This window comes from Bacillus sp. UNC41MFS5, from assembly GCF_000686805.1.
On record NZ_KK366019.1, the window covers coordinates 57,672 to 115,342 of the forward strand.

The following is a 57,671-nucleotide window of genomic DNA, read 5'->3' on the forward strand; positions in this document are numbered from 1 at the left end:
CGAAATATATAAACGAGGAAGTCTCAATTTTACGCGAGGTACAAACAGAGTCCACGAATTATTATAAATTTAGTATCGATGACCGGATCGTAGGCTGGCTTGACCAAGGCTGTTTTGAACTGCTTCCAGATCGTGTCTTAGTACATACACCAGTGCAGAAATTAGCTATTATTTCTCATGGAAATGGACATGACATTTGGAGTATGCCGTATAATCTAGAAGGAACAGAGAAAGTAGCTTCTGGCAAGGATTATAAAGGTCGATTGGTTGATGTAGATGAGGAAGCAAGAACACACCAAGGGATTTATAGCCGGCTTTCTATCAAAGGAACAATGATTGGCTGGATTGATTCGTCTGCATTGACGATTGTTCGAGAATATGATGGAAGGAAACAACTTCATTCCAAGATCCATCCTTCGGTGTATAAAATGTTTCATTCGAAAAAATACAAAATAGTTGTTTCAAGTAAAATGGAAGAAAAACAGGAAACGATTGAAGAAACGGTGATCCCCCAGCCGGTTGCAGAAAATTATAATTTCATTACGATGGGACGATTGTCACCAGAAAAAGGTCAGGATAATTTAATTAAGGCATTTCGTCAATTTCAGCAGAACTTCTCAAATTCAAAGTTGTATATTCTGGGGGAGGGTCCGTTAAGGAAAGACTTGGAGAATTTGATTGCGGAATTGGAGCTATCAGATTCTGTGTACTTGATGGGCCAATTAGAGAATCCATTTATATTAATGAAGAAATGTGATTGTTTTGTTCTTTCCTCCCATTATGAGGGCCAGCCAATGGTGTTATTAGAGGCGATGACCCATGGGATGAAAATCATTGCGACTGATATTGTTGCGAATCGAAATGTATTGGAAAATGGACGGTATGGTTTATTAGTTGAAAATAGCATTGAAGGGCTTGAAAAAGGTCTCACTCAATTGGCGGGAAATGAGCTGGATATTAAACTTGATGAATTTATTCCAGAAGAATACAATAAAAAGGCAATGGCATCGTTTTATCAAGTATTAGAGTGATGCAGGAACGTTCTAAATCTAAATGATTAGTATGCTGCAAATGTAATTAGAATACGAAATAAGGAGACATAAAAATGAGTAAAGTCAAAAAGGCGATTATTCCAGCAGCGGGATTGGGCACAAGGTTTTTACCTGCTACGAAAGCAATGCCAAAGGAAATGCTGCCAATCGTTGATAAACCAACGATTCAATATATTGTCGAAGAAGCAATCGAATCAGGAATTGAAGATATTATCATCGTAACAGGTAAAGGGAAGAGAGCAATCGAAGATCACTTTGACAGCGCATTTGAACTGGAAGAAAATTTAGCTCGTAAAGAGAAGTTCGAGCTCCTCGAAGAAGTTCGTAAGCCTGGTAATGTTGATATTCATTACATAAGACAAAAAGAACCTAGAGGGTTAGGGCATGCGATTTGGTGTGCGAGAAAGTTCATTGGCAATGAGCCATTTGCTGTGTTATTAGGGGATGATATTGTCCAAGCAAAAGTGCCTTCTTTGAAGCAGTTAATGAACATGTATGATAAAGTAGGTTCTTCCGTTATTGGGGTGCAGCCAGTTCCAATGGAAGAAACAAACCGCTACGGGATTATTGATCCGAGTCGGCAAGATGGACGCATGTATGAGGTGAGAAACTTTGTTGAAAAGCCCCCTGTCGAGTTAGCACCATCGAATCTTGCCATTTTGGGAAGATATATTTTAACACCTGAGATTTTTGATCTCCTTGAAAATCAAGAAACGGGATCAGGCGGCGAAATCCAACTTACAGATGCGATTCAACGCTTGAATGGCTTTCAAGATGTATTTGCCTATGACTTTGAAGGAATCCGCTATGACGTGGGTGAGAAATTTGGTTTCATTAAGACAACCATCGAAATGGCTTTAAGTAGAGAGGAACTAAGGGAGCAATTGCTTGAGTACTTAGTAAAGCTGGTTAATCAAGAAGTGAAAATGAATAAATAGGTTTTTGAGTAAACACGAGGCTGCTTTGTATTGATGCAGCCCTTTCAGTGTTTCTTCTACAACGGTTAGGAGCGCGGTTTTATTGGTATCATCCGTAAAAAAGTTAGTAATAGCAGGATACAAATGGTTATTTCAGTTGGTTTCACTTTTCCCGCCTCAGAAAAAATTAATTATGTTTGAAAGCTTTCTTGGCAAGCAATACAGTTGTAATCCTCGGTCGATTTACGAATACCTTCATAAGTATCATCCTGAATATGAACTTATTTGGAGTGTCGATCCTCGGTTTGAAAAAGGCTTTATTGAAAAAGGAATTCCGTATGCCCGACGGTTTTCGGTAAAATGGCTGTTTTTGATGGCGAGGGCGAGGTTTTGGGTTACTAATAGCAGGATGCCCCTGTGGATCCCGAAGCCCAAGCGGACCATTTACTTGCAAACTTGGCATGGGACCCCCTTGAAAAAGCTGGCCCATGATATGAAAGAAGTGCTCATGGCTGGGACAACAACGGAGCAGTATAAGCAAGAATTTTATCTTGAATCACGGAACTGGGATTATTTAATTTCTCCTAATCGCTATTCAACAGAAATCTTTAAGCGTGCCTTTAAATTCGATAAAGAAATGATTGAATCAGGTTATCCGAGAAATGATATCTTTTATAAACAGGGTCATGAAGAAATCGCCAAGGTATTCAAAAAGAAACATCAACTGCCTGAAGATAAAAGAGTGATTCTTTATGCGCCAACGTGGCGCGACAATCAATTTCATCAAGAAGGTAAATATAAGCTTGATTTGCAGTTGGATTTGGAAAAACTTAAGCAAGAACTCGGGGATGATTATATTATCATTCTCCGTATGCACTATCTAGTCGCTGAGAACTTTGACTTGGAGTCCTATAAAGGTTTCGCTTGGGATTTTTCCAAGCATGAGGACATCCAAGAATTATACTTGATTAGTGATTTACTGATTACGGATTATTCGTCTGTATTTTTTGATTATGCGAATCTAAAACGGCCAATGATATTCTTTACCTACGATCTTGCAGAATATAAGGACGATATTAGGGGTTTTTACTTTAATTTTGAAGAAAAAGCCCCAGGACCGCTCGTCGAAACAACAGAAGAAGTGATAGCTGCTATTAAAGACCTAGTGAATACAACTGTTTCAAATGAACGGATGAATGATTTTTATCAACAGTTTTGTTACCTAGAAGATGGGAATGCGGCCGAAAGAGTGGTCAATGAAGTCATTTTAAAGAATTGAAAATAAACGAATCGAAAACACCCAAAGTTGGAATTTGGGTGTTTTTGTCATTTTACCTCATTTGGGTCAGCGATTGATGACAAATTCTCCGAAGAATCCCCCTAGTCTATCTAAGGAAATATACCTATTTTTTCGGATTGCAACAAGTATTTATTGGAATCTATTTAAAAACAAGAGGTTTTCAGCGATAATAGGAATTGATAACGTTATATTTTCCCAGTTTTAATGGAAAATGGAACATTCGTCAAAATTTGAGGTTTTTTTATATTTGTAGAAGAATGCATAAGTGCAGCATACGAAATCCGACAGGAAGGTGTGTCAATGAGAAATATCGGGAAAGTTCTTCTCTTATCTACTAGTTTATTAGTGGGAGAAGTTGTCACCCCAGTTATTCCATCAAAAGTGCAGCTGGCATATGCCGCCAGCACCATAAAATTGGCTAATATTAGCTACCAAACGACTAACAATGTTAATTTGCGAACGGGTCCTTCAACAAAATATAAAGCAATCTTTCTGGTCCCAAAATCAAAAACAATCACAGCCACGGAACAAAAAGGCACCTGGGTAAAGGTTTCCTACCGATACACCCTGAAAGGGAAAAGAGTCGTCAAAACAGGTTGGGTTAGTGCCACCTATATCAAGAAAATTTCTACAGCACCAAAAACGGTTATATTTGCAAAAACAACGTACCAAACCACCGATAATGTCAACATCCGCTCAGGATCCAGTACAAAATATAAATCATTACATACAATTCCAAAGGGCAAGACAATCATAAGCGCGGAGAAAGTAACGGATTGGTATAAGGTGACCTATACGTATTCTATCAAAGGGAAAAATGCAACAACCACGGGATGGGTGAAGGGTACCTTTTTAAAGGAATACTATAAATATAGTGCGGTTGCCGGAGGCTATTATTTTCCAAAAAAGACAGTAAAACTTTACTCTACTCCTGATACAAAGAAAAGTGCTGTTTACAGCCTCGCAAGCGGCAATGGACTTTATTCTGCCTATCAAGCAGTGAATAGCCTCGGGCAGGTCTGGTATAGGGTATCTTACAATGGAAAAACACTTTATGTTTATAGCGGAGATGTAAGCAAAGCTACGTTGACTTCCTTTGCGGCAGCGGACTATCAAGCCAAACTAGATACCTATTTGTACGCATCCTATGGAAAAGCCTATACAAAACTAGTAAAAATTCCAAAACAAACGATCATTTCTTCTAAGCAAAGAATCGGAGATTGGTATAAAGTCACCTATAACGGGAAATCCGTCTTTGTCTACAGCGGCGATTTTACGAAATATTCTAAGCCTGCCGAGACGCCCGGCACGGGAGGAACAGACAACGGTGAGATCAAAAATCCTCCAACCGATACGATTACCGAGCAAGCCGTAGCTAAGACGACCTATGCGGTTACGGATCAATTAAATTTAAGACAAGCTGCAGCGACAACAGGTGCTGTTTTAACCGTGATTCCTAGAGGGTCAATCATAATTCCAACCAGCAAAACGTCTAATGGCTGGTATAAAGTCAGCTATGCAGGGAAAAGCGGCTATTTATTTGGCACGTACTTGCAACAGGTAATAACCGGTGATCCAATGGGAAGCAGAGATACCTACCAGTTTATTGATTTAAGGACACCATCCCCAGTTAGTGCGGGTCAGATTAATAATTATATTGCTGGCTATGTTAAAAATACGGGGAAGTCGAGTATTTTGACGAATAAAGGACAGGTATTTATTGATGCTGGGGAAAAGTATGGGGTCAATCCACTTTACTTGGCGGCCCATGCCATTCATGAAAGTGCGTATGGGACCTCCACCATATCGGTTACCAAAAACAACTTATTTGGCTTTGGTGCCTATGATGCAGCGCCATTTGTAGCTGCCTATCGGTTTGCAAGTGTAGAGTTGTGTATTGACTTTATTGCTCGTGAAATGAAATCTACGTACTTAAATCCTGCCAATTGGAAGTTTCAAGGGGCATATCTGGGTTTCAGTACCAAATCATTAACGAATGCAAGAATTGATGCTAGTAGTGCGGGCATGAACTTCTTTTATGCTAGTGATCCGAATTGGGGAAAAGCAATTAGCCAGCATATGGAAAAGATCCTTTCCTATGATCAAGGCTATTATTCAAAGGCCGACGCCGATACCAATGTCCCAGCGAGGCCGTCAATTCCTGCTGGCGGAGATATGTTTCCGGCCGATATCGTGGCCATTGCCACCATCCCGGCAGATAAACAAATCGTTCTTAATAGTAAAAAGGGCGTACATGATGCAGTAAAAACGATGAAAAAAGGAACCTCCTTTACTGTCCTGGAAAAAACCAATGACTTTTGGCTGAGGGTGAAGGTGGACAATAAAGAATATTGGACCAATGATGTAGACTTTAGCAACTATAAAAACTACATATCTGTTCAAAATCTAGGGAGAGTGACAGTTTCAGAGTTAAATATCCGAACGGGTCCTTCAACATCCAATTCCTCGATAGGAAAGTTGCCGTTAAATGAGTATGTTTCCCTTGTCATGAAAGCAGATGGTACAGTAACGATGGATTCAACGAAATCATGGTATCAGGTGAAAACGGTTAATGGAAGCAAAGGCTGGGTTAGTGCGAATTACATTTATACGAAGGATTTAAAATAGAGATTTTGCTATTTTTATAAAAGAGAAGATTAATAGCAAAATGGAGAGAGAGAAGGTTTCTGGGCATTGAAGAACATGGGGAAAGTCATGGTGTTATCCACCGGTTTATTAATCGCTGGTTTAAGCAGCGGGGGGACCATCCCGCTCACACCCCTTAGTATGGAGCATGCGGATGCTGCCAGTCTTGTTCGAATTAGTAAAACATCGTTTCTAACAACAGCCAATCTAAGATTGCGTACAGGGGCCAGCACTAAATACAAATCCATTCTCACAATTCCTAAAGGAAAAGTTGTGTATGCCACCGAGAAAAATGGGAGTTATTACAAAGTTTCCTATACGTACAAATCTAATGGTAAAAATACTACTAAAGTTGGGTGGATTAGCGGCAGCTATGTAAAGAATACAATTTAAATACGAAAATAAGCGGGACCTATTATTTTACCAACAAAACAGCCAAGCTTTATACCAGTCCAAATACGAAGAAAAAAGCGACTGCCAGCCTTGCAAGTGCAAACCGATTGTACTCGACCCAAAAGGTAATCAACAGTATCGGTCAAACTTGGTACAGGGTAACCTATAAAGGAAAATCAGTGTACATATCTAGCGGGGATGTCAGTAAATCTTCACCCGTAACAAGTACTAAAAAACCTTCCGTAATAACAACGGCAGGAACCACCTATCTCATTACAGGGGATGTGAATTTTCGGCAGGCGGGTGAAGGCACAAAAGTTTTAGCTGTGATTCCAAAAGGAACTACTGTGGTCTCGAAGGGAAAACAAAATGATGACTGGTATCAAGTTACCTACCAAGGAAAAACTGGATATGTTATAGTGTTTGGGGCTGACTTGTTCATCAAGTCAGCTTTTTCAAAAGACGTTTGTCTTTTTGATGGTATTTTGTTGGAAATTATTCAGTTCTTATTTGAATTTTAAGTTTGATAGTCTTATAATGATTTGGTGAAGTCAACTACTTTGAAAATGAAAAATAATTTCTGATATTGAATAAATATTGCAGCATTTTCCGAATACTAATAGCAGGAGGAGTTACTCTTATGAAAAAGGTGTTAACATATGGAACATTTGATTTATTACATTTTGGACATATAAATTTACTTAGCCGTGCCAAAGACTTAGGAGATTATTTAGTTGTTGGTCTTTCCACAGATGAATTCAATAAAGGGAAAAACAAACAAGCCTACCACAGCTTTGAAAACAGAAAGTTAATTTTAGAATCCATTCGTTTTGTGGATGAAGTGATTCCAGAAAATACTTGGGACCAAAAAATTCAAGATGTGATCAAACATGATATTGATGTTTTTGTGATGGGTGATGATTGGAAAGGCAAATTTGACTTTCTAAAAGAATATTGCGAAGTGGTATACCTGCCAAGAACGATTGGGATCTCTACTTCACAAATAAAAGAAGATTTAAATGCTGTCACAAATGGTTAGGGAACTAGCCATTTGTTTTTATTTATTTGTCTTTAAATTCTTGTTTACTCTTTTTAATTTATTGCCACTTCGAAACAAAACCACTTTTGTTGTCAGTTTTGGCGATAATAGCCAGTATGTGTTTGAAGAACTTCGTCGGCAAAGTATTCAAACCGAAGTAATCTTTCTTTGTGAAAAAAAGGTGTTACATAAGTTTATAAATTATAATGAAGGAACTGCGTTGCCTTTTGTTGTAAGGAACTGGATAAGAGCGGTGTTCCACTTAGCCACATCCCGCCATATTTTCGTAGATAATTATTTCGGCTTTTTAGCTGCGGCAACATTTAAAGACAAGGTCCAATGCATTCAGTTATGGCACGCATCAGGAGCCATGAAAAAGTTTGGACTTGAAGATGAATCGATAAAAACTCGCACCGATGAAGCAAAACAGCGATTTCTACAGGTATACAGTAAATTTGATCAAGTTGTCGTCGGTTCGGATATCATGGCGGAAATTTTTATAAAATCCTTTCATCTTAAAAAGGAGAATATCTTACAGACCGGAATTCCAAGAACTGATTTTTATTTTAATCCTCATGCGAAACAAGAGGCAGTCAATTCGTTAATCTGTAAACATCCAGTATTAAAGAATAAAAAAATTATTTTATATGCTCCGACGTATCGTGACAATGAATTGGGTCATTTTGAACTAGTACTTGATGTTGGAAAAATGGCACAGGAACTTGGAATTGATTATATTTTAATGTTGCGATTACACCCTGCAATAAATCATAATGTTGATTATTCAACACAATTTCCTGATTTTGTTGTTGACCTCTCTTCAAATCAATATGAAATTAATGATTTGCTTGTTGCGGCTGATTATTTAATTACGGACTATTCTTCGATTCCATATGAGTTTTCTCTTTTACGAAAACCGATGATTTTTTTTACCTATGATTTAGAAAAATATAAACAGGACCGCGGAGTCATGGCAGGATTTGAAGAAAATCTGCCAGGCCCGATGGTCAAGGACACAGATTCGATTATTGAATTAATTAAAAGCAACCGCTTTGACCTTAGCCTTGTCGAACTTTATGCAGAAAAATGGAATCAATACTCTAAGGGTATTTCAAGTCAAAAACTTGTGCAAACCATTTTTACTGAGGAGAGGTTTAAAGCCAAGAGTAAAGGGTATTAATTAATAAAATATGACAAGCTTCGATATGCTTATGTCGAAGCTTTGTTTTTTATTATGTCCCTTTGGAGAAATTAATGTATAATGAACAAGGTTATTATTAGCGATAGGAAGGACAATTTTCATGAAATCGATGATTACTATTGTAAAGGAACAAATCAGTTCCTTTTACCTTATCCTGAGGTTATCTGCCTTTGAATTGAAAAGTGCAAATACGAATAATTATCTCGGCAGATTTTGGGAAATACTGAATCCAATGATTCAATTGACTATTTATTGGTTTGTTTTCGGTGCTGGAATTCGAAAAGGCAGAGAGGTTCCAATGGATAATGGCATACAGGTTCCATTTTTTATTTGGATGGTAACGGGCATGATTGTCTGGTTTTTTGTTAATCCAGCAATTTCTGCTTCTTCTAGGTCTATCTATTCCAGAATTCAATTGATCTCGAAAATGAATTTCCCAATGAGTGTCATTCCCTCATTTGTGATAATGGCGAATTTTTATACGCATTTAATGTTGGTAGCTGTTGTCACTATTTTTTTACAATTTACTGACTATAAATTAACTTTTTATTTTGTTCAATTACCATATTTTATGCTGGCGACCTTACTTTTTTTATTAGCGCTTGCACTCGTAACGTCTACTCTCTCAACAATTGTTAGGGATGTACAGCAGGTAGTTCAGTCAATATTAAAAATGTTGTTATACGTTACTCCTTTTTTATGGCATGTAGATCATTTAATGATAAAGGGAGTAGATTATGTCTTTTTATTAAAAATTAATCCGCTATACTATATTGTAGAGGGCTATAGGGCAGCTTTACTAGGCACAACATGGTATCCGCTTGAATACCCAGAGTATACTTTATATTTTTGGATAACCATCATCATATTGTTCATGATTGGATCTGCCCTGCATTTGAAATTTAGAAATCGCTTTGTGGATTACTTATAAATAGGTGGTGAATCCAAATGAATGAAACAGTAAATGTCAAAAATGTTTTTAAAAAGTATAAAATGCATAGATCACCAAAAGAAAAACTTCTCGATGTTATTTTACCGGGGGGGTATGGAGAAGATTTTTTTGCACTTCAGGATATCTCCTTTACCGCCAATCGTGGTGATGTAATTGGTCTTGTTGGGGTGAATGGTTCCGGGAAATCGACTTTGTCTAATATTATTGCAGGGGTGATTCCTCCCAGTTCCGGCGAGGTCATCACAAGGGGGACTACTTCAATAATTGCCATTTCATCGGGTCTTGATAATCAATTAACAGGCAGGGAAAATATAGAATTAAAGTGTTTAATGCTTGGTTTTAAAAAGAAAGAGATTATAGAGATGGAACAGGAAATCATTGATTTTGCCGATATCGGAAAATTTATTGACCAGCCAGTTAAGAAGTACTCAAGCGGGATGAAATCCCGGCTTGGGTTTGCCATCTCTGTTACTGTTAACCCTGATATTCTCATCGTTGATGAAGCTTTGTCAGTAGGAGATCAGGTTTTTGCAGAAAAATCCAAGAAAAAGATGTTTGAGTTTAAAGAAAAAGGAAAAACGATTTTCTTTGTTAGTCACTCCATGAGACAGATAAAGGAATTTTGTGAAAAGGCAGTTTGGCTTGAGTATGGAGAAATCAAAGAATTTGGTCCGGTTAAAGAGGTTATTCCAAAATACGAAACCTTCTTAAAGAAATATAAATCAATGACCGATGTGGAACAGAAAAAATTCCGTGAAGAAGTAATGCAAAAACAAAGAGGCTTAGCCACAATCTAAATAACTCGCCAGTGGGCGAGTTTTCTTTACATAAATAAATTAGAGGAATAATGTTAAGAGGATTCTAAATATGAAAACTAATTTGGTTAATATATTAGGGATTAACTTTTTAAATAAAAGATTTAATGAAGTAGTGGAAATACTCAAAAAATCGATTCGCGATCAAGGTAAGTCCTTCATCGTAACGGCAAATCCCGAAATTGTTATGTATGCAAAGGACCATCCAGACTATCAAACGATTGTTCGATCTGCTGATATGGTTGTTCCTGATGGTACTGGAATCATTATTGCCTCGAAAATATTGAATGAACCTATTTACGAGCGCGTTACGGGATATGACTTAACTATTCGACTTTTAGAGGAGGCGAATAAGAATAAATGGAGCATATACCTTTTAGGAGGTAAGGAAGAAACAAATCAAAAAGCTGCAGCTAATATCCAAAGGCAATTTAACCAGGTACAAATTGCAGGCAATCATCATGGGTTTTTTGATTGGCAGAAAAACACAATAACCTCTGAGATTATAGCCAAAGGTCCAGATATTATCTTTGTTGCCTTGGGTTTCCCAAAACAAGAAAAATGGATTGCAGAAAATCTTCCACATTTTTCAAAGGGGTTATTTATAGGGGTGGGGGGCAGCATCGACGTGCTCGCGGGCGAGGTTCAACGTGCCCCGCAAATCTGGCAAAAAATAAACCTCGAATGGTTTTATCGTTTGATTACTCAGCCTTCAAGGTGGAGAAGAATGCTTGCCATCCCTAAATTTTTATTCCAAATTTTCAAAGTAAAACTAACGAGGAATTGAACAGACGAGTATAAAAACATGTAACTTTTTGTAACAGCCATACGTCTTACGTTATATGAAAAGATATTGCCGTTAATTTAATTATAGTTTCAATTTTCCGATAATTATTAAACTTATACCAAAGTAAAATTTGGTGTGCTATAATATGTTCGTTGTAGTCTACTTAGAAATATGTGCCTGTTTCTAAAATTTATTAATGGGGCATTATACTAATAGGGAGGGTCTTCATGTTATATCTGACCTTAATATTATGTTTTTTATGCTCCATTTTAATTACTCCAATTGTCAAAAAATTGGCTTTTAAATTAGGAGCAACGGACAGTCCTAATCAGCGCAAAGTACATTCTAAGATTATGCCTCGTTTAGGCGGGTTAGCTATTTATATTAGTTTCCTTTTGGGTTTACTAATTCTGCAACCAAATAGTCCCTACCATGCAGCCATTATTGCTGGGGGAGTCATTATATTAGCTACTGGTATGTTAGATGATATCTATGAATTATCGGCCAAAGTAAAATTTGCATTACAAATCATTGCGGCTCTGATTGTTGTTATGTGGGGCGGCGTGGAAGTTGAATTTATTAACTTACCGTTTAACGGCTACTTAGAATTTGGGATCTTCAGTATCCCGATTACTGTCATTTGGATTGTTGGTGTTACGAATGCTATCAATTTGATTGATGGTTTGGATGGCTTAGCTGCTGGTGTTTCCTCAATCGCCTTCATCACTATTTCCGGAATGGCGATTGTGATGGGGAATGGATATGTAGTCGCGATGGGGACAATCCTTCTTGCTAGCACGTTAGGGTTTTTAATCTTTAATTTTCATCCAGCTAAAATTTTTATGGGTGATTCCGGTGCGCTTTTTCTTGGTTATATGATCTCGGTCCTATCCTTACTCGGTTTTAAAAATGTAACGTTAATCTCATTTGTTGTTCCGATTATTATTTTAGGTGTTCCCATTTCTGATACATTCTTTGCTATCATCCGCCGAATTTACAATAAGAAATCATTAGCAGCTCCAGACAAATCCCATTTACACCATTGCTTACTAGAACTAGGTTTTACACATCGCGAAACGGTTCTGTTAATATATGCAATGAGCGCCATGTTTGGCCTTGCAGCCTTTATTTTTACCATCACAACCGTTTGGGGTTCCATCTTAATCATGACCATTATTGTGCTAGCGATTGAACTATTTGTTGAAACGATTGGATTAATTAATAAAAATTATCGGCCGCTCCTCCGTATTATGGGGTTACTGAACAAAAACAGATAAATCTAATAGAATAGTTAAAGAGGGTAAATCTCAACTGTGGATTACCCTTTTATTGTTTTCTTTTACTCGAAATTTATGCAAAAAATAGAACCCGGATTCTTTAAAATCCGGGTTCTTTGGTTTATTCTGTTTCTGTCGAACTAGCTGTTGTTGTTCTGTTAAGATGCTCCTTCAGTTTTGACTTAGTTTCTTCTAAAGCAGCTTCGTCAAGTTGATAATAATAAATATTGTCTATATACGAGTCAGATCCTTTTAATGACATCGATTCAACATCGATTCCAGATCCAGCCTGGACATAGCTAATAAATGATTTCATTTGGTCAAACGTTAAGTCGGTTGACATGTTTTTCCCGACTGCTTCCATTACATCGGTGTAATTGGTAATGGACTTAACTGAAGAGCCTTTTGCGAGAATTGCCTTAAAGATTTGCTGCTGGCGCAGACCTCTTTGAATATCACTATCAATTTTTCTGGTCCGTGCAAATGCAAGAGCTTCTTCACCATCTAGTTGTTGTAAGCCTTTTTTCAAGGTAATGGCTTTAGCATGGTCCTCGGAGTCTTGTTCAGAAAAGGTGAACGGGACGTCTACTTGGACACCATCAAGGGCATCAATGACATCAATAAATGCGTTAAAGTTCATTTTTACATAATAATCGATAGGAACATCAAGTAATTCTTCTACAGTTTCAAGCGTAAGTTTCACACCGCCGTACGCGTGAGCGTGTGTAATTTTTGTATAAATATCCTTCTCTGGTATATGAACATAGGAATCACGTGGAATACTTAATAGTTTAATAGATTTTTCTTCTTTATTAAATGTAGCAAGCATTAGAGCATCGGAACGAGAACTGCCGCTAGCCTTCCGTTTAGTACTATCATCCACACCGATAAACAAGATGGATGTATTTTCAAGTTTTACATTTGCAGTCTTTGTATCGCGTTCAATCGGCTTGTAGGATTTATTCATGACAGATTCAGCTTTGTTATATAAAAATCCTCCGTACGCTGTTGCTCCAATAATCAATAATAGAATCGGCATGATGATCCATAGCAGAATTCGTTTTCGCTTTCTCTTACCTTTTTTCTTATTTTTATAAACCTGTCTATTGATAGACATAGATTGCCTCCTAGTATAAAGTAGAAAAATGTCAACTTTTGTTGAAAATCTACTCTATTTTATAATATTTATAGAGATTGGTAAAATGAAATTTTTTGTAAATTTAAATTTCCTGCATTTGGACAAAGTGAAAGCAGAGAAATGCCTAAATATCAGTTTCTAGATAGGTCATTTCTCCTTTTGTCATCTCGGCCTGTCCATTTGTCAATTCAATCATCCATTCTGTGAATGCCTGCTGCTGCTGTTCTTCCACAAATACTTCAAATTCGACATTTTCTTGGTACTGAATATTCTTAAGAATATAAATGGATGATCTTAATTCGTTTTCAATCTTTCCTAGCCAAGAATAATCAATTGTAATATGGAAGACCTGCATCAACTTTCTTTCGACGATTCCTACAGCATCTAGTCCTTCCGATGTAGATTTCCCATAAGCGCGGATTAGACCGCCGGCCCCTAATTTAATTCCTCCAAAATAACGGGTAACGACCACGGCGGTATCCTTTAGTTTTCTTTTTTTCAAAACCTCAAGGATCGGCACGCCAGCTGTACCACTTGGTTCTCCATCATCATTGGCTTTTTGAATTTGATCATTCTCGCCAATGAGATAGGCAGAACAATTATGGGTGGCATCCCAATATTTTTTTTTCAGGGCTTGGATAAATTCCTGTGCTTCCAATTCAGTTTCCGTTCTTTGGACATGGGCAATAAATCGTGATTTTTGAATAATAATTTCATGTTCACCAGCTTGTTTGACTGTATGATATCGAGGCAACATTCAGAGTGCTCCTTCCTAAATTTCATAATGGTGTAATATAACTTTAATATGGCAGTAAAATATCCATGTTATAATAAAACAGATAAAAGTAGTGGAAACCTATTTTATGGGCAGATAGTGGTACTTCTATTATACTACTATTTTGTATGTAAATAATGGTAACATCTATGTTCAGATTAGCAAATTGATTCAATCCAATGTAAAATATGTTACAAGACATGTAGGTAAAATCCAAAGATAATGAAATGATTTGTTTGAAATTAGAATATTGTTTAGCCATAGCGCTCAAACGCTTATTGCTTTTCTTATCGGAGGAATGTGTATGAAGATTAAGCAGATCAATGTGAAATCAATTGATGAAATTCGTGAAGAAATGATTGAAACTGTTACGTGCAGCAAAAGTGACATCTTCCAGATAGGTGAGCAATGCCGTCAAGATTATGAAAATATGATCAATGAATTAGAAAATATTAAACAAATGATGGTAAAACTCACAAATGAAGGCGAGGTACTTGAAAAACAAGTCCTTGAAGCGCGGAGCATGCTGTCAGAAGTCAGTATGAATTTTAAAAATTACTCTGAAGAAGAGGTCCGTGATGCCTATGAAAAAGCCCATCAACTTCAAATGGATTTATCCATTAATTGGCAATACAAAAAGCAGCTTTTGGATAAAAGAGCCGACCTTGAAAATCGCCTGGTAGGGTTAGATGAAACGATTGATCGTGCCGACCAGTTGATATCGCAAATTTCAGTTGTAATGAATTACTTAACCAGTGATCTAAAGCAGGTTGGCAAGGTACTTGAACATGCAAAAGCCAAACAAGATTTTGGATTAAAGATTATTGAAGCACAAGAAGAGGAACGCAAACGGCTTTCAAGGGATATTCACGATGGCCCCGCCCAAATGCTTGCCAATGTCATTATGCGTTCGGATTTAATCGAACGTGTCTATAGGGAAAAGGGCGCGGATGAGGCTTTTTCTGAGGTCAGCAGCTTTAAAAAAATGGTCCGTTCGGCACTTTATGAAGTCCGGCGGATTATCTATGACCTTCGTCCGATGGCATTAGATGATTTAGGTCTCGTCCCTACCCTCAGAAAATACTTGCGAACCATCGAAGAATATCATAACCAATCAAAGATTGATTTTGTGAATATCGGACTAGAACGCCGGCTTCCGACTAAGTATGAAGTCGCGCTCTTTCGGATGATACAGGAATCAGTGCAAAATGCATTAAAACATGCAAATGCCTGTGAAATCAAAGTACGGTTAGAAATAACCAATGCATCAGTTACCGTCTTAATTAAGGACAATGGTATCGGTTTTGATATCACACAAAAGAAACCTGAGTCATTTGGCATGATCGGAATGCGTGAGCGGGTTGAACTGCTTGAAGGTGAACTTACCTTTGATTCAAAAATAGGCAAGGGGACCGCTGTACTGATTCGAGTCCCACTAATTAACTAGATAAACTATGAACCTACCGTCAATGGAGAAAATTTCGAAATTAGAAGGCATAGGAGGCGTTAAAATTGACTACGAAAATTGTCATTATAGACGATCACCAACTATTTAGAGAAGGCGTTAAAAGAATACTAGAGTTTGAAAAATCGTTCCAAGTTGTTGCTGAAGGTAATGATGGATGCGAGGCATTAAGTTTAGTAGAAGAATTCCATCCTGATGTGGTGATTATGGATATCAATATGCCACAAGTAAATGGTGTCGAGGCTACGCGTGAATTGGTCGACAAATACCCTGATACGAAGATTATTATCTTATCCATTCACGATGACGAAAACTATGTGACCCATGCATTACAAACTGGTGCCATTGGTTACTTATTAAAAGAAATGGATGCAGATGCCTTAATAGAAGCGGTCAAAGTTGTCGCTGAAGGCGGATCGTATTTACATCCAAAGGTTACTCATAATTTAGTAAATGAGTACCGCAAGCTGGCAGCGGGCGTCGCTCGCAGTGGCGGGGCTTACCTGCAAACAATGGAAATTCGCCGTCCGTTGCATTTATTGACACGCCGCGAATGCGAAGTTCTTCAAATGCTTGCCGATGGAAAAAGCAACCGTGGTATTGGCGAAGCTTTATTCATCAGCGAAAAAACAGTTAAAAATCACGTCTCCAATATTTTACAAAAAATGAACGTTAATGACCGCACCCAAGCTGTTGTTGTCGCCATTAAAAATGGTTGGGTCGAGGTTAAGTAAGTAGAGTTAGTTTGGGGCATGCTGATGAGCATGTCCTTTTTTGTTTGAGGAATTAATGCAATTTCTCCACATTTCATATAAAATACCATATAGAGTTAAAAAGATAAGGATGGTATTTTTTTTATGAGGACAGCCGTCGTGACGGATAGTACTGCGTACATCCCAAAGGATCTGCGCGATAAATGTAATATACATATGATCCCGTTACATGTAATCTTTGGAAACGAGGTTTACCACGAAGAAGTGGATATTTCATGGAAGCAGTTTTACGAAGAGGTTAAGACGAAAGAGTTGCCAACCACTTCCCAGCCACCCATCGGCCAATTTATTGAGCTTTTTGAGAGTCTTGCGAAGGAATATGATGAAGTCATTAGCATCCATCTTTCCAGTGGAATCAGCGGTACCTTTCAAGGTGCGGTCGCGGCCAGTACGATGGTTGAAGGCATTAGGGTGCACCCCTTTGATTCCGAAATCAGTTGCATGGTGCAGGGGTTTTATGCAATTGAAGCAGCCAAGTTGGCATCTAAGGGCGAGGATTCTGAAACGATTGTGGCTCATTTAGAAGCATTAAAAATGACCGCCCGTGCCTATTTCATGGTGGACGATTTAGCTCACCTGCAAAGAGGGGGACGCCTCTCGAGTGCCCAAGCCTTTATCGGCAGTCTTCTTCAAGTGAAACCATTGCTTCATTTTGAAAACAAAGTCATTGTTCCATTTGAAAAAATTCGCACCCGTAAGAGAGCGATGAAACGAATCGTTGACCTTCTTGATGAGGATGCCTCTAGTGGCATCAGCTATCAAGCTGTTATAATCCACGCCAATCGTGAGGGAGAAGCCAGGGAGTGGCGCGACGAGCTGGCAGTCAAGTATCCTAACGTTGATTTTACAATCAGTTACTTCGGCGCCGTCATCGGTACCCATCTCGGCGAAGGAGCCATGGGTCTGGGCTGGATGAAAAAATTAGATAAGTAAGCAAGTTAGGAAGTTAGTTACCATTCCGTCCTTTGGGCCGGAATGGTTTTTAATTTTTGGGGGTGGTGGAAGAATTGGGGTTTGGCGAAATCATTTGAGGATTGGGCGAAATAATTTCGGAGGTCAGCGAAATCTATCCCCAGTTTGGCGAAATAACTCCAATAGTCGGCGAAATCCAGCTCTGAGTCGGCGAAATCCACCGGCACGAGAGCTAGTCTAAAAACGAGTCCAAGAATATGATTCGAAATCTCTAAAATGGGTAATTAAAAGGGGTTTGGCGAAATCATTTGGGAATTCGGCGAAATAATTTCGGAGGTCAGCGAAATCTATCCCCAGTTTAGCGAAATAACGCCAATAGACGGCGAAATCCAGGTCCGGGTCGGCGAAATCCGTCTAACCACAATATCAAAGACATCAAACTGACACATATCCATAATAAATCCTCAAATAAGCAGGAAATCATATAAACTTTGTAGAAATTTTTCAAAAAAGATAAAGGAGCTGACGATTAACTTGATCATGAAAGGCTTAACCCCACCCCAAAGACTATTTTTAACAGAAATCCTAAAATTACGTCTCATCATTGGCCATAGAAAATATCAAGAAATTGAAAAAGACCTAGCGAAACGGCGGGCTGGATACTGGGGAGAAATTGCCTTAGCAAACTACGTTAAAGAACTTCCACAGGATAAATACCTCATCTTCCATGACCTTCAACTCCAATACAATGGTATCCACTTCCAAATAGACACATTTCTACTCTCTCAAAACTACATCCTTATCATCGAAGCCAAAAACATTCTGGGTACGTTAACATTTGATAATAGCTTCAAGCAACTTATCCGAACACATGAAAATGGAACAGAAGAATCCTTTGAGGACCCGCGCGTCCAGTGTCAACGACTTCAATCCCTCTTTCGTAATTGGCTGATCAAAAACCATTGCAATATACTCCCTGTTGATACTCTAATTTTTTTCAAAAGTACAAGTACCATTTTGAAAACTAATTCCGGAGACAAAACGGATTTTTCCAAAATATGCAAAGGAAGAGACCTCTTTAATAAGATTGATGGCATGGAACAACGCTATAAGCATGAAAGAATCGAGATTGAGACCATGTCCCAAATCGGCAACCTACTCCTAAGCCAACACAGCCCAAAACCAATCGACATTCTAAAAGAATACAATCTAACAGAAAAAGATATACGCAGTGGTGTTTGCTGCCCGAATAAAAAATGCAATTATATTCCGATGAATTACAAAAGAGGGGTTTGGAGCTGCCCCACTTGTCATACTATCTCGAATGATGTCATTCTAAAAAACCTCAGTCACTATTTCTACCTCTACAAGCCAACGATCACCAACCAAGAGGCAAGAGTATTCCTGCATCTCCCAACCATTCATACCACACAAAAACAACTTCAAAAACTAGACCTGAAAACAACAGGAAAAACAAAAAATCGAATTTATTATCTCATTCCAGAGAAGGTGACCCAGTGCGCTTTATCATAAAAAATAACCTACTAATACCAACCAACACACAAGAAGGCTCACTCCCAATTTCGAAATTGCCCAGCATCCCTCAGCCGCCGCTCCATCCAGCATTCTCCAACAATCCTGACCTGCAGCAGCTTCTCACCGGCAAACAGCTCCTCCCTGAGGATATCCCATTTCCATTCGAAGAAATCCAGACCCATTACGAAAATGGCTATATCACCTACCGGAGAGGAATCTACTATGAAGGGAAAAAGCCAGTTTGTGCCCGTTGCGGCAACAAGGAGCCTCACTGGTTTGCTGCCTACCCATGCTCAAGATGTGGAGAAACCTGTCTCTATTGCCGCCATTGCATAATGATGGGAAGGATCAGTGCATGCACTGCGCTCATCGGCTGGAATGGCCCGGTGCCTGACACCCAAATTCCAGCAACCATCAAACACTGGCAGGGGACACTCTCTAAGGGGCAACAGGTTGCATCGGACCATGTAACCACCGCTATTCAGCACAATCAAGAACACTTAGTTTGGGCCGTATGTGGGGCAGGGAAAACCGAGGTCCTTTTCTCGGGAATTGAAGCGGCACTTGCTGCTAAAAAGAGAATCTGCATTGCAACGCCACGGACTGATGTCGTCTTAGAACTCACACCCAGACTGAAGTCCGCCTTTCCTGAAATAAAAATCGCTTCCCTTTACGGTGGAAGTAAGGACCGCCATGTCTATGCTCCCCTCACCATTGCAACCACACACCAGTTACTCCACTTTTACCATGCCTTTGATGCCATTATATTAGATGAGGTCGATGCTTTTCCGTATACAGTCGAGGAATCGCTTCAGTATGCCGCCATCCAGGCCCGAAAACCGTCCTCCGCCATGATTTACCTGACTGCCACTCCCAATCAAAAATGGCAAAGGGAATGCCGTACAGGAAAACGAGCATTTACTACGATTCCAGCACGTTTCCATCGCCATCCGCTCCCAGTTCCCGAGTTTGAATGGTGCGGTAATTGGCAAAAACAGCTGCAAAAAAATAAGCTCCCGCCCAACGTCCTCCGCTGGATTACCGAGCGGATTCATGCAAACAAGCAAGCCTTAGTGTTTTTTCCACATATCCCTTTAATGGAAAAAGCTCTCCTTATCTTACGCCAATTGGCTACATCCGTAGAAGCGGTCCATGCCGAAGACCCTGACCGCAAAGAAAAGGTGCTAAGAATGCGTTCCAAAGAAATCCCGTTGCTTTTGACGACGACGATTCTTGAACGGGGGGTAACCTTCCCAAACATTGATGTCGCCGTGGTAGGGGCTGAAGATGCTGTTTTTTCAGAAAGTGCCCTCGTCCAAATTGCTGGAAGAGCGGGGAGAAGCAAGGATTATCCAAAGGGGGTAGTGACCTATTTTCATTATGGAAAAACCGAAGAGATGGTTAGGGCAAGAAAGCAAATTGTCTCGATGAACCGGGAAGGGATCAAAAGGGAATTACTCGACAAGTAAAGGGAATTTTAATAATGAATTTATTCCAACAAAAACGCTGTCTAATCTGCCATGAAGTGATTGTGCCAAGCATCGGCTGGCAAGCTATTTTCTCCATTGAAAAGGAACATCTCATCTGCCCTGTCTGTGAAGGGAAATTAGAACAAATTCACGGCGACCAATGCCGAATATGCAGCCGGCCCTTTTCCCAAGTAAATGATCAATTTCGCAATGAGGATGTGTGCCATGATTGCTTTAGATGGGAGGAAGATCCGAAATGGCAAGGAAGCCTTGAGAATAACCATTCCTTTTTCCTCTATAATGATTTTTTAAAAGAAGTTATTGCAACATTTAAATTTCGCGGTGATTATGTATTAGCAAAGCTATTTTCGGAACTTTTCAAGGGGGAAATTGGCGAATTATCCCCAGACCTGCTGGTGCCAATCCCATTAAGTGACGAACGGCAATATGAGAGGGGATTTAATCAAGCAGAGGCACTTCTCATAGAAGCAGGCTTTTCGCCTGTACGTCTTCTCAGTCGTGTCCACTCTGAAAAGCAATCGAAAAAATCTCGGTCGGAGAGAATCCATCTTCCGCAAGTCTTTCAGGTGCATTCGGATGTCAGTGTAACAGGGAAAAAAGTGGTCCTAATCGATGATATTTACACAACTGGCTCCACACTAAGGCATGCTGCCAAACTATTGAAGGAGGCAGGTGCAGCCAGCATCCAATCGCTAACACTTGCTCGATAGTTAATCCGTCAAATCGGATGGATTGTTCATTTTACGCTGTTGTGAGCTTCTCACTGGATAGTTGTCCCAATAAAGTTTACAATAATATTGAATAACCATTCATTTTAGTAATAATAACCAGTGGGTGTCAAAGGATGTGCAGAACCTTGTCACTATATTCCCCTTGTTTTTGTCAATAAATCGACAAAATTTTTGTTCTGATTTAGCAGGATAATCATAGGGTAAAATAGAAATGTTATTACATAGCCTTAACTAAAGGAGGAATCCACAAATGAATTATAACGTTCGTGGTGAAAACATTGAGGTAACTCCAGCAATTAGAGAGTATGTAGAAAAGAAAATCGCAAAATTGGAACGCTATTTTACTGAAGCACCTGATGCAAAGGTAAACGTGAATCTAAGATTCAATCAAGATAAAACTTCTAAAGTAGAGGTAACGATCCCGCTGCCACACCTTGTTCTTCGTGCTGAAGAAACAAATCTTGATATGTATGCTGGGATTGACTTGATAACTGACAAATTAGAGCGTCAAATTCGCAAGCACAAAACAAAGGTTAACCGCAAATTCCGCGAAAAAGGCGATTTTCCAATTACATTTGCAACAACTGAAAACACAGAAGTACATGATTTAGATGAGGATGAATTAGAATTAGTTCGTACCAAGCGCTTCGACCTTAAGCCAATGGACAGTGAAGAAGCCATCCTGCAAATGAACATGCTGGGTCATAGCTTTTATGTGTTCACAAATGCAGACACACACCGTACAAACGTTGTTTATAAGCGCCGTGACGGCCGATATGGTTTAATCGAAGCACACTAAACATATATAAAGTAGAACGCTGCTCTTAAACGGAGCGGCGTTTTTTTGTTGTATAGGAAATTTGGTGCTAACTTGTTTTTTCTTTAAAAAGTCCCTTCTGAAAGTTATCCCCATGTGGATAACCGAGAATTATTGAAATTTACTCACAATTCCGTGAATGATATCCACAATTTTCAGAAGATATCTACAATTCCCCGCCACTTATCTACAAATCCACCAACTTGCCTACAATTCCTACAAACAAAAACAAAAAAGCCAGCGATACATGATCGCCGGCCTATCAAAACAAAATTTTATTTTCCTGCACCGCAGCAGTTCTTGTATTTCTTGCCGCTTCCACAAATACATGGATCATTACGGCCTACATCAATTTGCTTTACTTTTGGCTTTTTCTTAACGGCTTCACCGTCTTCTTTTGGATTCACTGCTTGACCTTTTGCTACTTCTTGGCGCTCAAGATTATTGCGGATTTCAGCCTTCATGATGTACATGGCCGCTTCGTCCTCAATCGATTGAACCATCGCTTCAAACATCGCAAATCCTTCATGCTGGTATTCTCGAAGCGGATCAATTTGACCATAGGCACGTAAATGAATCCCTTGGCGTAGCTGATCCATTGCATCAATATGATCAATCCACTTGGAATCAACCGCACGCAGCGTTACAACCTTTTCAAATTCGCGCATTTGCTCATCGAAGAGAATCTCTTCTTTTTCATCGTAACGTTCCTTCACTTTTGCAAAAATCGTATCGCGGATTTCGTCCGGTTCTTTTCCTTTCAAGTCATCTACTGTAATGTCCCCTTCATGGAGAAGAGAGGCATTCACAAAATCGATGATGGCTTCAAGATTCCATTCTTCTTCATCCTCATGACGTGATGCATGAGCATCAACATTTCGCTCGATGGAGTTTAAAATCATCTTTTGAACGATGTCACGGAGATTTTCAGACTCTAGTACTTCATCACGCTGGTTGTAGATAATTTCACGTTGCTGACGAAGAACATCATCATATTGCAAGAGTTGTTTACGAGCATCAAAGTTGTTGCCCTCCACACGTTTTTGCGCTGATTCAACTGCTCTAGATACCATCTTACTCTGAATTGGCTGTGTATCATCCATGCCAAGTCGTTCCATCATGGCTTTCATATTATCTGATCCAAAGCGGCGCATCAGTTCATCTTCCATGGATAAATAGAACTGAGTAATACCCGGGTCCCCTTGACGACCAGAACGTCCACGAAGCTGATTATCAATCCGTCGGCTTTCATGTCGCTCTGTTCCGATGACAGCAAGTCCGCCTAATTCTAATACCCCTTCACCGAGCTTAATGTCCGTACCACGGCCAGCCATGTTCGTTGCGATGGTGACGGCACCTTTGTGTCCAGCTTCGGCAATAATCTCCGCTTCACGTTCATGGTTTTTCGCGTTCAACACATTATGGCGAATCCCTTTTTTCACTAAATAATTGGAGATTAGCTCAGATGTTTCAATCGCAACCGTACCCACAAGTACAGGCTGTCCTTGCTGGTTGCGCTCCGCGATATCCTCGACAACGGCACGGAATTTACCGTTCATAGAAGAGTAAATTAAATCAGGACGGTCATCACGGGCAATAGGGCGGTTCGTAGGAATAACAATAACATTCATGTTATAAATGTTACGGAATTCTTCTTCTTCCGTTTTTGCGGTTCCAGTCATCCCTGCCAATTTTTCATACATCCGGAAGTAGTTTTGGAACGTAATCGTAGCCATGGTCATACTTTCGTTTTGAACTTCGAGTCCTTCTTTAGCCTCAATTGCCTGGTGCAAGCCTTCGCTGTATCGGCGGCCTTTCATTAAACGGCCGGTGAACTGATCAACGATAACAATTTCGCCGTCTTGGACCACATAGTCAACGTCAAGATGCATGCTGACATTTGCTTTTAAGGCCTGGTTAATATGATGGTTTAAGGTTACGTGGGACATGTCGAAAAGGTTATCAATGCCGAAAGCTTTTTCAGCTTTACTAATTCCTTCCTCTGTCAACATAACGCCCTTCGTTTTTTCATCGTACGTATAATCTGTTTCTTTTGAAAGCATCTTAACAAAGCCATTCGCCTGAATATAGAGGACAGCCGATTTTTGTGCCGACCCTGAGATAATTAACGGTGTACGCGCTTCATCAATTAAAATCGAGTCAACTTCGTCAATGACTCCGAAGAAAAGTGGTCGCTGTACTTTTTGTTCCTTATATAGGACCATGTTATCACGCAAGTAATCGAAGCCAAATTCGTTATTCGTACCATACGTAATATCAGCGGCATAGGATGCTTGTTTTTCTTCCTTATCCATACTATTTAAATTTAAGCCAACCGTTAAACCGAGGAATTGATATAATTCACCCATTTCGGTGGCGTCACGACTTGCTAAGTATTCATTGACCGTAACAACGTGAACACCTCGACCAGAAAGTGCGTTCAAATAAACTGGCATGGTCGCAGTTAACGTTTTACCTTCCCCTGTTTTCATCTCCGAAATGTTCCCTTCATGAAGAGAAATTCCCCCCATTAACTGAACATGGTACGGATATAAACCGAGCACACGCTTGGCACCTTCACGGACAACGGCAAACGCTTCAACCAGTAGATCATCTAATGATTCCCCGTTTTGATAGCGGGACTTGAACTCTTCCGTTTTCTCGCGCAGCTGGTCATCGGTCAACCTCTCTGTTTCCGCAGCCAGTGCGTCAATTTTCACCGCAAGCTTGTCTAACCGCTTCAGCTCACGCTTGTTCAAATCAAACACTTTATCTAAAATCCCCATATCTGATGAACGCTCCTTTTTATCGAGACTAATACACTATTTAAAAAAATCCATTCAAGAATATTCGCTATTTTCCTTTTTAATCTTACCATTTCCACAATACAGTGACAACAATGATAGAAGGAAGCAAGATTCGTACAATCATCTATTATATTTCCTTCCAAGTCAATCACTTCAGCTTGGACTTCTTCGATAAGTTCGATTTTTCGTCAAATATGACAGACTTATGACGTGATTTTGAGAATGTGTTTCAACTAGAAATTCAAATTCTAAAAAAACATGAAAATTGTATAAAAAGCCATAAAAAAGAATAAATATTCAAGCGTATGCAAAGTAAACAACATTACCGTAGTATTAAATATCATTGTGATAACAACATTTATGTATTGTTATTAGTAGAAAATACCCATATTGTTTGTTTGAAAAATTATTCACAAATTGTACATTGGAATATACTCTTACAATGTTAGATACTACCTTTAGAGAGGTTAATATGGAAAATAAAGAGAGAGAAAGAATCCAAAATGGGAAGGGTGGGTTAAGTGGCCATTTGGGGGAAAAAAACTAAAGAAATAGATCCCGAAAGTAGAGAAGATAGAAAAAAAGCTGGCCTGATTCGAGGATTATGGCAAAAGTTTCGAGGAATTGACTGGAAGAATCCGGTTAACATGTGGAAATTACTGTTTGTTTCACTTGTTGGCTGTATCGTTGTATTTGGTGGAGGGTATGGAGTTCTAACCATGACCAACTCACCGACATTCTGTGCAAGCTGTCATGAAATGGCACCTGAATATTCAACGTTTACTGCAAGTGCCCACAATCAGATTTCTTGTGTACAGTGTCATATTAAGCCAGGTTTCACCAACATGATTACCCACAAAATGAAATCAGTGAAAGAAGTTTACTACCATGTAACTGGTGTACCTGAGCAAATTGTTCAAACCGAGGAAGAAGCAGTTTCAAATGAAAACTGCTTGCAATGTCATTCAAAGAACCGACTCGTAACTGCATCTGGGGATTTAAAAGTAAACCATAAAGGACATATTGAACAAGATATTCCTTGTATTACCTGCCATGCAGGGGTCGTGCATGCGAAGATGGCATCTCGTGGAATCAACGTCGAAGAAGTTCGCGGCAAGTGGACTACTGAGAGTGCTGAGAAATTAATGGAAAAGAAATACCTCAGGCCAAACATGGGAACATGTATTGATTGTCACGATCAAGTTAACAACGGCGTCAAACCTTGGAAAGAAGCTTCTTACAGCGTTCCGCCAAATCCGGAAGAGCTTGAGAAGAAACAAGAAGAAAATAAAATAGCTGGCTCAACGGAAGCTACACAAGTGTCAGCTGAAGCAGCAACTGAGGGAACACAGGGCGAAACCACAGATGCTGAAGCACTAGCCGAACACGATCAAAAAACGCAAGATATCATTTTGCAAGCAATTGGAAAACAACAAAAAGACGTGAAGCTATCAATGGCCTGTGAAACTTGCCATAAGAAAGTAAAAGTTCCAAAGAGCCATAAGGTCGTAGGCTGGAACGGTAATCATGGCGGCACAGCTGTTCAAGAGTTAGATAAGTGCGTAAACTGCCACCAGGATTCGAAATGGTTCAGAGCAATACCGAAAGAAGATATTATTTCAATCCTTAAGATGAAAGAAACCAAAACAAAATATACACCTAACATTACAATCGTTAAAGATCAATCACGAATCAATAAATTCTGTAGCGCATGCCATAGTAACCGTCCAGCAGGACACGTAGACAGCGACCAATGGTTAACAGACCACGCGTCTAAAGCGAAAACCGCTGATCAAAAGTCTGAATGCTTCATTTGTCACGACCGTGAAAAGCCAAAACCAGGATCATCAGAAGTTAAAGCACCAACAGATGTTTATTGCCAATACTGTCACAGAACAGGCTTTAAATCAGATAAGAAAAAATAATCGATTTTTGTTCAGGAGGGTCGCTTTATGGAAGAAGAACAAGAAACGCGGTCGGCCCCTCCCCGTTTTCGCTTTAAAGGAAACGAATTTCGCTATAAGTTATTCAAATATCTAACTCTAACTGTGTTGTTCCTAGCTATCTTCTTCGGTCTAAGCTTTGTGGGGCTAGAAACAACATCCAGCTCAGAATTTTGCGCATCCTGTCATGAGATGAAACCTCAGTTCTATACATGGAAAGCTTCATCTCATAGTGAGGTAGACTGTGAAAGCTGTCATATTGGATCGGGAGCAGAGAATTACGTAAAAGCAAAAGGTAGCGGAATTAAGGAATTATATAAAACGCAAACTGATACCTATCTGGCACCAATTAAGATGCCGAATCTTATACCTGACCAAGCTTGCGAAACCTGTCACAACATGAAAAACCGAGAAGTCACTCCTTCTGGCGATATCATAATACCTCACAGCAAACATAAGACGGAAGGGATTAAATGCGTACAGTGTCATAGCGGTACTGCTCACGGGGAAATATCTGATCGAAAGGTAACTTATAAGAGTGATTATGGAAAATGGGATGAAAAACTAGGCACCGTGCTAATGAGTGATAAGAAGTTTACTAGTCCGCAAATGGACACATGTATGGAATGTCATGAAGCAAGGAAAGCAACATTGGAATGTAGTGCTTGTCATGAAACATCAATGGTTCCTAAAACTCATAAAACACAAACTTTTAAAACAGTCGGACATGGGAAAATACAACCATCTGAATTGAAAAAATGTGAGCAATGCCATTCCTATATGTCCAGTGAAAAGTACGACTTATTTAAGGAAGACCCAAGCTATACTAAATTTTTAAATAATGAAACTACAGCTGCTAATACTAATAAAGTTACAGTTTCACAATATGCAAAAACAAACACATTTTGTAAAGAATGCCACGGAAAAAGTCCAGAAAGCCATCAAATTGCTTCTTTTGAGACGAAACATGGCAGTATATCAAAGGATACACAAAAATGCTTTGTTTGCCACGCTAACCGGATTACAAGTGATTCACCGGTAACAACGGTTCAATGTGCTTCCTGTCATCCGAGTTCACACGGGGACAGATTTAAGGAGAAACACCCGTTCCACTTAGCAGTAAATCAAAAATACGAAAAATCATGTTTAAAATGTCACGTTGAAAAAACGTGTTCAAAATGCCATAAGTCAAATATAAACCATAAAGTAAACGAATAGATTCCGAGAGGGGATTTACCATGGAAGCAGAAAAAGTACCTCAGGAAGTAGAGGAAAGAGCAGCCAAGAAACAACCCAAGAAGTTTAGGAAGAAAACTGGGATCCTATTATTATTACTGACATTAATTATTACTGTTGGTACTGGATATGCTCTCGGTCACTTTTATTTTTGGAATAGCATTGATATGAAACGAGTAAATGAGCAGTTAGATTACTATAAACAAGAGGTAAAAAAAGATCCTGCTAATCTAGAAAACCGTATCGTACTTGGTTATACCTATTATTTAAAAGGTGAGCATGATGAAGCGATTAAACAGTTTGATTTTGTCCTTGAGCAAGATAAAAATTATTATGATGCGCGTTACAACATGGGTTTAGTCTATCTGTCTGAAGAACGATATAATGAAGCGCTTATTGAATTTGAAAAAGCTGTCAAAATCGCTCCTAAAGACTATAAGGGCCATGTGCAAATGGGAATCGCCTATCGTGGGTTAAAAGAGTACGATAATGCTACCAAGTCACTTGAACAAGCCAATAAGCTGGCTCCAACCAATTCCGACATCATTTATCAAATTGGGATGGTAGCAGAAGCTCAAGGAAAATATGCAGATGCGATCTCTATTTATAAGGATTCACTCCAGTATGATCCATTGTTTAAAGATGCAATCGATGCATTAGATAGATTAAAAGATAAAGACACAAAGGCTGAAGGTGAATAACGATGAAAAGACGTAATGTGTATATCGGCATGGCACTCATTGCTATAGCTACGGCAGCAGTTTTTACCTTCCTTTTCCTTAATCAAACAAAAGCAGTTGATACAGGATTGTTAAAAGTTATTAATCCAAATGGGGCACCAAACTACAGTCAAGCGCTTACGGGTGACTTTAATAAGCCTTTTGATAAGCCTATGGATGTAACCGCCAATAGTTCGTTTACTTATGTATCAGATACGAATAATAAACGTGTACTGGCATTTGATGTCGGCGGCAACCTGTTGTTCGCATTTGGCGAGGATGGAACCGGCAAGGGGCAATTTAAATTTCCTTATGGAATCTCTACAGACGAAAATGGAAGAGTATTTGTTGCCGATTTATATAATGGAAATATTTCAATATTCAATGAAAAAGGAAAATTCATTGATTATTTTGCCAAAAAGGTAATGACTAGTAAAAAAATTGCAGCACCAGCTGCATTGAGAATTATTGATAAAAAAGTGTACATTACCGATATTAAAACAAATAAAGCTTATGTATTTGACTTAAACGGAAAGCTGCTTCTTGAAGTCGGCAAGCCAGGCACTAAAGATGGCGAATTTAACGCTCCAAATGGCATCACCGCCGATGAAGAAGGCACTATTTATGTCGTGGATACTGCAAACCAGCGCGTACAGATTTTTGATAAAACAGGTAAGTATAAAAAGATTATCAATGGATCCACTAATGGCAAGGGCGAATCCATATTTGTCAACCCAAGGGGGATTGGCATCGACAGCCGTGGCATCATGTATGTTGTCAGCAACTTGACCCACCTTGTTTATGGCTTTGACAAGGATGGTAAGAGAGTATTTGAATTTGGCGGCATGGGTGAAAACAACGGACAGTTCTCTCTGCCAAACGGCTTATTCATCGACAAAAATGACAATGTTTATATTACGGATACACTAAACATCAGGGTTCAAATCTTTAAATAACAGTTCCAACACTGCCAGAACAGTAATGACTAATTTAATAGTCTATTCCTTGGCATTAAAGGGGGTGGTATAGAAAAGAGAAGCAGTATCTGTTTTTTTCATAGAATATAAAAACAAAAAAAAGAGAAAAAGAGAGATTTATTTGGGAGGTTTCAAGAATGAGAAAGTTTAGCTTTAGCTTACTTTTTGCGATCATGTTAGTAGGCATGTTTGCTGCAGGAGCATCTGCTGCAGGCACAACTATGACTCCTGGTCAAAAAGGTACATCTATTACCAATGCAAACAAAACAGCTGAGGGTGTTGACACAAATGACGGTACTACAGCTGGTACTGTTATCAAAGCTTTAACTGGCCAAAAAATGCACACTTCTTACCAAAACAACACCAACTCTTGTGCAAGCTGTCACCAAACACACACTGCAAAAGGCGACTCATTACTATTTTCAGATAGTGTATATAACACTTGTACTGCATGTCATGATGGTACTTTAGGATTTGCTAACGTATTCTCTAGCGGCGAAACTGCTAAAATGACTGGAGCTGGTACTTTCGGTGGTACTCACGGCGCATCTCAGCACCAAGCTAACGATACAGTAAAAATCAGTGCTGCACCAGGTGGAAATCACACTGAAGGTTCTAAAACTAGTGGAACTGGATGGGGCGAAAACTTCAACTGTGCAAGCTGTCACGCACCACACGGATCTTACTCTGACCGTTTACTTGCGTACAATCCGAACGGTATTGCTTCAATGCCAGCTTCTCAAGGTGGTATGCAACTAGAAAACGTTCCTGTAGTTGATACTTTAGATGCACAAACTGCAGCTGTAGTTTTACTCCGTTCTACAGATGCTAACGGTGTAGTAACTGTTGCTCAATACAACAAAGGTACTTCTAGCTATACAAAATCTGAAGCTCCATGGTTATATGGCTATGACAACCGTACAGACGGAAAAACTTACTGGTCTCGTTTGATGGAAACTGATACTACTGTTGCTGCCTACGGTTCAACAGCTGGCGTATACTTCGATTACGAACATGCACAAGCATATTCAACTTCTCCTGCCGGTGCAACTGCATTGGGTAAAGCAACAAAAGGTTTCTTAGCTCGTCCTGTAGTAGTTAAAATGGAAAAAGATGAAGTTACACACTCAATCAATCAGGCTGCATACTTCGGCGGATCAACTGTAGCTAAAATGGGCGTATCTGAACAAAAATTGAAAGATCTTGGCTACAATGTAAAAGCTGATGGCACCGTAACAGGTATTGGTGTAGCAATGTCCAAATTCTGTGCAGCTTGTCACACTGATTATCTAACTGCTTCTGGAACTAAATCAACTCACTTCGAAGCTGAAAATGCAGCATACCGTCACAGCACAACCAGCGACTCTTACACTTGCGTACGCTGTCACTATGGTCACGGTACTGATGCTTACATCATGAAAGATTCTCTTGGACGTACAATTAAAGACTTAACTGCAACTGGTGGACAGTTCGCAGGTGATGAAGCAGGAGCTCTAGGTTACATGCAAGATAACAATGCTTCTTCTGCTCTTAAGAAGTTCACAAATATGTCAGTATGTTGGGCTTGCCACAACAGCTCTCACGCTGAATCAATCAAGAACACTGAGCGTTCTGCAGACCATCCAAATGGAATGCCAACAGGCTATTAATAAAATAAGCTAACAATTAGCAGCAACTAATTATTAGCTCAAAATGAAATATTCAGATTATAAGGTGTTATGCTTTGGCATAACACCTTATTTAATTACTAATATAGTAACATTTAAGTCACTAAATTGTCATTCTTTTCTTTTAAGTGTAAAAACTTAAAAAAAATACTTCAAATAATTCTAGTCCACATTTTACAATTTATATATGAATTTTTATTGAATATTATCCCCTTCCTCTAGTTCCTTCCCATCAATAGGAATAAAATAAATATGAAGTACAACATTTTGCCACTACATAAATAGTAGAAACGAGGGGTGCTAAATGAGGAAAAGAGGACTCCTGCATAAAACAAAGTTGCTTGTACTAGTTATACTTGTTTTATGTATTCAAATATTTGGATCCTATCAAATATCGAAAATATCCCTTGTAAATGCTGAAGGGATTGGAACAGACCCAATAGTAACAATAACATCTCTTGAAACAGGTGAATTCTTAAACATAGGTAGTATAACCATTTCGGGTACAGTTGAAAATTATACCCCAGGAATGAAAGTCAACCTGTTTAATGGATCTGAGCCAATTGGAACGCCATATGAAGTAACTGGGAATAGTTGGAGTATACCAGATGTTCTTTTACCAGAAGGAACACATAATATTATTGCTAATCTTGTAGATGCTGAAGGAATAACTGTTGCCTCCACGACTATTAATAATCTAACGATTGATCTTACACAACCCGCTATTACATTTGTGAACTTAGTTGAAGGTGCTTTTTCCAAATCTGGTTCGATTGAGCTAGCTACCGAAACAGATTCAGCTGTGCAAATTTGTATGGGGAACTGCGATGGTACTGGAACATGGATAAATGTCCCAAAAGATAGTAATGGGAAATGGATTTACACTAATCCGCAGATGGAAGAAGGCGCTCAAACCGTTTCTGCAAGAGCGATAGACCGTGCAGGGAATGAGGGAGCACCAAAACCTATTACTTTTACATTAGATACATTACGTCCCAATATTTTAATGAAAAGTATTGTTCCAACTTACACAGAGGATATGACTCAAGTTTCAATAAGTACGGAAATAAAATTCAGGGTTTCCGATGCCAATGCATTAAAGGAAACAGAAATTGACAAAAGTATCAGAGTTACAAGTAATGGTAAAGATGTTCCAGGTGATGTACATTATGACAAGACCACAAAAGAAATTTCATTTATACCATCCGTAAGACCCTTATCATTAAGCACAAAATATAATGTTTTTATTAGCCCCTTGGGAGTTATTGATTCTGCTGGAAATAGTGCTTTTCCTAGGTTTTGGTCATTTACGACGGAAAGTGCTCCACCAATTAAGGATGAAGAGAGTGGACAGCAACTTTATGGAATAGCATTAAACGGAGAAAATGTTCACCGGGAAAGTCCGCATGCCGTTTATGCAAATAATGTGAATGTATGTGTCAATTGCCATAGTACTCATGAAGCAACTAATCCAAACCTATTGGATCAGAAAAAAAATAGTGGAAATGCTAATACTAACCTATCTGTCGATAACTATTGCATGGCCTGTCATGACGGGACAGTTGCACCTATGCCTGAAAATAGCCAAGCCACGCACAAGCATTCTTCGGCAATTGACATTTCCGGGAAACCGAGCGGCAGTTCCTGTGCAAGTTGTCACAATCCACATTTAGAGCGGTCAGAGGGTAATCCTAATTTAGCACAGGATCATATTGTTTATACGCATGCTCCTGATATTCAAAAGGACAACAAGCCTGTTGGAAAAATAAGCAGCAAAGAACAACTATGTGAGTCCTGTCATGAAGCAGATAGTGGTGGGAAAATTGCGCAACATGACGTAGAGTATCGAGTCTTCCAATATAAAAAAAATATTAATGCAATAGGGATCTATGAAAATTATGAACTCTGTCTCCGATGTCATAATTTGAATACCAAAAATAAGTATAAGGGAATTGCTGATATTGCGAGCTTTTACAATAATTTGACGGAAGAAACTATGGAAGAATACGAAACAAGCAATCCTGGCTTTTCCTACTCTAAAAGGGAGATTTCCTTGGCTGAGAACCAATTTTCCAGACATATTATAAAGGCACAGGATGGAAGCCCTCTTGCCGGGCACATTCCATGTGCAGAGTGTCATGATACCCATGGGTCTGATAATATAAAAAATCTTAAAGAATCTTTAGGGCACGAGGATGTACAGTCCTTTAATGCTGGAGAAACAGATCGTAAAATTGTGAAAGTGCAAATTGGTTCCAATGAGCGCGAGTTTACTATATTAACAGATGCCAAGGAACGGGTATTCTGTCTCTCTTGTCATAATGGAACAACAGCCATTTATGGGGTTACAGGACAAAAATATGACGAAACCCTTTATGAACATAAGGATTATCCGGATAAGACATGCTCTTACTGTCATGGAAGAGGGGAGACAGATGTCGAAAAAGCTTTAAGTGCTTCCCACGCTCCTAAAAAAGGGGTAATACCCACACAATAAAACTAAAATCGAGAGGAGTTCTCCTCTTGATTTTTTTGTTCCTGGTATTTGGTTTATTAACTTGATGTACATCTCCGCTATTGAAATTGATGCTAAAGATATAGAAGTACGAATTATGTCCTTTTTAACAAATTTGATTGGAGTGATTAAATTGAAATGAAAGGAACAATCTCTATAAGGGAAGGCATAAACTTTTTAACGACCAAACTTTGAAATTTAGGCGCTTATCACGCTATAATGGTTAAGGAACTGAACAATGATTTCGGAATAAAATGCGATATAGGTAATTTTTATAGAGGTGAAGATAATGGAATTAGCAGAAATTCGTAATGAACTTGAAAAAACAGCTAAGAAATTAGCGGACTTTAGGGGGTCTCTTTGACCTTGAAAATAAAGAAGCAAGAATTGCTGAATTAGACGATGAGATGCTTCATCCTGATTTCTGGAACGATCAGCAGGCTGCACAGACCGTCATTAGTGAAGCAAATGGATTAAAGGACCAGGTCAATGAATTTTATGATCTGAATAACAGCTTTGAAAATTTGGAATTAACCTACGAACTTGTCAAAGAAGAAAATGATGAAGAATTACGTGCGGAGTTGGAAGAGGAACTCGGGCAGTTAACAGCTCGTTTGAGTCAATTTGAACTACAGCTTCTTCTTAGTGAGGAGTACGATAAAAATAATGCCATTCTAGAACTTCACCCGGGTGCGGGTGGAACGGAATCACAGGACTGGGGATCGATGCTGCTGCGGATGTATACTCGCTGGGCTGAGAAAAAGGGCTTTAAGGTTGAGACCCTTGATTACTTGCCCGGAGATGAAGCGGGGATTAAGAGTGTAACGCTCGCGATTAAGGGGCATAATGCGTACGGCTACTTAAAGGCGGAAAAAGGGGTCCACCGTCTGGTAAGGATTTCTCCATTCGATTCCTCAGGCCGTCGTCATACGTCTTTCGTTTCCTGTGAAGTCATGCCTGAACTCAATGATGACATTCAAATAGAAGTCCGGACAGAAGATTTAAAAATTGATACCTATCGTGCGACAGGTGCGGGCGGACAGCATATTAACACTACCGATTCGGCCATCCGGATTACCCACCTGCCAACTGGTGTAGTTGTCACGTGTCAAGCGGAACGTTCACAAATTAAAAACCGCGAGGCAGCGCTGAAAATGCTAAAAGCCAAGCTGTATCAATTGGAAATTGAGAAACAAGAGCAAGAGCTTTTGGAAATACGAGGCGAACAAAAAGAAATCGGCTGGGGAAGTCAAATTCGATCATACGTATTCCATCCTTATTCGATGGTGAAAGATCACAGGACTAGCACAGAAAGCGGGAACGTTCAGGCTGTTATGGACGGAGATTTGGACCAGTTTATTAATGCATATCTCAGATCGAGAATTTCATAAATTGGACATATTTATAGCCTTTGCCGACTAATTCGGCAAAGGCTTATTTTTTGGGAACTATTTGCCGATCTAGATGAGGAGTGTGTGATCGTTACGTTGAGGATAAGTAGATTACTCTACATTTTGAAGTTACACTTCCGCAGAGAGCATTTCAAACATCTTATCATGATTTTCCAATTTGTTATCGATGTGTCTAAAATAACTTCTAAATTCCGTTGCATTATTTTTAACTGTTTGCTCAAGTGAGTGAATACTTTCCTCCACTTTATCTAATCGTTGATTTACACCAGTAAATTGTTCATCCATAGCATTGAACCGCTGATCCATAGCATTGAACCGTTGATCCATAGCATCAAACCGCTGATCCATAGCATCAAACCGCTGATCCATAGCATCAAGTCTAGTTTCAATCTTATCAATCCGCTGATCCATGGTATCAAGTCTAGATTCGATTTTATCAAACCGCTGATCAATTTGTTCAAACCGCTTATCAATCTTTTCGAACTGTTGATTCATTTGTTCCATCATTTGCTTTAACAACTGCTCCATTATGTTCACCTCCTATTCAACATATTATAACATTCATTGATATTTTTTTAGCAAAACAATCGATAATCTCTCCAAGAGAACCTTCCTTATAAAAACCGCTTTACTAGCAAATGCTAAGAGAAAAATTTAATCCTTTACCACGTCAACTTACTGCCATTTACACCAATATTTACCCATGCTATACTCACTTTCGGTTAATAGAAAGTATTTAAAATTTTGAGGAGAATAGCTTTATGAATATCTTAAGTAATTTAACACTTACCTATCCTAAAACGAGAATAGCAATCGATTATCTTTTTGTATTAATTGGTGCGGCAATCATTGGTTTAACTTTTAATGTTTTCTTACTTCCGAACCAAGTGGCCTCAGGCGGAGTAAGTGGTATTAGTACGATTCTAAAGACAGTACTCGGGTGGGAGCCTGCCTATGTTCAGTGGGCGTTTAATATTCCATTATTTGTAGCCGGTGTGGTTTTATTAGGAAAGCAGTTTGGTGTGAAAACCCTTGCGGGAACGATTTTTTTACCATTAGTAGTTTTTTTTACAAGGAATTTAGATCCTTGGACAAATGACGCACTTCTTGGAGCTCTGTTTGGGGGAATTGGTGTAGGACTTGGATTGGGCATAGTCTTTAGGGGAAGAGCATCGACGGGCGGGACTGACCTGGCAGCGCAAATTATTCATAAATATACAGGTTTTTCTCTAGGACGATGCGTTGTCATTATCGATGGTTTAATAGTGCTAGCTGCTGCGATTGTATTTGATATCGAAAAGGGTTTGTATGCGTTGATTGCCCTTTATGTAACAAGTAAAACAATTGACCTGATTCAGGTTGGTTTCGGCCGATCAAAAATGGCAATGATTATTACTGGTAAACAAGAAGAAGTTCGTGCCGGAATTTTGAATAAAATAGACCGTGGTGTGACAAAACTATCAGCATATGGTGGATTTACTGACCATGAACGGCCAGTTCTTATGTGCGTGGTAGATCAATCGGAGTTCACAAAATTGAAACAATTGGTTAAAGCCCTTGACCCATCTGCATTTGTTGTTGTTATGGATGCAGCTGAAGTGTTAGGCGAGGGTTTCAAGCGGGCATAGGATTGGTATAATAGGGCATTGATGGTAATATTTTCCGAAGGGGGTAATAACATGAAAAAGAAGTGGGTTACATTTCTGATGGGAACTGCATTAGTAATGGGTCTGGCTGCCTGCGGAGGCGGGGATAAAGACACAAGTAAAGACACAGGAACTGACAAAGGAACGGAAACAGCAAGCAGTGATGCAGCAGCGAAGATTTTTGATCAAAAATGCTCGAGCTGTCATGGCGGCGATCTAACAGGTGGTATGGGCCCAAATCTTACCAAGGTTGGCTCTAAGTACTCTAAGGATGAAATCTTGAATATCCTTAAAAATGGTAAAGGGCAAATGCCTGCAAACGTAATAACTGGCGATGATGCAAACCAAGTTGCTGAGTGGCTTGCTGCCAAAAAATAAAAGACTCGAGAAGCGTTCTGTTTGAAAAAACAGGGCGTTTTTTATTTCTCTAAATAAAAAAAATGTCGAGTTTTGTAATTGTTTGAAAAGAAACTGTAATATTTTTACCGCTTTTTTTAACGATTTATGATGTTATAATAGGATTATGCGAAATTATGCACATGTTTTTTTTGTTATCCTAGTCCATTTTGCAAATAAAAAAAGATAATTGTCGAATAAAATTCGAAATGTCTTTAAATAAAGGTGATAAAAAATGATAGAACTACAAGATGTTTATAAAAAGTACCCGAATGGAGTTTCAGCCATTAATGGGATAGACGTCCGGATCAACCAGGGCGAATTTGTCTATGTCGTCGGACCAAGTGGTGCCGGAAAATCGACATTTATTAAAATGATGTATCGTGAGGAAGTTCCGACTTCTGGGACCATCACAATGAATGGTGTTAACTTAGCTAAATTAAAAATGAAAAAGGTCCCTATTTTCAGACGGAATCTTGGCGTTGTTTTTCAGGATTTTAAGCTGCTTCCGAGATTAACTGTTTATGAAAATGTTGCCTTTGCCTTAGAGGTTATCGAAGCCCAGCCGAAAGTAATTAAAAAACGAGTGATGGAAGTTCTTGATCTTGTTAACTTAAAGCATAAAATAAAAATGCTGCCGTCCGAGCTTTCAGGCGGGGAGCAGCAGCGTGTTTCGATAGCTCGTTCAATTGTCAATTCGCCGAAAGTCGTAATTGCGGATGAGCCTACCGGAAACCTTGATCCTGAAACATCTTGGGAAATTATGAAAATATTTGAAGAGATTAATTCAAGAGGAACAACGATTGTTATGGCAACCCATAACCGAGAGATTGTTAATACATTACAGCATCGAGTGATTGCCATTGAAGGCGGTAAAATCGTGCGTGATGATGAAAGAGGTGAATACGGTTATGAAAATTAGAACCATTGGCCGTCACTCCCGAGATAGCTTAAAGAATATCAGCAGAAATGGCTGGATGACTTTTGCATCGGTAAGTGCTGTTACCGTTACCTTGATTTTAGTTGGTGTCTTTTTCGTTATTATGATGAATCTTAATAGAGTAGCAGAAACAATTGAAGACGATGTGTCAATTCGCGTTCATATTGATGTAGCTGCAAACGCTCAAGATCAGCAAAAACTTAAAACTGTGATTGAAAGTATACCTGAAGTAAAAAGTGTCACATTCTCCTCGAAACAGCAGGAACTAGACAATTTAGTAAATAGTCTTGGGGAAGAAGGAAAGTCCTTTAAACTTTTTGAACAGGATAATCCTTTAAACGATGTTTATATCGTAAAGACGAAAAAACCGACAGATACGATGCAAGTAGCTAAACAAATTCAAAAATCTACTTATGTTGCCAAGGTCAAATATGGTCAGGGCAAGGTGGAAAAATTATTCAAGTTTATTAAAGCAAGCCGCAACGTCGGTATTGTATTAATTATCGGCTTATTCTTCACGGCTATTTTCTTAATCTCGAATACAATCAAAATTACGATTATTGCGAGACGTAGAGAAATTAAGATTATGAGGTTAGTAGGTGCCACGAATACGTTCATCCGTTGGCCGTTCTTCTTAGAAGGACTATGGCTAGGCATAATCGGATCAATTTTACCAATTATCCTAATTTCCATTGCCTACTATCGTGCCTATGATTATATCGGTCCACGGCTTGAAGGAACTTTCATTAAAGTGCTTCCATTTGATCCATTCATGTATCAGGTTTCCGGCATTCTTATTCTAATGGGTGCTCTGATAGGAATTTGGGGAAGCTTAATGTCCGTTCGAAAATTCTTAAAAGTATAATATAGATCAGGAAGGATGACACCCGTGTCCTTCCTGATTTACTGTTATCCGACCTATTACTAGAATAGACGCGTGAGTCCTACAGAATGTTACGTACAACAGCATTCGTCAAAAAAAGGTAAACCTGGATTTACCTGTACATAGAGAGATAGGAGGAGAAATTGGAAATGAAGAAATCAGTAATCACCATTACCGTTGCATTAACGGTTGGGCTGGGAACAATATTTGGCGGAGTTTCTGTTAAAACAGAAGCTGCATCCCTTTCTAGTCTAAAAGGTGAACAAAATAAGATCCACGACAAACGTTCTAATTTACAATCGAATATCAATCAAGCAAATGATAAAATCAACACATTACAAAATCAGCAGGCAGACGTAAAGAGTGAAATGAAACGTCTGGACTTTGCGATTGAAGATACAACAACAAAAATAGACGATAAATCCAAAAAGATAAAAGATACAAAAGCAGAGGTTACGAAACTTCAAGCTGAAACAAAGGTGATCAAAGAGCGAATTAACAAGCGAAATGTCCTTTTGAAGGACAGGGCCCGCAGTTATCAGGAAAATGGCGGCATGGTCAATTATTTAGATGTGATAATGGGATCAACGAGCTTTAGTGATTTTATTGATAGGGCCAATGCGGTTACCACAATCATGCAAGCGGACCAAGATATTATTAAGCAGCATGAGGCCGATAAACAGGAGCTTGCACAGAAACAAGCAAAAGTAGAAAAAGATCTTTCTAGTCTTGAGAAGATGCTAGCAGACTTAAAAACTATGAATCAGCAATTAAATGTACAAAAGAAAGAAAAAGATAAAATGTTAGCAAGCCTTAAAGACCAGGAAGAAGAAGTCCATGAAGGTATGATGGAATTGAAAGAAGAGGAGCAACTTCTTGCTGCTCAAGAGGCGGCGATTCAAAAGGCCATTCAAATGGAAAAAGAAGCACAAGCTAGAGCAGCGGAAGAAGCGAAAAGAAGCAGAACCACAAACTCAAACAATGGAAATGACAGTGGTCCTAAATCTGATACCACACCTAATGTTACGAGCGGATCTTGGACCCAGCCGGCTACGGGATATCGTAGTTCTGGTTTTGGCGGTCGTGGTGATGGGAATCACTATGGTGTCGATATAGCCAACGGAACAAAGGTACCAATCGTTGCTGCAGCAAATGGCGTTGTCATTAGATCCTATTATTCTAGCACGTACGGAAATTGTATTTTTGTTTCACACTCGATTAATGGACAAGTGTATACAACCGTTTATGCTCATATGACCCAACGTTATGTTGGCAGCGGGGCAAGCGTGAAAAAAGGTCAAAAGATTGGTCTGATGGGGAATACTGGTGCCTCAAGAGGACAGCATTTGCATTTTGAACTTCATAAAGGTCCATGGACACAGGATAAGCGTTATGCCATCAATCCAGTCGGCATTGTTCCATTACCATAAAAAAGAAGAAGCCGCGTGCTTCTTCTTTTTTTTATTGTATAGGAAATTATAAAATAAATAATTGTAGCAAAATTGAAATAGATCTCTGAATCCAGCTCCAGCGCCCAGCGGCTAGTGTACTTCGCTCTCCGCCCTACGATAAGTCAAGCACGAATGCGCTAACGCTCTTCGTGTTTCCTTTATCTCGGTTGGAGCGCTCCAGTCCATACGCCGCTAAACGGGCGCTTGCGCTTTTTGTTCTATCAATCATCATAACTCGTCCACTATCTACATATATGTTAATAATCGGGCAGGAATTTGGTGCCTTTTTAGAAAAATAGATAGGACAGGCATTTTTAACTTGAGGAGGACCATAGATGAATCGTAGATGGATTGCCCTGTTGATGACGGGTTCGCTCCTGACAGGCGCAGGGGGCACATATGCAGGTATGCAGTTATTAGATCATAAAGATGGTAGTAAAAAACTGGAACTCATTCAATCGAATGATAATGGAATGAGTACGAGCGAAAGTGGATCAGACCTTGAAAAAGTAGAGAGTGCCTATGATTTGATCTTAAGCAGGTATGTTGAAAAAGTAGATCAGGAAAAGTTGGTAGAAGGCGCGATTCAAGGGATGTTATCTGTTCTAAAAGATCCGTACTCTGTCTATATGGACAAGGAAACCGCCAAACAATTTACACAAACGTTGGAATCCTCATTCGAAGGGATTGGAGCCGAAGTCGGCATGGTCGATGGGAAAATTGTAATCGTCTCTCCGTTTAAAGGTTCTCCTGCTGAAGAAGCAGGCATTAAACCAAATGATCAAATTCTAAAGGTTGATGGGAAAAGTGTGGAAGGGCTGGACTTGAATAAGGCAACACTTAAGATTCGCGGTAAAAAAGGGACGAAGGTTCAATTATTAATTGCGAGAAAAGGGTTAAAAGATCCGCTGGCGATTGACGTCACCCGCGATGAAATCCCTCTTGAAACGGTCCATGCATCAATTAAGGAACATGATGGCAAAAAAATCGGCTATATCGAACTAACTTCTTTTTCAGAGGACACAGCTGCTGATTTTGAAAAAGAATTAACCGCCTTAGAAAACGATCATATTAAAGGGTTAATTATTGATGTGCGTGGCAATCCTGGCGGCCTACTCGACAGTGTTGGTGAGATATTAAAGGAATTTGTCCCAGAGAATAAGCCATATGTCCAAATCGAACAGCGGAATGGTGATAAAAAACGATACTTCTCCAATCTTTCGGAGAAAAAGGATTATCCCGTGGTTGTCCTTGTTAACAAAGGCAGTGCCTCCGCATCCGAAATTCTTGCCGGTTCACTACAAGAAGCGGATGGTTACCAACTTGTTGGAGAAACTACCTTCGGAAAAGGCACCGTTCAGCAGGCTGTGCCGATGGGGGATGGAAGCAACATCAAACTGACGTTATTTAAATGGCTGACCCCAGATGGAAATTGGATTCATAAAAAAGGAATCGAGCCAGATGTAGCCATTAAACAACCAGCGATCTTCGCCACCCACCCGATTCAAGTCGAAGAGATATTGGAAGAGGATATGAACAATGAGCAAGTGAAGAATGCCCAAGAGGTGTTAGCTGGCTTAGGATTTGCCCCAGGCAGGACGGATGGTTATTTTAGTAAGGAAACGACCATGGCAGTTAAAGGATTCCAGCTCCAAGCAAACCTGGAGCCAACTGGAAAAATTGGTCCAGAGACAGCAGCCAAACTTGAAGAAGCAGCGATTGTGGAAATGAAAAAAGAGAAAAACGATCTGCAATTGCAAACGGCATTAAGATTAATTACTAAAGAATAAAGCAGGGGCTAAAAGCCTCTGTTTTTCTTGTGGTCTTTATTGGTACAATATTTTTACCATTTTCTAAAAACTAGCAATATGTTTTATGGCGGCGATTTGGTAAAATACTCTTTAGGAGACTTTTCCATAATAGACTACTAGAAATTTTTAATAGAGGCAGGTGACAGGAATTGGTGCAAATATGGCTTGTAGAACTTCTTAAAGGGACAGGCAAGTTATTTCTTCATCCTGTTTTATACTATCTCGTTTTCCTTGCAGGGATTTTAGGCGTAATGAGGGTGAAACGTGAGCGGAAAAATTTCCATATTCGGGCACATGATGCCTATTTCGAACTTCGACAGTTATTTCCGCCGGGCATACTAATCGGTCTTGTGCTTTCGGTAATTGTTATTGCGGTAGGAATCACGGTTCCATTCGCAACCATCCTGCTTATTGCTGGATTTACATTTTTGTGGTCACTAACGACAAATGTTCGCTGGATCTCGCCTGCCTATACAATGGGGGCAGCCTTTTTCTCAATCATATTGATAGCGGAAAATAATTGGACAATCCCGCCCTTTTCGAAGTCGTTCCAGGCATTGAGTGACAAGATATATCCTTCTATTGTCGTTTTGCTGGGGTTGATGCTAATCGCAGAAGGGATGCTCATCCTTAAAAATGGCAGTTATGGGACATCCCCTAAACTTGCTAAAAGCAAACGCGGTCAAAATGTAGGATTGCACGAAGGAAAGCGTCTTTGGATGCTGCCGATTTTCTTGCTTATACCAGGCAATGCTTTGCAGCTTCCGTTCGACTGGTGGCCCGTTTTCCATTTGGGAGCGAAGGAGTACTCGCTGATTTTTGTTCCATTTGCGATTGGATTTCATCAGCAAGTCAAAGGAATGCTGCCTAAGATTGCGATTGAGCTTCATGGCCGCCGGGTAATCCTCCTTGGAGTGTTTGTTACACTTCTTTCCGTTCTAGGCTATTGGTTCCCGCTTAGTTCGATTGTCACCGCAGCTCTGGCTGTTCTCGGCCGTGAGTTTATTATTTTACTCGCTGGCATGAAGGATGATAATCTCCCGTTTTATTTTTCGAAAAAGAATCAGGGCCTGATGATTATCGGGGTTATTCCTGAGTCACCCGCAAGTAAAATGGATTTACAGGTGGGTGAAGTGATCACGAAAGCGAATGGCGTCTTGGTTCGTGATGAAAAGGTGTTTTACGAAGCACTACAAAAAAATCGCGCCCACTGCAAACTAGAGGTCCTCGACACAAATGGAGAAATCCGTTTCGTCCAACGTGCTCTATACGAAGGCGATCACCACGAACTAGGCATCCTCTTTGTACAGGACGATCGTAAATATGATGTTGGTGCCTGACACCAAAAACCACTTAGCCATCGTACTAAGTGGTTTTTTTATGTTCTTTTAGAATAACTTAAAATATCTTTGTAAAATCTAAAGTTAAATCGATTGACAAGAAAACATAAATATTATAAAATTACTTTGAATTAGAGATATATTAATTGAAAATATTTGATTTTTTAATATCTTAATTGAGAATATCTTGGTGAGTATGTTTGTAGGAAAAAATCCTGCAAACAAGCGTTTTGTTTATTCATGAACACTACGTAATTTTAATATAAAAAAATTTTTATAGGTGGTGTTGAAGTTGGGTTTATTAGGTAGACTATTTGGTGAATCAACAAAGGAGGAAAAAACAATGACAAAATTAAACATTGGGATTATTTTAGGTAGCACACGTCAAGGACGTGTAAGCCCACAAGTTGGGGAATGGGTAAAAGGAATTGCTGACAAGCGCGGTGATGCAAACTATGAAATCGTTGATATTGCAGACTTTAATTTACCATTCTTAGGTACAACAGACGGTTCAGAACCAGGAATCGCAGAATGGAATACTAAACTTGCGAGCTTAGATGGCTTTGTTTTCATCGTGCAAGAATACAATCACAGCATCACTGGTGCATTAAAAAATGCGCTTGATTTTGCACGTGAAGCATGGAATAACAAAGCTGCAGGGATTGTCAGCTATGGTTCAACAGGTGGAGCACGTGCCGCTGAACATTTACGTGGAATTCTAGGTGAGTTAAAAGTAGCGGATGTTCGTACACATCCAACCTTATCATTATTCACAGACTTTGAAAACGGCAGTGTTTTCAAACCAGCTGAATTACATCTTACAAATGTAAATGCTATGCTTGATGAAGTTAACCAATGGAGCGGAGCATTAAAAACAATCCGATAAGAATAAACAGGGGAGAGATGATTCATTTAATCATCTCTCCCCTTATTTTTGTATTTACAACTTGCGATACTTTTTCAATGAGAAGATATTCAATACAATGAAAATCGCTGCGAAGATAAGTAAGGCCAAGAGGTCACCGCTAATCTCACTAAAACCTAACCCTTTATACATCACACCTTTTAGAGCATCCCCTGCATAGTACATCGGTATAACCTTTGCAACTGCCTGTAACCAATCGGCCATCCCTTCCAGCGGAAAGATTCCTGCGAAAAATATTTGTGGGATAACTGCGATTGGGATAAATTGGATCATTTGAAACTCAGAAGCAGCGAAGGTCGATAATAGAATTCCAAGTGAGAGAGCCACCAACGCTAGAAGTAAATTGATGAGAAGCACATTCCCAATCGACCCGACCAGAACGATATCTAATACATTAATAGAATAGAATACCACGATCATTGTTTGGATGACTGCAAAAATCCCATAGCCCACCAAGTACGCGGTAACGATTTCCCATCTCCGTATCGGCGTCGACATCAACCTTTCCAGTGTTCCTGTTGTCCGTTCACGCAATAATCCAATTCCTGAAATAATAAAGACGAAAAAGAAAACGAAGAAACCAACTAATATCGGGCTTAATACATCAAAAAAGACGGTGTCAGCATCTCCATACACATAATCAATATCGACGCTTTGCTGGACCATACCTGCCACTGCCGGATTTTGCTGAATTAACTTAGCTTGACTTTGGGCCGCGATTGCTTGGCTGACTTTCATTTGCAAGCCCTTTGCTTTTGATGGGTCGTTATTTTGCAATGTTAATTTCAAACGTCCATTCTCTTGTTCTAATAATCCATCAAGGTGGTTATCTACCACCGTTTGAGAATTGACTTTTTCGTACTGTTTCACTTGAATGTCTGCCTTTTTCAATACGCTCACAAGATTATCATCCACACCAGTGACACCTAATTTAGGATCGACGGTGTTGCCGTTGAATAAAAAATACATCAGGGTCAGGATTAGCAGTGGTGCCACAAACAGCAAGGCTAAGGTACGTTTATCCCGAAACATCTGCCGGAAGATTCGTTTAACTAACGCGAAAACTCTCATGATTGTTTCACCCCTGCCTTCAAGAATACCTCATCAAAATCGTCGGTCCCGTATAACGCCTTTAATTCATTTGGCGTGCCACTTGTTAAAATTCGTCCATCGCGAACCATGGCGACGTAATCGCATTTCACTGCTTCATCCATGACATGGGTAGTGACTATGATTGTTTTTTGCTCTTCATTTTTCAAGCGCAGGAATTCTTTCCAAATCGACAATTTTAATTCGGGGTCAATGCCGACAGTTGGCTCATCAAGGATTAAGATTTGTGGGTCTTGAATTAGTGCGATTGCTAAGGATAAGCGCCGTTTCATCCCACCTGAATAGGCAGCGACCCGTTTTTTCAGGTCATCGGTGAGGTTAACTAAATTCGCGACGTACGTTAACCGACTTTTCTGAACGTCTTTATTCAATCCAAAGAGGGAAGCGAAAAACTTTAGATTCTCTTCGCCCGTTAACTCTCCGTACAAAGCGTCAGCTTGGGCCATATAGCCAATTTCTTGAAGTAAGGAAAGGTTTGGCATTTTTTTATTTAATACATGAATGGAACCTTTATCCGCCTTTTCCATACCAACAATCATTTTGACAAGGGTGGTTTTTCCGGCACCAGAAGGGCCAATCAATCCGAATAACTGCCCTTTTTCGATCGTTAAGTTGACCTCATTTAAGACGGTTTTTTTTCCAAAACTTTTACTGACATCTTCTACATTAATGGTTGAATTCATCAATCATGCCTCCTAGGATGGCTATTATGATTTCATTTTACAACGTAGTTGGATATAAGCAATAAACAAAAAACAACAATGTGTTGATTAACATTCACCGCTGACCAAAGTGTTCATTTACTTTCAAAAAAAGTTAATAAGGCAGTCTAATTTGGTTTATAACCAAGAGAATTCCTAGGTCCTAAAAATGTGATTCGCGATAGGATCATCGCTATTTCGCGTGGAGACTTTTCCATCCCGCTTTCTAACCAATGCTGAATTACACCGAGGTGGGCGGAACTGACATAAGCAAAAAGATAGTCCACTGGGACAAGCAAATTAACGCTATTTATTTTTGACATGATATTTTGATAAAAGGTCTGTTTAATGAAATCTTTCAATTTTCCTTGGAATGATGCGTCCCCGTTTGGACCCAGTATCACTTTCATAAAGCTTGAATTTTCTTGGAAAAATTCAAATAAGTTAATAATGAAAGGAAAGGGCTCATCTTCCCTGTTAAAGTTCATGAAATCAAGTGGGTTAATTTCTTCCGCGATTTTTTGAATTTCGGTTAATATCTCCGCTTCGCTCTGCTCCAATAAATCGTATTTATCATGGTAATGTAGATAAAATGTTCCACGATTAATCTCTGCTTTTTGTGTTAAATCTCGGACCGTAATACCTTCAAACCCTTTTTCCTCCATTAACTCTGTAAGAGCATCACGAATCAATCGCTTGGTTCTAATAATTCGTCTGTCGGTTGATTTTTCTGGCATGCTTATTCCTCCAAAAAAATTTTTATTAAAAAAAATTAACGTATCATCCATTTGTGTTGAGTAATAGACAGATAGCTTGTTATTGTTGATTGCCTTTGTTATTAAACGAATTATAATATACACCATGAACATTAATCAACATTGTGTTTAATTATATTAGGAAAATAAGAGGAGGATTTCCATGAACTATTCAATAGTAAATTAGCTTTTTTATCACCGATCATTGTCTTAGTTGTGGTGTTTGTTTTTGGATTAACGCTTATTCCATCCGTACAACCTACTCCAAAGAATTTACCGATTGTGTTTGTTAATGAAGACCAAGGGGTGGATATTCCTAAGCAGGGAAAAGTGAATATGGGGAAAACAATTGCAGGCATGATACAGAAAACAGCCCAATCTACTTCAGGTGAAGAACCTGCTATTAAATTTATCTCCGTCTCAAGTTATCAGGAAGCGAAGAAGGGGTTAGATCATCGTGATTATTATGCAGCATTGGTTATTCCAAAGGATTTCTCTAGGAAGCAAGCCTCGCTCCGCGGGCCTAAACCTATATCCCCTGAAATCGAAATAGTAGTGAATCAAGGAATAAATACGGCTGGTTCCACGATGGCAGGTACAGTCCTTAATGGAATAGTCGACCAAATGAATCAAAAAGTCCGTACACAATTACTAGCTGAATTTAATACTCAAGGGGGGACGGTGACGACAAAACAGGCAGCAGCCATTGTGTCACCAATCACGAAAAAAGTAACAAATGTCAATGAAACTGGTGAAAATAGCATGAATGGAAATGCTCCGGTTTCCTTATTCCAACCGCTTTGGATGGCAAGTATTGCAGGAGCAGTGATTATCTTTTTAACGCTATCTAAACTATCGTTCACGAATCGAAAAGAAAAATTCAGTTCATTAGTAGCTCAAGTATTAATGGGAGCAGTGATTGCCCTTGTAGCAGGATTTGGATTAACCTGGATGGCCGATGCAATCGGAGTTCATATTTCTCAATTTGGAGATACGGCACTGTTCTTATCCCTGGCGTGTTACAGCTTTTTCTTAATGATTTCAGCTGTTCTTTCCTGGACTGGAATCAAGGGGGTTCCCATTTTTGTGATCATGCTATTCTTTGGCGCGCCCCTACTAGCGATGGCACCTGAGTTTATGCCAGCGTTTTACCGGGAATGGATCTTTCCTTGGCTGCCGATTCGGTTTTTAGTCGAAGGACTCAGAGACTTGTTCTATTTTGGCAAAAATTTAAGCTGGAATCATTCAACATCAGTTTTAACGTGGATTGCGGCCGGAAGCATGGTCGTGATATTTGCCTCGGTGGGAAAATTCCGGTCAAAACAAGAGGAAAAATCTACTGCTATGTAAATGAGCACTTTCACACGTTTGAAAAGCACAAAACAGGAATTTTTTTGTATATTTGGAAGCCTGGCTGTTAAACCTAAAGTGGGAAATTCTTATCCATGGAAGGTGGTTCAGCCTTGATTATTAACTTGCTGAATGGAATTGAGTTTCAAAATCCAGATTTTTTTAATCTTAAAGAAGCAGCCGCGCTGATTTTTTATTTCACCGTTTATTCGTTTTTAGGCTGGCTCCTTGAAAACAGCTATAACTTATTGACGAAAAGGGAATTTTTTAAGCCGAATTTTCTATTTGGGCCATTTAAACCGATGTACGGCATTACCCCTGTGCTCTTGGTCTATTTGATTTCACCAGAAACAAATGGGGGAGTAGTCATTCTTCTTTGTTTCTTCATCCCAACCTTTGTGGAATATTTAACAGGAGCGCTTCTGCAAAAGCTTTTTAACCGGAAATGGTGGGATTACACTGACACCCCCCTGCAGCTTCATGGTCATATTTGCGTGCCCTTTTCTTTATCCTGGATGGTGCTGTCGTTGCTATGTATTAAATGGATTCATCCTGCCATTGTCTCAACCTACGGGGCCGTGGAACCATTTTGGGCATGGTTCTGGTCAGCGATAGGATTGTATTTCCTAGCCGATCTAGTTTTAGCCATTCGCAAACATTCGTTGCAAGAACTAATGCCAGAAAAAGCAAATAATCAACTTCAATAGGTGCCTGACACCAAAATCTTATAAAACTCCTTCCACTAAAAAAGAAGGAGTTTTTGCTGTTGCCTGGTAAACTTTCATGATCTTAAAGTTAGAACGAAAGATTAAAATTCAATGAAAAAAAGAAAACTAAGCAAAAAAAGTGCTAAATTGAATGAGTTAGATCTTAGAGAGATATAGTTCGTGATATAAAAATTTCAATTTGCTACTACAAGGCTAATGAATGAAAAAGGAGGGATGATGATGAAACAACGGATTTTGGTTGTAGAGGATGAAAAACAGATAGCCAAGATATTAAAGATTGAACTCGACTATGAGGGATATGAAGTAATGGTGGCTTATGACGGGAAATCAGGTTTGCAGGCAGCCTTAAGTGAAAAATTAGATTTAATTTTATTGGATGTTATGTTACCCGAAATCAATGGTATTGAGGTATTAAGAAGAATACGAAAAGAGAATAACCTCATACCTGTTATTTTATTAACAGCCCGTAATATGACAATCGATAAGGTAGCAGGACTCGATCAAGGGGCCAATGATTACATTACAAAGCCATTTGAGATTGAGGAATTATTAGCAAGAATTCGCTCATGTCTTCGTCAAAGTTCCATTGCAGTAAATGCTTCACATACCGATGATTCCTTATTAGAAATAAGGGATCTAAGTGTTAATCTTGATACCAGAGAGGTCATTAGGGGGGAGACGTCTATCACGTTAACTCCCAAGGAATTCGATTTACTCGTATATTTGTTATCGCAAAAAAATAGAATTGTCACGCGGGAAAGCATCCTTCTTCAAGTATGGGGCTATGAATATGAAGGGGAAACGAATGTCATTGATGTATTTATCAGACATTTACGTAAGAAAATTGAAGAAGGTTTTTCTGACCCAACGATTATTCATACGGTAAGGGGCATCGGTTATACCATAAGGGAGAATTAAAGCTATGAAGATTACCACAAAAATAAATTTAATTACAACCGCTTGGATAATCTGTGTGTTACTGGCTGTGAATGCGGTGATCTTTTTTTCATTTATGAAGATTACTGTCAATATGGAAGATGGTGAACTATTTCAAAAGGCGGATTACTTGATAAATGAAATAAACAAGGAAGATTCCCAGTCTGTTATTAAAGAAAAATTAACCCCGTACCTAACGAATCAATCATTTATAAGAATCGTTCAACCTGATGAGAAAATTGTTAATCAAGTAACAAATGATCAGCAACTGGCTGCTAAAATTAAACCGGAATTCACCGATGAAAAAGGGACTCAAAGGCGTACCATTCGACTTAATCATCAAGAAGAACAATTTGCGATTGTCAGGGTGCCGATTCAATCCAATGGACAGGTTGTTGGAACACTGGAGTTCGGGGAGAAATTAGTAGGATTAGAAACTGGAAAAGATTTAGTCCTTTCCATTCTTGCGTTTTGTACCATTTTAGGAGCGGTATTATCACTGCTCGGGGGCAGATGGCTGTCGAATCTAATTATGAGGCCCATTTCTAATATGATTAACACCATGGAGGATATTGAAAAAAGTGGGATTCCGAAAAAAATCATCATCCAACATGAGACAAAGGATGAATTGCAAAAATTGGCGGTTACGTTTAATCGGATGATTGGCAGATTAGAGGCAAATCTCGAAAAACAGAGACAATTTATCTCTGACGCATCACATGAATTAAAAACTCCACTCACGGTAATCAAAAGCTATGCTGACCTCCTGATTAGACGTGGATTACAAAATGAAGAGGTTGCCCATGATGCGATTGAATCGATTCATTTAGAAGCAACAAGAATTCAAAAGATGACAGAACGGTTTCTGGATTTAGCTGATACAGAATCAGGAAATCGTTTAGAAGCAAAATCAATTAACGTAGTAACCATGTGTGAGCTTATTTTTAAGCAGCTTAAAAGTGCCTATAAAAGAGAAATCAACCTCCATTATCAAGAACCCGACATCTCTGTTGTAGCCGATGAAGTTAAATTAAAACAAGCAATTATTATCTTGATCGATAATGCCATCAAATACAGTAAAGATAAAATCGATGTGTATTTAAAGGAAAAGGAACAATGGACAATCATTACGGTAAAGGATTACGGAATCGGCATACCTGAGTGTGAAATAGAAAATGTTTTTGAACGTTTTTACCGAGTGGACAAGGCCCGAAGCAGGGAAACAGGCGGGACAGGTCTAGGGTTGTCGATTGCAAAAAATATCATGAAACAGCACCAAGGCGAAATTATCGTAAAAAGTACGGAGGGAGTGGGGACAGAAGTGGAGTTGTTCCTACCTAAGGAAAGATGGAAAGGAAATGTTTTTGAGTGATTAAAATATTGATTGTGAGTTTTATGCTTTTATTCATTTTGTTCCTTATCTATGCGATATTACCAACCATACTCATTCGTATGAGCGGACGGGGAATCGTTAAAAGGATACAGGTCCCGGCTATCGCCTTAACGTTTGATGATGGTCCCAATCCTGAATACACACCACAATTGCTAGATCTATTGAAAAAGTATGGTGTAAAGGCCTCCTTTTTTGTGGTGGGCAGCAAAGTGAAAGCCTACCCAGACATAATCAAACGGATGAGCCAGGAGGGGCATACGATTGGCATTCATCATTATAACCATATTTCGAGCTGGATTCTCACGCCCTTTCATTTAAAGAAACAACTACAAATGACAGAACAGGCCATCCATCAACTCACTAATGAAAAAGTAACCTATTATCGACCACCGTGGGGGAGTTTTAATCTTTTTAGCTTATTTTTGAGTAAGCGATTTAAAGTGATTATGTGGTCACATATCTTCGGTGATTGGAAGGCAGCGAAAGGCAAAAACGGTCTGCTTAATCAATTGCTCCAAGCGACTGAAGTGGGTTCCGTGTTATTGCTTCATGATTGTGGGGAAACATGGGGTGCGGATAAGCTAGCGCCGTATTATATGCTAAAGTGTTTAGATATTTACTTACAGGAAAACGTTAAAAAGGGAACAAAATTTATCGCATTAGAAGAAGTTAACTTTTAGAGGCTGATATGAATGTAGAGACAATAATAAATTATATTAATATATATGGTTACTTTGTCATTTTTCTTTTTTTATTCTTTGGGATTGTTGGTATTCCTGCTCCGGAAGAATCGCTGCTCTTTTTAATCGGAGTGCTGAGTTTTCATCATCAGCTCTCATTGGAGCTAGCCATGCTGTGTTCCATTCTTGGGGCGTTTACTGGAATGATGACTGCTTATTCAGTCGGAAAATTTGTAGGGTCCCCATTTATTAAAAAATACGGCAAGTATGTCGGGATTACCGATGGCCGTTGGGAAAAGGTAAGTGGTAAATACACGAAAAATGTTCGTAAAACCATCCTGATAGGTTTTTATCTTCCAGGTATCCGGCAAATAAGTCCATATTTTGCCGGGATTAATAACATTCCATTTCGGAGGTTTTTGGTTTTTTCCATGATAGGCACTTTCCTCTGGACCATTCCTTTTATTGTTGGAGGCTATTTTGCAGGGAAAGTATTCCATATAAATCCAGACTATGTTCCATATGTAGGAATTGCATTTTTCTTTCTTTTTTCGCTATATATTATCTTTAAGTATATAAAAGGGAAAAGAAGGAATTACCTAAATAGGCACACTAAAAAAACCTGAAAAGACATCTTTTCGGGTTTTTTAATATTTAACAACCAAACTAAAAAAAAGCTGAAGAGAAGATTAAAAATCCATTAAAAATCCGGTTTTTCTAGAAATGAGTGATACATTGAAAGGGTAATTTAGAAATTATTATTTTTTAAGGAATGATTTCTAGTAGAACAGGAGATGGAATAAGTGAAGAAGATTTTGTTTTTACCACTCTTACAAATGCAGTCGGGCCATCATCAAGTCGCTGAGGCATTAATGGACCTTTTAAAAAATCATACAGACGACCTTACTTTGAAAAAAATTGACTTATTAAGTTATACGAATAAATCGTTAGAAAAAGTGATTACAAAGGGCTATCTTAATTGGATTCGATACGCGCCGGACACCTATAATCTCGCCTATAAGAGCTTTTTTTACGTACCGCCAACAAAAAAACATTCCTTTAAATGGTATGAACCGCTCTTTTTGAAGAAAATGGAGCAATTAATAGCAGAGGAAAAACCAGATTTACTTGTTTGTACACATGGGTTCCCGTCCTATCTTCTAAGTAAGTTAAAAATGAAGGGGAAATGCGACATTCCGATTATTAATGTCTATACAGATTTCTTTATTAATAGTGTTTGGGGAAAAGAGGGAATCGACCTCCACTTCCTCCCTAGTCAAGAAATCAAAGAAAGACTCGGCACAAAATTTCAAATTCCAGACCAACAGATGATTGTCACGGGTATTCCAGTCCATGAAGAAATTTCGAAAACCGTTCAGCGGAAACAACACAAGGATGGTCGTTTCAAAATCTTATTATCTGGCGGGAATAGTGGTTTAGGCGGGCTGTTAAAGCTGGCTGAGGAGTTAAAATGCTCCTCAAACTTAGATTTCTTGGTTCTGTGTGGGAAAAACAAGAAGCTTTATAATGAAATCCTTTCATGGGATTTAGATCATATCAAACCATTAACCTATCTTTCTTCCAGATTAGAGATGAATTTACTTTATGAAGAAGTTGATGCGATTGTATCAAAACCAGGTGGAGTCACCATAAGTGAAGCAATCCGAAAAAGACTGCCGATCTTTGTACATTCCGCACTTCCAGGACAAGAGAAAATAAATCTTCAATATTTAAAGCGTAAAAAGCTCGTATTTGAGCTTGACCATCAATCTTCATTGGAAAAGCAATTGCTAAGTGTGTTAAAGGATCAGAATAGAATGAGTCACTGGGAGGATGCGATTGATTCTTACCAGCAGGGAATAAAGCTAGACAAGCCGGAAAAAATCGTGGAGTTGTTAGCAAACATCCTAGACCAAAAGAAGAGTGTCAGGCAGTTGGGATTCGTTAATTATTCTTCTCCGTTACGCATTTAAGATTGTTGGAAAATAGGAATAAGGAGGTTAAGTTAAGTTGTCTAATTTAGACTATGGTATCTTTCAAATCATCAATCACCTTGCAATCAGTGAGCGATTTTTAAATCCATTGATGATATTTTTAGCAGAAAAAGCAGAGTATTTATTTTTCGCAGGAATCATTTTTTATTGGTTTTATCGTAAATCACATAATCGGGAAATGGTCGTTGAAGCCATTTTGGCCGCTTGTGTTTCACTAAGTATAAATGGAGAAATCGGTCACTTCTTCTACCGGAATCGTCCTTTTGTCACACATCATGTAAACTGGTTAATTCCTCATGTGAAAAATGCCTCGTTTCCTAGTGACCACGCGACAGCAGCATTCGTGATTGCAACAGCCATTTGGATTTGGAAAAAACGTGACGGCTGGATGTGGTTAGTTTTAGCTGCAGGAATTGCTTTGTCCCGTGTTTGGACAGGAGTACATTATCCATTAGATGTGGTAGCAGGAATGTTGATAGGTGCAGGTGTGGCATTTGCCATCCATTTCTTACTAATTCGATTCAAGGAATTAAACAAGGTTATCATTTGGTTAATTGAATTCTATGAGAAAATTGAAAGCAATTTTTTAATAAAGACAAACCTTGCAAGAAAACGATAGAAAGGAAGAGCCACATGGTTCTTCTTTTTGTCATAAATCAGGAAAGAAATCATAAAATCTAAAGTTATCTGTTCGCTTTAAATAATGTAGGGAGGGGATTTCATGTTCTATGCGATGTGGCTGGAAGGTCAATTGTTGTGGAATATGCCATTATTAGCCTGCCTAATTTGCCTAGCCGCCCTATATGTATATGTAGTAGCTTCTTATACAAATATCAAATTTTATCAAAAGCAGCCCCTGCTATATTTCCTCAGTTTAGGCATCATGTACTTAACCTTTGGCAGTCCATTTGAAACCATTAGTCATCTGTCGTTTAGCTTGCACATGCTTCAAATGAGTATTTTATATTTTATTATCTCACCCTTATTTGTATTAGGTATTCCTGATGCATTAATCCAGTCCATTCGAGAACATTCCCTAACAAAACGAGTCAGCAAGTTCGCATTACCACCGAAAGCAGCATTGTATGCGTTTGGGGCCATGTTCCTAATGTACCATTTCCCAATCGTGTTAACATCCCTGGCTCAAACCGCCTTTGTTCATAATGGATATTTATTTGTACTGCTGCTCCTATCTTTTCGGATGTGGCAGCCAATAACTGTCCCTGACCCGAAGAAGCATCATTCACAAGAGCAGAAAAAACGTTATCTTTTTCTTAGCGGTCTAGTCATTATGCCTGCCTGTTTGCTATTTATTATCACTGCCTTCATAGGTGGAATGAATAATCCTCTTCTTTCTGAACTCACCGCAAATCTCTGTATCTCACCTTCCCAACTAAGCCAATTAAGCTCACTTGATATTCTACCTACGTCATTTAACACAAGACTTGATCAAATGTTTGCGGGAGTCCTTATGTTAGGAATGCATAAATTTGGAGTAATCCTGACCGTTCGACTTGGCAAAAAAACGAAAAGCGGGGCTGTGGTGGGGGTTATGGACTGAACTCCATAGCCTCTATTTACTGTGGATAAAGTGATGATACTTTCCAAAGGTGTTCAATATATTCCGCGATAATTTTGGGAATGGTATGTAAGGAGAGAATTCATTCTAGCTGGAAATTGCCAAAAAGAATGGGGGGATTTTTATTTATAAAAAACAAGAAAGGAAGCTCGTTTGGCTGGCCTTTATTGTGGCCTCCATTATGGGACTATCGATCATTGGAAGGCTGTTTTCAGGATAAGAAAGGTGGTAAGTGAATGGGAAATGAAGAGGCCGTATTTTTTAGCCGTGTGCTGACAGAATTAACCTTGTCCTTTCACATCATATACGCAACCATCGGCGTCGGTATTCCGCTGATGATTATGATTGCTCAATGGGTCGGGATCAAGAAGCAGGACGAACACTATATTTTATTAGCACGAAGATGGACAAGGGGATTTGTGATTACCGTAGCTGTTGGTGTTGTAACTGGGACGGCAATTGGTTTACAGCTTTCACTTCTATGGCCCAACTTTATGCAGTTAGCTGGAAATGTCATCGCCTTGCCGTTATTTATGGAGACCTTTGCATTCTTTTTTGAAGCCATTTTTTTAGGTATATACATATACACATGGGATCGGTTTGAAAATCAGAAAAAACATTTGCTCCTGCTAATCCCGGTGGCCTTAGGAGCCTCATTTTCAGCTGTCTTTATTACGATTGTGAATGCATTCATGAATGCTCCGCGGGGATTTGATGTAGTTAATGGACAGCTCGTGGATGTGAGTCCCATTCTGGCAATGTTTAACCCGGCTATGCCAACAAAAGTTGCACATGTGGTTGTCACCGCTTATATGACTTCCGCCTTTGTCCTTGCTGCGATTGGTGCTTTCCGGTTACTGAAAGGTTCCAACTCTACGTACCATAAAAAGGCGTTGTTTTTAACCATGAAACTTGGATTCGTCTTTTCAGTAGCCACCGCCCTTTTAGGAGATTTCTCTGGAAAGTATTTAGCCGAATACCAGCCGGAAAAATTAGCTGCGGCCGAGTGGCATTTTGAAACAGGGAAAGGTGTGCCGCTTATTCTTTATGGTGTTCTTGATGATGGGGAAGTGAAATATGCGCTGAAAATTCCCTTTGCACTCAGCATCCTGGCCCATGAAGTCCCAAGTGCAGAAGTGGTTGGGCTTGATCAATTTCCGAAGGATGAAGTGCCGCCGCTCTATATTCACTATCTATTTGATACGATGGTAACCATCGGTATGTGGATGACCCTGCTATCATTTCTGTATGTCATAGGTGTATGGCGGCAATGGCGATTTGTTTTATCCCGGTGGTTTCGCTGGCTGATTGTACTTGGTGGTCCTCTTTCTACTTTAGCCATTGAAGCAGGCTGGTGGCTGGATGAGGTCGGCCGTCAGCCGTGGATTTTACGAGGGATTTTACGGACAAACCAAGCTGCGACAACAAGCGGCCAAGTCGATCTAATGTTGATATTATTTGCTGGGCTTTATCTTGTCCTTGGTGTGGGCAGTGTGATTGTCCTATGGCGGATGTTCCGGAAGAATACGGTGGAACAGGAACTGGCCGACCGTGCTTCAGAGAAAGCGGGTGATATATTTTGACACTTGAAATCATCGGAATTAGCGCATTAGGTCTGTTTCTATTTGGATATATCATCATTGCTTCGATTGACTTTGGGGCAGGCTTTTTTAACGCATTCAGTACTTTAACTGGGAAACAGCACATATTGACGAAGATTATTCAACGCTATTTATCACCTGTCTGGGAAGTCACTAATGT

The 57,671-nt window shown here is 39.3% G+C and carries 51 protein-coding genes and 2 pseudogenes (2 of these 53 cut by a window edge); 46 read left to right on the forward strand and 7 right to left on the reverse strand.

Translation table 11 applies throughout. The annotated features are described in order from the left end of the window. The 12 genes and pseudogenes from BR30_RS0126835 to BR30_RS0126890 form a co-directional block, all read left to right on the forward strand. Window positions 1–1,031: the final stretch of a CDP-glycerol glycerophosphotransferase family protein gene (locus BR30_RS0126835; protein WP_026567715.1), read on the forward strand. The gene continues 2,092 nt to the left of window position 1, outside the view; only the last 1,031 of its 3,123 coding nucleotides appear in the window; its start codon lies beyond the left edge, outside the window; the stop codon is at window positions 1,029–1,031. A 74-nt stretch (window positions 1,032–1,105) separates the two neighbouring features. Beyond that, complete coding sequence (gene galU, locus BR30_RS0126840; protein ID WP_026567716.1) at window positions 1,106–1,990, forward strand: UTP--glucose-1-phosphate uridylyltransferase GalU; 885 nt, start codon at window positions 1,106–1,108, stop codon at window positions 1,988–1,990. Between the two features lie 82 nt (window positions 1,991–2,072). Beyond that, window positions 2,073–3,248 (forward strand): annotated as a pseudogene (locus BR30_RS0126845) (CDP-glycerol glycerophosphotransferase family protein); the annotation flags it as partial. 321 nt (window positions 3,249–3,569) lie between these two features. Next, complete coding sequence (locus BR30_RS0126850; RefSeq protein WP_026567718.1) at window positions 3,570–5,897, forward strand: SH3 domain-containing protein; 2,328 nt, start codon at window positions 3,570–3,572, stop codon at window positions 5,895–5,897. Between the two features lie 75 nt (window positions 5,898–5,972). Continuing rightward, window positions 5,973–6,308 (forward strand): SH3 domain-containing protein, encoded by a 336-nt coding sequence (locus BR30_RS0126855; RefSeq protein WP_026567719.1) that lies wholly within the window; start codon window positions 5,973–5,975, stop codon window positions 6,306–6,308. Window positions 6,309–6,415: 107 nt separating this feature from the next. Continuing rightward, a complete protein-coding gene (locus tag BR30_RS0126860; RefSeq protein WP_197032421.1) occupies window positions 6,416–6,829 on the forward strand; it encodes an SH3 domain-containing protein in 414 nt (137 codons plus the stop codon). 119 nt (window positions 6,830–6,948) lie between these two features. After that, on the forward strand, window positions 6,949–7,347 hold the full coding sequence (tagD, locus tag BR30_RS0126865; RefSeq protein ID WP_026567721.1) for a glycerol-3-phosphate cytidylyltransferase: 399 nt from the start codon (window positions 6,949–6,951) through the stop codon (window positions 7,345–7,347). Continuing rightward, window positions 7,340–8,527 carry a CDP-glycerol glycerophosphotransferase family protein gene (locus BR30_RS0126870; protein WP_026567722.1) on the forward strand — a complete coding sequence of 396 codons (1,188 nt, stop codon included), beginning with the start codon at window positions 7,340–7,342 and terminating at the stop codon, window positions 8,525–8,527. Before tagD ends, BR30_RS0126870 begins: the two co-directional genes overlap by 8 nt. A 121-nt stretch (window positions 8,528–8,648) precedes the next feature. Next, entirely contained in the window at window positions 8,649–9,479 is an 831-nt protein-coding gene (locus BR30_RS0126875; RefSeq protein WP_026567723.1) for an ABC transporter permease, read from the forward strand. Between the two features lie 17 nt (window positions 9,480–9,496). After that, window positions 9,497–10,282: pseudogene (gene tagH / locus BR30_RS0126880) on the forward strand (teichoic acids export ABC transporter ATP-binding subunit TagH); the annotation flags it as partial. 85 nt (window positions 10,283–10,367) lie between these two features. After that, complete coding sequence (locus BR30_RS0126885) at window positions 10,368–11,102, forward strand: WecB/TagA/CpsF family glycosyltransferase (RefSeq protein ID WP_026567725.1); 735 nt, start codon at window positions 10,368–10,370, stop codon at window positions 11,100–11,102. A 227-nt stretch (window positions 11,103–11,329) separates the two neighbouring features. Then, a complete protein-coding gene (locus BR30_RS0126890) occupies window positions 11,330–12,379 on the forward strand; it encodes a glycosyltransferase family 4 protein (RefSeq protein ID WP_026567726.1) in 1,050 nt (349 codons plus the stop codon). Between the two features lie 121 nt (window positions 12,380–12,500). On the opposite strand, the gene BR30_RS0126895 is transcribed toward BR30_RS0126890, so the two are convergent. Next, on the reverse strand, window positions 12,501–13,496 hold the full coding sequence (locus tag BR30_RS0126895) for an LCP family protein (RefSeq protein ID WP_026567727.1): 996 nt from the start codon (window positions 13,494–13,496) through the stop codon (window positions 12,501–12,503). A gap of 145 nt (window positions 13,497–13,641) precedes the next feature. Beyond that, window positions 13,642–14,274: a YigZ family protein gene (locus tag BR30_RS0126900; protein ID WP_026567728.1), complete on the reverse strand. Its 633-nt coding sequence runs from the start codon at window positions 14,272–14,274 to the stop codon at window positions 13,642–13,644. A 322-nt stretch (window positions 14,275–14,596) separates the two neighbouring features. Between BR30_RS0126900 and BR30_RS0126905 the strand changes: the two genes are divergently transcribed. The 7 genes from BR30_RS0126905 to hpf all read left to right on the forward strand — a co-directional run bounded on the left by BR30_RS0126905 (window position 14,597) and on the right by hpf (window position 21,998). Next, on the forward strand, window positions 14,597–15,739 hold the full coding sequence (locus BR30_RS0126905) for a sensor histidine kinase (RefSeq protein WP_026567729.1): 1,143 nt from the start codon (window positions 14,597–14,599) through the stop codon (window positions 15,737–15,739). A 65-nt stretch (window positions 15,740–15,804) separates the two neighbouring features. Beyond that, window positions 15,805–16,491, forward strand: a complete 687-nt coding sequence (locus BR30_RS0126910) for a response regulator (protein ID WP_026567730.1) — start codon at window positions 15,805–15,807, stop codon at window positions 16,489–16,491. A 123-nt stretch (window positions 16,492–16,614) separates the two neighbouring features. Then, on the forward strand, window positions 16,615–17,463 hold the full coding sequence (locus BR30_RS0126915; protein WP_026567731.1) for a DegV family protein: 849 nt from the start codon (window positions 16,615–16,617) through the stop codon (window positions 17,461–17,463). A 519-nt stretch (window positions 17,464–17,982) separates the two neighbouring features. Beyond that, the gene (locus BR30_RS34700) at window positions 17,983–18,975 is read left to right on the forward strand and encodes a nuclease-related domain-containing protein (protein ID WP_155928868.1); all 993 of its coding nucleotides are present in this window, start codon (window positions 17,983–17,985) and stop codon (window positions 18,973–18,975) included. Continuing rightward, a complete protein-coding gene (locus tag BR30_RS0126925) occupies window positions 18,960–20,447 on the forward strand; it encodes an ATP-dependent helicase ComFA (RefSeq protein WP_026567732.1) in 1,488 nt (495 codons plus the stop codon). The genes BR30_RS34700 and BR30_RS0126925 overlap by 16 nt, the downstream gene beginning before the upstream one ends. Window positions 20,448–20,461: 14 nt before the next feature. After that, window positions 20,462–21,178, forward strand: coding sequence for a ComF family protein (locus tag BR30_RS0126930; protein ID WP_026567733.1), 717 nt, complete (start codon window positions 20,462–20,464; stop codon window positions 21,176–21,178). 271 nt (window positions 21,179–21,449) lie between these two features. After that, window positions 21,450–21,998, forward strand: a complete 549-nt coding sequence (gene hpf / locus BR30_RS0126935) for a ribosome hibernation-promoting factor, HPF/YfiA family (RefSeq protein ID WP_026567734.1) — start codon at window positions 21,450–21,452, stop codon at window positions 21,996–21,998. 293 nt (window positions 21,999–22,291) lie between these two features. Here the strand turns inward: hpf and secA are convergent, their stop codons facing one another. Continuing rightward, window positions 22,292–24,802 carry a preprotein translocase subunit SecA gene (secA, locus tag BR30_RS0126940; RefSeq protein WP_026567735.1) on the reverse strand — a complete coding sequence of 837 codons (2,511 nt, stop codon included), beginning with the start codon at window positions 24,800–24,802 and terminating at the stop codon, window positions 22,292–22,294. A gap of 542 nt (window positions 24,803–25,344) precedes the next feature. Here secA and BR30_RS0126945 point away from each other — a divergent pair. The 7 genes from BR30_RS0126945 (at window position 25,345) to prfB (ending at window position 35,271) form a co-directional block, all read left to right on the forward strand. Further along, window positions 25,345–26,748, forward strand: coding sequence for a cytochrome c3 family protein (locus BR30_RS0126945; RefSeq protein ID WP_026567736.1), 1,404 nt, complete (start codon window positions 25,345–25,347; stop codon window positions 26,746–26,748). 27 nt (window positions 26,749–26,775) lie between these two features. Next, complete coding sequence (locus tag BR30_RS0126950) at window positions 26,776–27,984, forward strand: cytochrome c3 family protein (RefSeq protein ID WP_026567737.1); 1,209 nt, start codon at window positions 26,776–26,778, stop codon at window positions 27,982–27,984. A gap of 20 nt (window positions 27,985–28,004) precedes the next feature. Beyond that, window positions 28,005–28,703, forward strand: a complete 699-nt coding sequence (locus BR30_RS0126955) for a tetratricopeptide repeat protein (RefSeq protein ID WP_026567738.1) — start codon at window positions 28,005–28,007, stop codon at window positions 28,701–28,703. A gap of 2 nt (window positions 28,704–28,705) precedes the next feature. Continuing rightward, complete coding sequence (locus tag BR30_RS0126960; protein ID WP_026567739.1) at window positions 28,706–29,677, forward strand: 6-bladed beta-propeller; 972 nt, start codon at window positions 28,706–28,708, stop codon at window positions 29,675–29,677. 158 nt (window positions 29,678–29,835) lie between these two features. Then, window positions 29,836–31,347 carry a cytochrome c3 family protein gene (locus BR30_RS0126965; protein WP_026567740.1) on the forward strand — a complete coding sequence of 504 codons (1,512 nt, stop codon included), beginning with the start codon at window positions 29,836–29,838 and terminating at the stop codon, window positions 31,345–31,347. A gap of 322 nt (window positions 31,348–31,669) precedes the next feature. Continuing rightward, window positions 31,670–33,862: an Ig-like domain-containing protein gene (locus BR30_RS0126970; RefSeq protein WP_026567741.1), complete on the forward strand. Its 2,193-nt coding sequence runs from the start codon at window positions 31,670–31,672 to the stop codon at window positions 33,860–33,862. 307 nt (window positions 33,863–34,169) lie between these two features. After that, window positions 34,170–35,271, forward strand: a protein-coding gene (gene prfB / locus BR30_RS0126975; RefSeq protein WP_155928870.1) for a peptide chain release factor 2 whose coding sequence is annotated in 2 segments (ribosomal slippage) — window positions 34,170–34,241 and window positions 34,243–35,271 — 1,101 coding nt in all. Because the reading frame shifts where the segments join, the coding sequence is not laid out codon by codon here. 129 nt (window positions 35,272–35,400) lie between these two features. Here the strand turns inward: prfB and BR30_RS35475 are convergent. Further along, window positions 35,401–35,820, reverse strand: coding sequence for a DUF16 domain-containing protein (locus BR30_RS35475; protein WP_051633810.1), 420 nt, complete (start codon window positions 35,818–35,820; stop codon window positions 35,401–35,403). A gap of 233 nt (window positions 35,821–36,053) precedes the next feature. Here BR30_RS35475 and BR30_RS0126985 point away from each other — a divergent pair, with 233 nt between their 5' ends. The 9 genes from BR30_RS0126985 to BR30_RS0127020 all read left to right on the forward strand — a co-directional run bounded on the left by BR30_RS0126985 (window position 36,054) and on the right by BR30_RS0127020 (window position 44,645). After that, window positions 36,054–36,920, forward strand: coding sequence for a YitT family protein (locus BR30_RS0126985; RefSeq protein WP_026567743.1), 867 nt, complete (start codon window positions 36,054–36,056; stop codon window positions 36,918–36,920). Between the two features lie 51 nt (window positions 36,921–36,971). Next, entirely contained in the window at window positions 36,972–37,316 is a 345-nt protein-coding gene (gene cccB, locus BR30_RS0126990) for a cytochrome c551 (protein WP_026567744.1), read from the forward strand. Window positions 37,317–37,569: 253 nt separating this feature from the next. Then, the gene (gene ftsE, locus BR30_RS0126995; RefSeq protein ID WP_026567745.1) at window positions 37,570–38,256 is read left to right on the forward strand and encodes a cell division ATP-binding protein FtsE; all 687 of its coding nucleotides are present in this window, start codon (window positions 37,570–37,572) and stop codon (window positions 38,254–38,256) included. Then, window positions 38,246–39,139 carry a permease-like cell division protein FtsX gene (gene ftsX, locus BR30_RS0127000; protein ID WP_026567746.1) on the forward strand — a complete coding sequence of 298 codons (894 nt, stop codon included), beginning with the start codon at window positions 38,246–38,248 and terminating at the stop codon, window positions 39,137–39,139. The genes ftsE and ftsX overlap by 11 nt, the downstream gene beginning before the upstream one ends. Before the next feature lie 167 nt (window positions 39,140–39,306). Further along, on the forward strand, window positions 39,307–40,587 hold the full coding sequence (locus BR30_RS0127005) for a murein hydrolase activator EnvC family protein (RefSeq protein ID WP_026567747.1): 1,281 nt from the start codon (window positions 39,307–39,309) through the stop codon (window positions 40,585–40,587). A 188-nt stretch (window positions 40,588–40,775) separates the two neighbouring features. Continuing rightward, entirely contained in the window at window positions 40,776–40,907 is a 132-nt protein-coding gene (locus tag BR30_RS38580; RefSeq protein ID WP_269320656.1) for a hypothetical protein, read from the forward strand. Window positions 40,908–40,943: 36 nt separating this feature from the next. Then, entirely contained in the window at window positions 40,944–42,398 is a 1,455-nt protein-coding gene (locus BR30_RS0127010; protein WP_026567748.1) for a S41 family peptidase, read from the forward strand. A 170-nt stretch (window positions 42,399–42,568) separates the two neighbouring features. Then, window positions 42,569–43,759, forward strand: a complete 1,191-nt coding sequence (locus BR30_RS0127015; RefSeq protein WP_026567749.1) for a PDZ domain-containing protein — start codon at window positions 42,569–42,571, stop codon at window positions 43,757–43,759. 292 nt (window positions 43,760–44,051) lie between these two features. Then, window positions 44,052–44,645, forward strand: a complete 594-nt coding sequence (locus tag BR30_RS0127020; protein ID WP_026567750.1) for an NADPH-dependent FMN reductase — start codon at window positions 44,052–44,054, stop codon at window positions 44,643–44,645. Window positions 44,646–44,699: 54 nt separating this feature from the next. Here BR30_RS0127020 and BR30_RS0127025 read toward each other — a convergent pair whose 3' ends face one another. The 3 genes from BR30_RS0127025 to BR30_RS0127035 form a co-directional block, all read right to left on the reverse strand. Further along, entirely contained in the window at window positions 44,700–45,755 is a 1,056-nt protein-coding gene (locus tag BR30_RS0127025) for an ABC transporter permease (protein WP_026567751.1), read from the reverse strand. Then, on the reverse strand, window positions 45,752–46,477 hold the full coding sequence (locus BR30_RS0127030; RefSeq protein WP_026567752.1) for an ABC transporter ATP-binding protein: 726 nt from the start codon (window positions 46,475–46,477) through the stop codon (window positions 45,752–45,754). The genes BR30_RS0127025 and BR30_RS0127030 overlap by 4 nt, the downstream gene beginning before the upstream one ends. 146 nt (window positions 46,478–46,623) lie before the next feature. After that, window positions 46,624–47,232: a TetR/AcrR family transcriptional regulator gene (locus BR30_RS0127035; RefSeq protein WP_026567753.1), complete on the reverse strand. Its 609-nt coding sequence runs from the start codon at window positions 47,230–47,232 to the stop codon at window positions 46,624–46,626. Between the two features lie 219 nt (window positions 47,233–47,451). Between BR30_RS0127035 and BR30_RS0127040 the strand changes: the two genes are divergently transcribed. From BR30_RS0127040 to BR30_RS0127095, 11 genes are all read left to right on the forward strand, one after another. Further along, window positions 47,452–48,600, forward strand: a complete 1,149-nt coding sequence (locus tag BR30_RS0127040; protein ID WP_026567754.1) for a YhgE/Pip domain-containing protein — start codon at window positions 47,452–47,454, stop codon at window positions 48,598–48,600. Window positions 48,601–48,713: 113 nt separating this feature from the next. Further along, window positions 48,714–49,307 (forward strand): putative ABC transporter permease, encoded by a 594-nt coding sequence (locus tag BR30_RS0127045; protein WP_026567755.1) that lies wholly within the window; start codon window positions 48,714–48,716, stop codon window positions 49,305–49,307. A gap of 240 nt (window positions 49,308–49,547) precedes the next feature. After that, on the forward strand, window positions 49,548–50,246 hold the full coding sequence (locus tag BR30_RS0127050) for a response regulator transcription factor (protein WP_026567756.1): 699 nt from the start codon (window positions 49,548–49,550) through the stop codon (window positions 50,244–50,246). Between the two features lie 4 nt (window positions 50,247–50,250). Then, entirely contained in the window at window positions 50,251–51,636 is a 1,386-nt protein-coding gene (locus BR30_RS0127055) for a sensor histidine kinase (protein WP_026567757.1), read from the forward strand. Between the two features lie 23 nt (window positions 51,637–51,659). Continuing rightward, window positions 51,660–52,337 (forward strand): polysaccharide deacetylase family protein, encoded by a 678-nt coding sequence (locus BR30_RS0127060; RefSeq protein WP_035446315.1) that lies wholly within the window; start codon window positions 51,660–51,662, stop codon window positions 52,335–52,337. Window positions 52,338–52,345: 8 nt separating this feature from the next. After that, complete coding sequence (locus BR30_RS0127065) at window positions 52,346–52,963, forward strand: DedA family protein (protein ID WP_026567759.1); 618 nt, start codon at window positions 52,346–52,348, stop codon at window positions 52,961–52,963. Window positions 52,964–53,140: 177 nt separating this feature from the next. After that, the gene (locus BR30_RS0127070) at window positions 53,141–54,310 is read left to right on the forward strand and encodes an MGDG synthase family glycosyltransferase (protein ID WP_026567760.1); all 1,170 of its coding nucleotides are present in this window, start codon (window positions 53,141–53,143) and stop codon (window positions 54,308–54,310) included. A 37-nt stretch (window positions 54,311–54,347) separates the two neighbouring features. Beyond that, window positions 54,348–54,950: an undecaprenyl-diphosphatase gene (locus BR30_RS34710; protein ID WP_035446259.1), complete on the forward strand. Its 603-nt coding sequence runs from the start codon at window positions 54,348–54,350 to the stop codon at window positions 54,948–54,950. 102 nt (window positions 54,951–55,052) lie between these two features. After that, window positions 55,053–55,892, forward strand: coding sequence for a cytochrome c oxidase assembly protein (locus tag BR30_RS34715; RefSeq protein WP_035446261.1), 840 nt, complete (start codon window positions 55,053–55,055; stop codon window positions 55,890–55,892). A gap of 254 nt (window positions 55,893–56,146) precedes the next feature. Then, window positions 56,147–57,493 (forward strand): cytochrome ubiquinol oxidase subunit I, encoded by a 1,347-nt coding sequence (locus tag BR30_RS0127090; protein ID WP_026567761.1) that lies wholly within the window; start codon window positions 56,147–56,149, stop codon window positions 57,491–57,493. Next, a protein-coding gene (locus BR30_RS0127095; protein WP_026567762.1) for a cytochrome d ubiquinol oxidase subunit II crosses the window boundary here: on the forward strand, window positions 57,490–57,671 show its 5' portion. Its footprint extends 847 nt past the window's final position; the window shows 182 of its 1,029 coding nt (coding positions 1–182); its start codon is at window positions 57,490–57,492; the stop codon falls past the right edge of the window. The genes BR30_RS0127090 and BR30_RS0127095 overlap by 4 nt, the downstream gene beginning before the upstream one ends.

Bases quoted from the DNA above. Each gene is read 5' to 3' on its own strand.
- ftsE (WP_026567745.1), top strand. From the start codon at position 37,570: ATGATAGAACTACAAGATGTTTATAAAAAGTACCCGAATGGAGTTTCA.
- BR30_RS0126855 (WP_026567719.1), top strand. From the start codon at position 5,973: ATGGGGAAAGTCATGGTGTTATCCACCGGTTTATTAATCGCTGGTTTA.
- BR30_RS0127090 (WP_026567761.1), top strand. From the start codon at position 56,147: ATGGGAAATGAAGAGGCCGTATTTTTTAGCCGTGTGCTGACAGAATTA.
- BR30_RS0126890 (WP_026567726.1), top strand. From the start codon at position 11,330: ATGTTATATCTGACCTTAATATTATGTTTTTTATGCTCCATTTTAATT.
- BR30_RS0126875 (WP_026567723.1), top strand. From the start codon at position 8,649: ATGAAATCGATGATTACTATTGTAAAGGAACAAATCAGTTCCTTTTAC.
- BR30_RS0127060 (WP_035446315.1), top strand. From the start codon at position 51,660: ATGCTTTTATTCATTTTGTTCCTTATCTATGCGATATTACCAACCATA.
- BR30_RS0126885 (WP_026567725.1), top strand. From the start codon at position 10,368: ATGAAAACTAATTTGGTTAATATATTAGGGATTAACTTTTTAAATAAA.
- BR30_RS0126970 (WP_026567741.1), top strand. From the start codon at position 31,670: ATGAGGAAAAGAGGACTCCTGCATAAAACAAAGTTGCTTGTACTAGTT.
- BR30_RS0126895 (WP_026567727.1), bottom strand. From the start codon at position 13,496: ATGTCTATCAATAGACAGGTTTATAAAAATAAGAAAAAAGGTAAGAGA.
- BR30_RS0127055 (WP_026567757.1), top strand. From the start codon at position 50,251: ATGAAGATTACCACAAAAATAAATTTAATTACAACCGCTTGGATAATC.
- tagD (WP_026567721.1), top strand. From the start codon at position 6,949: ATGAAAAAGGTGTTAACATATGGAACATTTGATTTATTACATTTTGGA.
- BR30_RS0126955 (WP_026567738.1), top strand. From the start codon at position 28,005: ATGGAAGCAGAAAAAGTACCTCAGGAAGTAGAGGAAAGAGCAGCCAAG.
- ftsX (WP_026567746.1), top strand. From the start codon at position 38,246: ATGAAAATTAGAACCATTGGCCGTCACTCCCGAGATAGCTTAAAGAAT.
- BR30_RS0127035 (WP_026567753.1), bottom strand. From the start codon at position 47,232: ATGCCAGAAAAATCAACCGACAGACGAATTATTAGAACCAAGCGATTG.
- BR30_RS34700 (WP_155928868.1), top strand. From the start codon at position 17,983: ATGAAAGGCTTAACCCCACCCCAAAGACTATTTTTAACAGAAATCCTA.
- BR30_RS0126850 (WP_026567718.1), top strand. From the start codon at position 3,570: ATGAGAAATATCGGGAAAGTTCTTCTCTTATCTACTAGTTTATTAGTG.
- BR30_RS0126870 (WP_026567722.1), top strand. From the start codon at position 7,340: ATGGTTAGGGAACTAGCCATTTGTTTTTATTTATTTGTCTTTAAATTC.
- BR30_RS0127030 (WP_026567752.1), bottom strand. From the start codon at position 46,477: ATGAATTCAACCATTAATGTAGAAGATGTCAGTAAAAGTTTTGGAAAA.
- BR30_RS0126985 (WP_026567743.1), top strand. From the start codon at position 36,054: ATGAATATCTTAAGTAATTTAACACTTACCTATCCTAAAACGAGAATA.
- hpf (WP_026567734.1), top strand. From the start codon at position 21,450: ATGAATTATAACGTTCGTGGTGAAAACATTGAGGTAACTCCAGCAATT.
- BR30_RS0127010 (WP_026567748.1), top strand. From the start codon at position 40,944: ATGAATCGTAGATGGATTGCCCTGTTGATGACGGGTTCGCTCCTGACA.
- BR30_RS0127050 (WP_026567756.1), top strand. From the start codon at position 49,548: ATGAAACAACGGATTTTGGTTGTAGAGGATGAAAAACAGATAGCCAAG.
- BR30_RS0126950 (WP_026567737.1), top strand. From the start codon at position 26,776: ATGGAAGAAGAACAAGAAACGCGGTCGGCCCCTCCCCGTTTTCGCTTT.
- BR30_RS0126900 (WP_026567728.1), bottom strand. From the start codon at position 14,274: ATGTTGCCTCGATATCATACAGTCAAACAAGCTGGTGAACATGAAATT.
- BR30_RS0127025 (WP_026567751.1), bottom strand. From the start codon at position 45,755: ATGAGAGTTTTCGCGTTAGTTAAACGAATCTTCCGGCAGATGTTTCGG.
- BR30_RS0126930 (WP_026567733.1), top strand. From the start codon at position 20,462: ATGAATTTATTCCAACAAAAACGCTGTCTAATCTGCCATGAAGTGATT.
- BR30_RS0126960 (WP_026567739.1), top strand. From the start codon at position 28,706: ATGAAAAGACGTAATGTGTATATCGGCATGGCACTCATTGCTATAGCT.
- galU (WP_026567716.1), top strand. From the start codon at position 1,106: ATGAGTAAAGTCAAAAAGGCGATTATTCCAGCAGCGGGATTGGGCACA.
- secA (WP_026567735.1), bottom strand. From the start codon at position 24,802: ATGGGGATTTTAGATAAAGTGTTTGATTTGAACAAGCGTGAGCTGAAG.
- BR30_RS0127005 (WP_026567747.1), top strand. From the start codon at position 39,307: ATGAAGAAATCAGTAATCACCATTACCGTTGCATTAACGGTTGGGCTG.
- BR30_RS0126965 (WP_026567740.1), top strand. From the start codon at position 29,836: ATGAGAAAGTTTAGCTTTAGCTTACTTTTTGCGATCATGTTAGTAGGC.
- BR30_RS35475 (WP_051633810.1), bottom strand. From the start codon at position 35,820: ATGGAGCAGTTGTTAAAGCAAATGATGGAACAAATGAATCAACAGTTC.
- BR30_RS0127065 (WP_026567759.1), top strand. From the start codon at position 52,346: ATGAATGTAGAGACAATAATAAATTATATTAATATATATGGTTACTTT.
- BR30_RS0126915 (WP_026567731.1), top strand. From the start codon at position 16,615: ATGAGGACAGCCGTCGTGACGGATAGTACTGCGTACATCCCAAAGGAT.
- cccB (WP_026567744.1), top strand. From the start codon at position 36,972: ATGAAAAAGAAGTGGGTTACATTTCTGATGGGAACTGCATTAGTAATG.
- BR30_RS34715 (WP_035446261.1), top strand. From the start codon at position 55,053: ATGTTCTATGCGATGTGGCTGGAAGGTCAATTGTTGTGGAATATGCCA.
- BR30_RS0126905 (WP_026567729.1), top strand. From the start codon at position 14,597: ATGAAGATTAAGCAGATCAATGTGAAATCAATTGATGAAATTCGTGAA.